Annotated in this window: 42 protein-coding genes and 1 rRNA gene (1 of these 43 only partly in view); 26 read left to right on the top strand and 17 right to left on the bottom strand. The window is 41.6% G+C overall.

Features of this window, described 5'->3' with window-relative positions:
- Positions 1-93 (top strand): 5S ribosomal RNA (gene rrf, locus ABJV04_RS20675); the annotation flags it as partial.
- 751 nt (positions 94-844) lie between these two features.
- Complete coding sequence (locus tag ABJV04_RS20670; protein WP_348493589.1) at positions 845-2,545, top strand: metallophosphoesterase; 1,701 nt, start codon at positions 845-847, stop codon at positions 2,543-2,545.
- 54 nt (positions 2,546-2,599) lie between these two features.
- Here ABJV04_RS20670 and ABJV04_RS20665 read toward each other — a convergent pair whose 3' ends face one another.
- Entirely contained in the window at positions 2,600-3,622 is a 1,023-nt protein-coding gene (locus tag ABJV04_RS20665) for a purine nucleoside permease (protein WP_348493587.1), read from the bottom strand.
- 192 nt (positions 3,623-3,814) lie between these two features.
- Here ABJV04_RS20665 and ABJV04_RS20660 point away from each other — a divergent pair, with 192 nt between their 5' ends.
- From ABJV04_RS20660 to ABJV04_RS20635, 6 genes are all read left to right on the top strand, one after another.
- A complete protein-coding gene (locus tag ABJV04_RS20660; protein ID WP_348493585.1) occupies positions 3,815-4,171 on the top strand; it encodes a VOC family protein in 357 nt (118 codons plus the stop codon).
- Positions 4,172-4,411: 240 nt separating this feature from the next.
- Positions 4,412-4,771 carry a hypothetical protein gene (locus ABJV04_RS20655; RefSeq protein WP_348493583.1) on the top strand — a complete coding sequence of 120 codons (360 nt, stop codon included), beginning with the start codon at positions 4,412-4,414 and terminating at the stop codon, positions 4,769-4,771.
- A 72-nt stretch (positions 4,772-4,843) separates the two neighbouring features.
- The gene (locus ABJV04_RS20650) at positions 4,844-5,521 is read left to right on the top strand and encodes a YjbF family lipoprotein (protein WP_348493581.1); all 678 of its coding nucleotides are present in this window, start codon (positions 4,844-4,846) and stop codon (positions 5,519-5,521) included.
- Positions 5,514-6,245 carry a capsule biosynthesis GfcC family protein gene (locus tag ABJV04_RS20645; protein ID WP_348493579.1) on the top strand — a complete coding sequence of 244 codons (732 nt, stop codon included), beginning with the start codon at positions 5,514-5,516 and terminating at the stop codon, positions 6,243-6,245. The genes ABJV04_RS20650 and ABJV04_RS20645 overlap by 8 nt, the downstream gene beginning before the upstream one ends.
- Complete coding sequence (locus ABJV04_RS20640) at positions 6,242-8,362, top strand: YjbH domain-containing protein (RefSeq protein WP_348493577.1); 2,121 nt, start codon at positions 6,242-6,244, stop codon at positions 8,360-8,362. Before ABJV04_RS20645 ends, ABJV04_RS20640 begins: the two co-directional genes overlap by 4 nt.
- Positions 8,363-8,437: 75 nt before the next feature.
- Positions 8,438-8,869 (top strand): thioesterase family protein, encoded by a 432-nt coding sequence (locus ABJV04_RS20635; protein WP_348493575.1) that lies wholly within the window; start codon positions 8,438-8,440, stop codon positions 8,867-8,869.
- A 26-nt stretch (positions 8,870-8,895) separates the two neighbouring features.
- Here ABJV04_RS20635 and ABJV04_RS20630 read toward each other — a convergent pair whose 3' ends face one another.
- From ABJV04_RS20630 to imuA, 3 genes are read right to left on the bottom strand one after another with little or no spacing between them, the layout of a single operon-like run.
- Positions 8,896-11,970, bottom strand: coding sequence for an error-prone DNA polymerase (locus ABJV04_RS20630; RefSeq protein ID WP_348493573.1), 3,075 nt, complete (start codon positions 11,968-11,970; stop codon positions 8,896-8,898).
- A 35-nt stretch (positions 11,971-12,005) separates the two neighbouring features.
- Entirely contained in the window at positions 12,006-13,460 is a 1,455-nt protein-coding gene (locus ABJV04_RS20625) for a DNA polymerase Y family protein (protein ID WP_348493571.1), read from the bottom strand.
- Between the two features lies 1 nt (position 13,461).
- The gene (gene imuA / locus ABJV04_RS20620; protein ID WP_348493570.1) at positions 13,462-14,142 is read right to left on the bottom strand and encodes a translesion DNA synthesis-associated protein ImuA; all 681 of its coding nucleotides are present in this window, start codon (positions 14,140-14,142) and stop codon (positions 13,462-13,464) included.
- Between the two features lie 166 nt (positions 14,143-14,308).
- Here imuA and ABJV04_RS20615 point away from each other — a divergent pair, with 166 nt between their 5' ends.
- Positions 14,309-14,776 (top strand): EVE domain-containing protein, encoded by a 468-nt coding sequence (locus ABJV04_RS20615; RefSeq protein WP_348493569.1) that lies wholly within the window; start codon positions 14,309-14,311, stop codon positions 14,774-14,776.
- A gap of 22 nt (positions 14,777-14,798) precedes the next feature.
- Here the strand turns inward: ABJV04_RS20615 and ABJV04_RS20610 are convergent, their stop codons facing one another.
- From ABJV04_RS20610 to coaBC, 5 genes are all read right to left on the bottom strand, one after another.
- Positions 14,799-16,577 (bottom strand): DUF885 domain-containing protein, encoded by a 1,779-nt coding sequence (locus ABJV04_RS20610; RefSeq protein ID WP_348493567.1) that lies wholly within the window; start codon positions 16,575-16,577, stop codon positions 14,799-14,801.
- A 109-nt stretch (positions 16,578-16,686) separates the two neighbouring features.
- On the bottom strand, positions 16,687-17,010 hold the full coding sequence (locus tag ABJV04_RS20605; RefSeq protein ID WP_216049384.1) for a DUF1820 family protein: 324 nt from the start codon (positions 17,008-17,010) through the stop codon (positions 16,687-16,689).
- A 137-nt stretch (positions 17,011-17,147) separates the two neighbouring features.
- Complete coding sequence (locus ABJV04_RS20600; RefSeq protein ID WP_348493565.1) at positions 17,148-17,720, bottom strand: TetR/AcrR family transcriptional regulator; 573 nt, start codon at positions 17,718-17,720, stop codon at positions 17,148-17,150.
- A gap of 621 nt (positions 17,721-18,341) precedes the next feature.
- Positions 18,342-18,932: a nucleoid occlusion factor SlmA gene (gene slmA / locus ABJV04_RS20595; RefSeq protein ID WP_348493564.1), complete on the bottom strand. Its 591-nt coding sequence runs from the start codon at positions 18,930-18,932 to the stop codon at positions 18,342-18,344.
- A gap of 44 nt (positions 18,933-18,976) precedes the next feature.
- The gene (coaBC, locus tag ABJV04_RS20590) at positions 18,977-20,185 is read right to left on the bottom strand and encodes a bifunctional phosphopantothenoylcysteine decarboxylase/phosphopantothenate--cysteine ligase CoaBC (protein ID WP_348493563.1); all 1,209 of its coding nucleotides are present in this window, start codon (positions 20,183-20,185) and stop codon (positions 18,977-18,979) included.
- A gap of 176 nt (positions 20,186-20,361) precedes the next feature.
- On the opposite strand from coaBC, the gene radC reads away from it, so the two are divergent.
- Positions 20,362-21,036 (top strand): DNA repair protein RadC, encoded by a 675-nt coding sequence (radC, locus tag ABJV04_RS20585; RefSeq protein ID WP_348493561.1) that lies wholly within the window; start codon positions 20,362-20,364, stop codon positions 21,034-21,036.
- A 338-nt stretch (positions 21,037-21,374) separates the two neighbouring features.
- Here the strand turns inward: radC and ABJV04_RS20580 are convergent, their stop codons facing one another.
- From ABJV04_RS20580 to ABJV04_RS20565, 4 genes are all read right to left on the bottom strand, one after another.
- Positions 21,375-22,022 carry a cysteine hydrolase gene (locus tag ABJV04_RS20580; RefSeq protein ID WP_348493559.1) on the bottom strand — a complete coding sequence of 216 codons (648 nt, stop codon included), beginning with the start codon at positions 22,020-22,022 and terminating at the stop codon, positions 21,375-21,377.
- A complete protein-coding gene (locus tag ABJV04_RS20575) occupies positions 22,015-23,070 on the bottom strand; it encodes an LLM class flavin-dependent oxidoreductase (RefSeq protein ID WP_348493558.1) in 1,056 nt (351 codons plus the stop codon). Before ABJV04_RS20575 ends, ABJV04_RS20580 begins: the two co-directional genes overlap by 8 nt.
- Positions 23,071-23,091: 21 nt before the next feature.
- Positions 23,092-24,393 (bottom strand): MFS transporter, encoded by a 1,302-nt coding sequence (locus ABJV04_RS20570; RefSeq protein WP_348493556.1) that lies wholly within the window; start codon positions 24,391-24,393, stop codon positions 23,092-23,094.
- Positions 24,394-24,456: 63 nt separating this feature from the next.
- Entirely contained in the window at positions 24,457-26,922 is a 2,466-nt protein-coding gene (locus tag ABJV04_RS20565; RefSeq protein WP_348493555.1) for a TonB-dependent receptor plug domain-containing protein, read from the bottom strand.
- A gap of 1,104 nt (positions 26,923-28,026) precedes the next feature.
- Between ABJV04_RS20565 and rpmB the strand changes: the two genes are divergently transcribed.
- From rpmB to mutM, 4 genes are all read left to right on the top strand, one after another.
- On the top strand, positions 28,027-28,263 hold the full coding sequence (rpmB, locus tag ABJV04_RS20560; RefSeq protein WP_008845260.1) for a 50S ribosomal protein L28: 237 nt from the start codon (positions 28,027-28,029) through the stop codon (positions 28,261-28,263).
- Between the two features lie 11 nt (positions 28,264-28,274).
- Positions 28,275-28,430, top strand: a complete 156-nt coding sequence (gene rpmG / locus ABJV04_RS20555) for a 50S ribosomal protein L33 (protein ID WP_216049366.1) — start codon at positions 28,275-28,277, stop codon at positions 28,428-28,430.
- 141 nt (positions 28,431-28,571) lie between these two features.
- Positions 28,572-29,030: a hypothetical protein gene (locus ABJV04_RS20550; RefSeq protein ID WP_348493553.1), complete on the top strand. Its 459-nt coding sequence runs from the start codon at positions 28,572-28,574 to the stop codon at positions 29,028-29,030.
- Positions 29,030-29,842, top strand: coding sequence for a bifunctional DNA-formamidopyrimidine glycosylase/DNA-(apurinic or apyrimidinic site) lyase (mutM, locus tag ABJV04_RS20545; protein ID WP_348493552.1), 813 nt, complete (start codon positions 29,030-29,032; stop codon positions 29,840-29,842). The genes ABJV04_RS20550 and mutM overlap by 1 nt, the downstream gene beginning before the upstream one ends.
- A gap of 453 nt (positions 29,843-30,295) precedes the next feature.
- Here mutM and coaD read toward each other — a convergent pair whose 3' ends face one another.
- The gene (gene coaD / locus ABJV04_RS20540; RefSeq protein ID WP_348493550.1) at positions 30,296-30,787 is read right to left on the bottom strand and encodes a pantetheine-phosphate adenylyltransferase; all 492 of its coding nucleotides are present in this window, start codon (positions 30,785-30,787) and stop codon (positions 30,296-30,298) included.
- 191 nt (positions 30,788-30,978) lie between these two features.
- Between coaD and ABJV04_RS20535 the strand changes: the two genes are divergently transcribed.
- Genes ABJV04_RS20535 through ABJV04_RS20525 form a run of 3 tightly spaced genes read left to right on the top strand, consistent with a single transcriptional unit; the run spans position 30,979 to position 34,035 of the window.
- Positions 30,979-32,442, top strand: coding sequence for a capsule assembly Wzi family protein (locus ABJV04_RS20535; protein WP_348493548.1), 1,464 nt, complete (start codon positions 30,979-30,981; stop codon positions 32,440-32,442).
- A gap of 31 nt (positions 32,443-32,473) precedes the next feature.
- Positions 32,474-33,256, top strand: a complete 783-nt coding sequence (locus tag ABJV04_RS20530; RefSeq protein ID WP_348493547.1) for a glycosyltransferase family 2 protein — start codon at positions 32,474-32,476, stop codon at positions 33,254-33,256.
- Between the two features lie 2 nt (positions 33,257-33,258).
- Positions 33,259-34,035: a glycosyltransferase family 2 protein gene (locus ABJV04_RS20525; RefSeq protein WP_348493545.1), complete on the top strand. Its 777-nt coding sequence runs from the start codon at positions 33,259-33,261 to the stop codon at positions 34,033-34,035.
- 16 nt (positions 34,036-34,051) lie between these two features.
- On the opposite strand, the gene ABJV04_RS20520 is transcribed toward ABJV04_RS20525, so the two are convergent.
- Positions 34,052-34,768: a 3-deoxy-D-manno-octulosonic acid kinase gene (locus ABJV04_RS20520; RefSeq protein ID WP_348493543.1), complete on the bottom strand. Its 717-nt coding sequence runs from the start codon at positions 34,766-34,768 to the stop codon at positions 34,052-34,054.
- Positions 34,769-34,851: 83 nt separating this feature from the next.
- On the opposite strand from ABJV04_RS20520, the gene ABJV04_RS20515 reads away from it, so the two are divergent.
- Positions 34,852-35,889, top strand: coding sequence for a glycosyltransferase family 9 protein (locus ABJV04_RS20515; protein WP_348493541.1), 1,038 nt, complete (start codon positions 34,852-34,854; stop codon positions 35,887-35,889).
- Here ABJV04_RS20515 and ABJV04_RS20510 read toward each other — a convergent pair.
- Positions 35,880-37,199, bottom strand: coding sequence for a 3-deoxy-D-manno-octulosonic acid transferase (locus ABJV04_RS20510; RefSeq protein WP_348493540.1), 1,320 nt, complete (start codon positions 37,197-37,199; stop codon positions 35,880-35,882). The genes ABJV04_RS20515 and ABJV04_RS20510 overlap by 10 nt on opposite strands.
- Before the next feature lie 198 nt (positions 37,200-37,397).
- Here ABJV04_RS20510 and ABJV04_RS20505 point away from each other — a divergent pair, with 198 nt between their 5' ends.
- The 7 genes from ABJV04_RS20505 (at position 37,398) to glpG (ending at position 45,112) form a co-directional block, all read left to right on the top strand.
- Entirely contained in the window at positions 37,398-37,841 is a 444-nt protein-coding gene (locus ABJV04_RS20505; protein ID WP_348493538.1) for a hypothetical protein, read from the top strand.
- A complete protein-coding gene (locus tag ABJV04_RS20500) occupies positions 37,838-39,022 on the top strand; it encodes a TonB-dependent receptor (RefSeq protein ID WP_348493537.1) in 1,185 nt (394 codons plus the stop codon). Before ABJV04_RS20505 ends, ABJV04_RS20500 begins: the two co-directional genes overlap by 4 nt.
- 76 nt (positions 39,023-39,098) lie before the next feature.
- Entirely contained in the window at positions 39,099-41,468 is a 2,370-nt protein-coding gene (locus tag ABJV04_RS20495) for an EAL domain-containing protein (RefSeq protein WP_348493536.1), read from the top strand.
- A 187-nt stretch (positions 41,469-41,655) separates the two neighbouring features.
- Complete coding sequence (gene kbl, locus ABJV04_RS20490; RefSeq protein ID WP_348493534.1) at positions 41,656-42,852, top strand: glycine C-acetyltransferase; 1,197 nt, start codon at positions 41,656-41,658, stop codon at positions 42,850-42,852.
- Positions 42,849-43,871, top strand: a complete 1,023-nt coding sequence (gene tdh / locus ABJV04_RS20485; RefSeq protein ID WP_348493532.1) for an L-threonine 3-dehydrogenase — start codon at positions 42,849-42,851, stop codon at positions 43,869-43,871. The genes kbl and tdh overlap by 4 nt, the downstream gene beginning before the upstream one ends.
- 34 nt (positions 43,872-43,905) lie before the next feature.
- Entirely contained in the window at positions 43,906-44,232 is a 327-nt protein-coding gene (gene glpE / locus ABJV04_RS20480; RefSeq protein ID WP_348493530.1) for a thiosulfate sulfurtransferase GlpE, read from the top strand.
- A gap of 4 nt (positions 44,233-44,236) precedes the next feature.
- Positions 44,237-45,112 carry a rhomboid family intramembrane serine protease GlpG gene (gene glpG / locus ABJV04_RS20475; RefSeq protein WP_348493528.1) on the top strand — a complete coding sequence of 292 codons (876 nt, stop codon included), beginning with the start codon at positions 44,237-44,239 and terminating at the stop codon, positions 45,110-45,112.
- A gap of 18 nt (positions 45,113-45,130) precedes the next feature.
- On the opposite strand, the gene ABJV04_RS20470 is transcribed toward glpG, so the two are convergent.
- Complete coding sequence (locus ABJV04_RS20470) at positions 45,131-45,535, bottom strand: flagellar basal body-associated protein FliL (protein ID WP_348493526.1); 405 nt, start codon at positions 45,533-45,535, stop codon at positions 45,131-45,133.
- A 191-nt stretch (positions 45,536-45,726) separates the two neighbouring features.
- On the opposite strand from ABJV04_RS20470, the gene ABJV04_RS20465 reads away from it, so the two are divergent.
- Positions 45,727-46,279, top strand: the 5' portion of a protein-coding gene (locus ABJV04_RS20465; RefSeq protein ID WP_348493524.1) for a chorismate lyase. Its footprint extends 56 nt past the window's final position; the window shows 553 of its 609 coding nt (coding positions 1-553); its start codon is at positions 45,727-45,729; its stop codon lies beyond the right edge, outside the window.

Genomic DNA, 46,279 nt, shown 5'->3' with positions numbered 1-46,279 from the left:
ACCACCTGATCCCATCTCGAACTCAGAAGTGAAACGTGTTAGCGGCGATGGTAGTGTGGGGTTTCCCCATGTGAGAGTAGCACATCGCCAGACTCCCATTAGAGAAAGGGCTATCCGAAAGGGTAGCCCTTTTTTGCATTTGTGACTTTACAACATAGCCAATATGAAATACATGTTGTGGATAGCCCTTACTCTAAGCGCTGCCGCGCAAAAGCACACCTCAAGAGAAACCATACCCATCTAATGTCATGCAATGCCTGTCGATGTAATAAAAGGCTAGGTGTCACACTTCCATATGGCTGTGCAGCATCCCTGCTGCCCGTTCCATCGGTTAACGCTTCTGCGAAGCTAAAAACAACCGATTCCACCCCCATGTGAGAGCAAAGAGATGTAAAACCCTGTAGCACGGGCTTTAGCCCGTGGAATAAGCTATGCCTGTCCCCGTTGAAAAGGGGTATAAATGACTAGGTGGTACACATCCATATTTCACCGGTCTGCCTGACATCCATGCGAGTCGTTCAGTCGGCTAACGTTGCTGCGCAACTAAAAACAGCCTCCTTCACCCCCATGTGAGAGCAAAGAAATACACAACCTGTAGCACGGGCTTTAGCCCGTAAATGTAAGAAAGACAACCTAGATTAGAATCATAAAAACAACTCTCTCATGATTTGTTTTTGGTGGATATAGCTGTCATATAATTGCAGTTAATCTGACTTCTAATCATCATAATTTGGTAACAGAAATGCCACTAAGTATCCCTATTCTTACGCGCAGTTTTAATTAAACAGTTTTGTTCTACGGAATACTGCTGTTACTAAAAATAACTAAAATAGGGTATTAATAAATGAAGTCTACCTCTACATTTCCACATTTTTATAAAACACTAATAACAGTAAGCGTACTCGCTTTAGCTGGCTGTAACAGCGACAATGAATCTACTCCTGATACAGAAGCGGAGATCACACCTACTTCCTATATAAATTTTACTGTTCTACCCTATCTTCAAAATCCAACAGCTAATGAGATTACGGTAAATTGGTTAAGTGATAATGATCAACCTGGTACAGTAACTATAGAAGGCATTGGTTCTTTTGTGTCGGATGTGCAAAATGCTGATTCACTTACTTACGGGACTTCGGAAGTTGAATATATTCATGGTGAGACCAATTATGGTGAGATCCATAGCGAATTAGTCGATGGTGCAGCTCCTGCAGCCAGTTATAAACATTCTGTTAGGGTGACCGGTCTCGAAGCTAGTACAGCTTATGAATATACCGTAGAACAACCAAACGAAAGTGCTTTCGTTTCTACATTAACTACAGCTCCAAATACTGGTAGTCGTGAAACTATTCGATTCATCACTATGTCAGATATGGAAACTGAACCAGAATCTACTGAAAAGACAGTGCGTTGGACCGCTAGTGCTTTAGCTATTGGCGGTGACAAATTAGGCACTGACCCTGATACTTATACTCGTCAATACCCGGTTGATCAAACCACAGGCTATAAAGCTAATTTAGACTATGCCGCACAAAGAAGCCCTGATTTTTGGGTTATCGCTGGCGACTTAGTAGAAAAAGGCGGTCGTCAGTTAGATTGGGATGAGTTTTGGCGACATAGTGCAGGTGAATGGGGAACGCTAGCTTCAACCACGCCTATTTTCCCTGCATTAGGTAATCATGAAAACTATTGGCACCCCGATGCACCAGGGTACAACGCTGAAGCTTCTATGCTGTCTTATGACAAGTGGAACACTTATTGGGAATTGCCAGAAAATGGTGCTTCAGATGAACGTTATGAAAAACGTTTTTATCGTGTGGATTACGGTCCAGTAACACTAATCACTTTAGATTCATCTAACGGTAATGATGAAGACCCTAGCCAAGATACAAATTTATTTATTAATGGAGACGAATCGCGAGTACCTGATTTTAATGAAGGTAGCGAGCAGTGGAATTGGGCAGTGAGAGAGCTGGCTGATGCACAAGCCGAAGGCCAAGTGATTTTCGTCCAATTTCACCATACTGCTTTTGGTACTGGGGTACATAGCCTTCCATCGGGAAGTGCGGGTATAGCTAATGGTGAAGACAGTCAATCTGGTGCTCCTATGCGAATTTATCAGCAGCTTTTTGAACAATACGATGTTACCGCTGTGTTGTCGGGGCATGATGAATTGTTGGAGTATGTAAGCATCAATGGTGTCAGTTATTGGGATGTTGGTTTTGCTGGTGATGGCCTGAGAGGTCCTGGTTATCCGCCAACTACTGATTATGTACCATTTGATTTATTGCCCCTTGAAGCACAGTTGACTCATTGGAGTGCCCACGGTGATGCACCTGAAGTTTGGGATGGCGAGCAATTAATCTCTGGCGGCAAGCATTACGGTTTCTTAGAAGTAGAAGTGCGTCCTTCTGGTGACTATAACTACGAAGTTATTATGACCCCTCGTTATGTTTTCCCTGTCACTGATGAGACTGGAGATGCTACTGGTGAGTTCGATCATCGTCAATACGACAAGGTTGTTCGTATTACAGTCCAGCGTTAAATTGATTTAGAATCTTGGTTGAGTGTATTACTCATCCAAGATTCTGTTCACTATTTAATTGTTAGATAATTCAGGTACGCCATCCTTCCAATCATTCCAATTTAGCACAATGGTATCAACCACTTTACTACCCACCAGTACAATATTTTCAACGGTTTCAGCAAAGCCGCCAGCGGTTTCACCTGGTGCAGGGTCTAAATGTTCAAGGGTGCTCTCATTTGGATTCCCTTGATCAAAATTTACCGCTCCGCGTAGGCTCATTATCCTATCGGTACCTACCGTCCTTGATAACACTTGAGCTAGTGCTGTGGCCTCCATCTCCGTAATCATATAGTCATCGGCGCCGTACAACTCACAGATATATTGTGCCTGCTGTGAAAGTCCTGGACCATGGAAGAAGGTGTCGCCGGTCATATGGGTACCTGTGCTGATGGATGGGCTGCGTTTGGCTGATGCCTGAGGGTAACGCATGCGATAAGCCATTGCTGAAGGCGAGTCGGTCAACTTGACAGAATTACTTAAGAGTAAGCTCCATTCCACTAACTTAGGATTTAGCTGATAGCGTCGAATGTCCTCATAGCCTTTACGGGGCATAAAAGTAGGTTCGCCTTTCTTTCCTTCGTTTGCTTTCCAACGGTGTCCAAGATCATAATCAATTAACCAAGTTGCCCAACTCACATCACCAATTGTCCCCTTTGATGGTGGTGTGCCACCCACACCACTTAATATGTAGTAGGCATTTTTGAAATTAAATTGTGGCGAAAGTAAGATCGCTTGCATGGATGCCGAAGAGCCAACTTTCCCCATACCTAATACAGAACCACAGACACCATTTGAATTACAAAAAACGGGACGGTGGGCCCCTTTCACACTTATTGGTTTGCTATTCTTAAAATAAAGCTCGTACCAATGTTGAAACTCACCGGCTTTGTCGCCACTATTTTCGCCGGTTTCAAACATGGCTGCGATAAACACTTTAACTTCTATTTTATCTTTTGGGTTAGCTAGGGAAGAGGTTGAAAATAGGCATACTAAGTTCAACACCGCAATATGAATCAGAAACTTCTTAGCAAGCATTATATTTTCCTAAACGTTTAATCTCTTAATAAGCTACATTAAATAGAATTAAGAGTAAGTAAAAAAAGCAACGAAGTTTGCATTGAGCTGGTCAAACTTTTTCATCATCAGCATAAATTCACAGATCTACTTTGGTACAAATTTGACAAAATATGTACCACCAACTGATTTGCAAAAATGAATAGGAAACCAATGAATATCCACGAAAAGTTAAATTATGTAGAATTTGCCGCAAAAGACCTTGAATCAACAAAACAATTTTTTCAATCGGTATTCAATTGGGAATTTGTTGATTATGGTCCTGACTATACTTCCTTTTCGGACCAAGGATTAGATGGTGGGTTTTATAAAGCAAAAACCTGTAATATTAGTGAAAAAGGTGGTGCCTTACTGGTATTTTATAGTGCAAATATTGAAGCCACTTTAGATAAGATAAAGGAACACAATGGCGAGATTGTCCGTCCCATTTTTATGTTTCCTGGAGGGCGTAGATTCCACTTCATTGAGCCTAGTGGGAATGAGTTTGCAGTCTGGTCTGAAGGCCAATAAAACCCGCTTGTATTGGTATTTATATCTAGACGAAGGTATTGAAATATAAGGCTATTATGTTGCAAAAGTGTTAATTAAAAGACACTTTGTGTCTGTTTTAAAACACGATTAAATATTTTTACCCAGATTAAGATTAAAAAGTTCTTTAAATTAGTTGTTGATCGTAAATTAGCCATTGAGATCGTCGAGCGGATACTTTAATATCCAGCATCAGGTGTCAAATACTTTCAAGGAAAAGTGATGAGAAAAAGTTTAATTGGTTTAGCAGTAGCTACAGCAGTAGCTTCTGTTAACGTACAAGCACAAGATAATACAGGTGGTGCAGCAGCAGGTGGTGCAGCAGCAGGTGGCGTAACTACTGGTATGATCGCTGCTGGTGTAGTTGGTGGTCTTATTGTTGGTGGAATCGTATCGAATTCAAATGGTGATGCTCCTGAGCGTCCTGTTACTCCTACACCAACTCCAACCTGTGAAGGTGATGACGATTTAGTTGACGGTGTATGTATTGGTACCACTATTACAGTGACTACTACTGGACCTGTTACTAGTCAATCGACTATTACCGTTCCTGTTACCTTTACTTACTCGCCTTCGATCTAAGTTTGGTTAAAGATTTAAAGCCGCCTTTTTGGCGGCTTTTTTATTGGTTGTAAATATCTATTCTGGATAACAATGAAAATAACATTTAGCTTGCTAATCTGTAGCATACTGTTTCTATCGGCTTGTTCTTCTACCCAGAGGGCTTATAAACAAAATATAGAATTGTATTTTAGTAGCAAAGACGGTGTTACTTTAACTAAAGAGTCTGTCATAGAAAGCCCTATTGACCTTGTTTATATAAAAGCGGGTGATCGCCCTTATGCTACTTTGGCCTTAGCCTTTATTGAAAATAACCAATATAAATGGGTTTCTGCAGATGATGCAGTAATGATTACGCAAAACGGTCGATTAGTACGTACTTTAGGTTTAGACACCAACTTAATCTATGTTGATAATTTAACTACCGATCCTCTGATATCCAAAAAAGATGTTGCGGATAATGCAAATTGGAATAGTTATATAGACATAGATCCCCAACAATATGGGATTAAATTTAGTTCTACCTTTAGCCGAGAAACAAATATTCCACTGACAATACTGGAGCAGCAATTCTCGACCACGAAAGTGATGGAAAATGTCACCACGCAAAATGCCCTAGGCAACACAGTAAGTTGGCAGAATGTATACTGGTACCATACTCAAAGTGGTCAGTTGTTACGGTCGTCACAGCAGTTTTCAGGTTCAACTGAACGTTATGATCTGCAATATGTTAGCAGAGCTATGCGGTTGTCGGAGCCTACTCATGAATAGATTAAAAAGCATTTTTAAAGTGACCCTGCTGTCGTTGGGTTTTTCAAGTTATGTCCACTCTCAAGTGGAAGTAACGGTTGATAATAAAGTATTGAGTTTTGTCGAAAATCCTAGACTAAGCCAAGTATTAGAACCCATTGACTTAAAACCAAATTGGTATTGGCGTAGTGCTCAATTATTTAAGTTAGACTCGGATCTGGCTGAAAATAACAAACGCAACCTAATTGATCAGTTAATCAGTGTTTCTCAATCGAATGATTCTACTGCACTAACTCCGCTAATAAGCCAAATAGAGAGCTGGCAACTTGCTCAACGCATCGATATACATATCGATTATGACTTGGCAAGGTTTGTACTTCGTTATAATCCCTTGTTTGAAGACGGAAAGTACGAGTTAAAACTGACTAAACGACAAAGCTCTTTATTCATTTTTGGTGCAGTTTCACAGCCACAAACTCTAGCCTATGAAAACAATCAATGTATTGAAACTATTGTAGCGAAAATTGATAAATTAGAGATTGCCGATGCAAATTTTGTTTATGCAATTCAACCTGACGGAGTTATCCGCAAATTACCCATTGCTTACTGGAACCAGGAATGTCAACAAGTGATGCCTGGTAGCCAACTATATATTCCTTTGGCCGAGTTCCAATGGTTTTCGGAAAATACCCAGCTTAATCAGCTTGTTGCTGAACTTGCAGTAAATAGGATAGTAATTGAATGATCAGGTTTAAAAAGATCTTGGGTTTTGCAGTCACAACTAAGATTGCATTACTTACTTTAGTTACATCAACGGCATCAGCGACCGAACAACCCTTTGACGATGATAACGGTAACCTATCACAGATGATTCGTGGTGGAACTGGGTTGATACAGACTCCCACTGCGAGAATGGCCAAAGAAGGTTCTTTTACTTTTAATTACAATGACATCGATCAATATCGATTCTGGTCAGCAAGTTTACAGCTGTTCCCATGGATGGAATCTACCGTTCGTTACACCGATGTACGAACCAGACTTTATAGCCAAGATGCAAATTTCAGTGGCGACCAAACCCTGAAGGATAAAGGGATAGACGTTAAGTTTCGATTGATCAAAGAAAGCTATTATTTGCCTGATGTATCATTTGGTTTGATGGACATTGGAGGGACCGGTTTCTTTAGTAGTGAGTTTCTTAACTTCAGTAAAAACTTAGGTCCTTTTGACGTGCACCTCGGGATAGGTACAGGTTATTTAGGCGCAGGGGGAAATATCACTAATCCACTGTGTGAAATTAAAGATTCATTTTGCGAACGTCCTGGTGGTTTTGGTGGTCGTGGCGGAAAAATTGACTACAACGAATTTTTCAAAGGGCCAGCGTCTGTTTTTGGTGGAATCGAATATAAAACTCCACTAGAAGGTTTAACGCTCAAACTCGAGTATGAAGGCAATGATTATGTAAATGACCGTGCTGGAACCTTAGAACAAGACAGTGACTGGAATTTTGGCGCGGTATATAAATACAATAATTGGGACTTTAATCTGAGTTACCAAAGGGGGAATACCATAGGTTTTGGTGTGTCGTATAATTTTAATATGCACACGGTGAAGCAGTATAAATTTGATCGTCCCCCCAGAGACCTAACTAACGCTAAACCAGCAGAGTCTGTTGCAACAATTAATCGTGAGCAACTTTATGCGGACTTAGTGAATGAAGGCAGTTTTATCATCAACGCCACTCATACCGGCGAAGATGAAATGACTTTCTACGGGTCTCAACTAGGTTATCGAGATTATCATGAGGCAACCGAGCGAGTGGGTAGAATATTGGCCTCTGAGTTACCGGATTCGATTAAAACCTATAAGTTGGTGGATACACTGGCTAATATTCCCATGCTGGAAACGAAAATTGATGCGGAAGAGTTTAAAGTAGCTGCAAATTACCAGCGTTTAGAAACTGATATTCAATCAACATATGTGCGTCAAAATCCCACAGAGTCTACTCTGGATAATTATGAACCTAGAGATTATTCAGGAGTCTTTTTCAACATGGAGACGTTTTGGATTCAAACCTTTGGTAATCCAGAAGATTTCTATCTATATCAAGGTGGCGCATATCTAAATGGTGGTTACCAATTTAATCCAAACTTCTCAGTTCGAGGTGGATTAAAAGTAACATTACTTGAAAACTTCGATAAGTTTAATTTCTTAGTCGACGCTGAAACGGCCGTTCTACCTAGAGTGCGTACCCAAGTTCGAGAATATGTTACTCGTGGTAATGTGACTATGGAAAACGCCTATTTGCATTGGTTCGATAAAATAGCCGAAGATACTTATGCTCAAGTGTATGGTGGTTATTTAGAAACCATGTTTGGTGGTGTTGGTACCGAGATTTTATATCGTCCTGTAGACAGTAACTTGTCTTTCGGTGTTGATCTTAACTATGTACAACAACGTGACTTTGATAACGAAACCGGTTTCTTCGATTACAAAGCGTTTACCGGTCATGCAAGTGTTTACTGGACGCCTGAATTTCTGCCTGATATGCAACTTACCGTAAATGCGGGTCAGTTCTTGGCTAAAGATAAAGGGGTCAATATCGATATCGCTAAACGTTTTGATAGCGGAATTATCGTGGGTGCCTATGCCGCATTTACTAATGTATCAGCGGAAGAATATGGGGAAGGCAGCTTTACTAAAGGCTTCTATATTTCCATACCATTTGATTTATTCTCACTAGCTCCGGCTAAAGGTCGAGGAAAGATTCCATGGGTACCAATTGGTCGTGATGGCGGACAAATGTTGCAACGTCCAGTTAAGCTAAGAAGTTTAACTGAAGTCAGAGCACCGTTTTACGATTAATCATTGATAGCCCCCTCGCATTACTAGTTAATGTTGATTGGGGGCGCGTCTTATACTGGTTTTAGGTTGTTACACATGTCATTAAAGTTCACTCGAGACGACTATAAAGTTTTCTATCCTATGCAAACTCGCTGGGCAGATAACGATATTTATGGGCATGTAAATAATGTCCAATATTACGGGTATTTTGATAGTGCAGTGAATCGCTACCTAATCGAAGAGGGTGGTTTGGATATCCATAACGATGGAGTTGTGGGTTTTGTGGTTGAATCAAAGTGTCAGTACTTTGCACCTATTGCATACCCTCAAGAGTTACACATTGGTTTACGGGTGTCTCGCTTAGGTAATAGCTCAGTGACCTATGAAATTGGAATTTTTGTAGCAGGTGAGCCTTCTCCTTCTGCCCAAGGTTATTTTGTACATGTGTTTGTTGACAAAAAAAGTAACCAGAGCACTCCAATTCCCAGTAATATCCTTGATGGACTAAAACGAATCCAGATTAAATAAGCCTTTTTATTAGAGTGATAAATGGCTTAATGGAAATCTCTGGAGGTGGTATTCAAATCTTCGAGTAAGTGACTTAGATCAGTAATTTTTCCCGCAATGATATGGGTCACGTCACCATCACCACGTTCCAAAATGCCACTAACTTTAATTATTTTCGACTTTAAAAATGCCTTTTTTTGGGCCCGAGCGGTAGCCTGCCAAACCACTACATTACAGCAACCCGTATCATCTTCTAATGTCATAAAGGTGACTCCTGCCGCTGTGCCTGGGGCTTGTCTGCCAATCACCACTCCGATAACAGTGACTACCGATTTATGCTGCTTTTCAGCTAATTGATTTGCAGCCGTGTACCTACCTAATTTCCCTGCCTTGCGTAATAACTGTATTGGGTGTCGGGTTAACGACAAACTGGTAGCTGCATAATCTTCAACCATTTCTTCCACATCTGAGGGAGCAAGATCAAATAAGAATGATTGTTCCTGATTTTTAAACAGAGGTAACTCTGATTCTGTTTCCATTAATGCCCAGCGCGCTTTATAACGATTCTCGGCCAGAGCAGAAAAGGCATTTGCACTAGCAAGGGCTTCCATGTGATCACGCCGAACAGCCAGTTGTTTTAATTCAACCACCGACTTGTAACCATTTACAGGGCGATGCTTAACCATTAACTGTGCTGCATCTTGCGATAACCCTTTGATCATACGTAACCCCAAACGTATGGCGAAGGTGCCCCCATCAGCTTGCAAAATATGTTCATAATCAGAATGGTTAATACAGATGGGGAGGATTTTGATCTGATGTCGTTTCGCGTCTTGGATTAATTGCGCGGGGGGATAAAAACCCATGGGCCAGCTATTTAATAGACCCACATAAAACGCCTGAGGGTAATAGTATTTTAGCCAGGACGAAACATAGGCAAGTACCGCAAAAGAAGCCGAGTGGGACTCTGGGAAGCCATATTCACCAAAGCCACATATTTGGTTAAATATGCGTTGGGCATAGTCTTGAGTATAACCCCGTTCAAGCATGCCGTTGATGAGTTTGTTTTGGAACTGCATAAGCTGTCCATTTTTCTTCCAACTGGCCATTGCCCGTCTAAGTTGGTCGGCTTCGCCACCGCTAAAACCCGCAGCAACCATAGCTAGTTGGATAACTTGTTCCTGAAAAATAGGCACTCCCATGGTACGACTAAGGACACCTGCTACTTCTTCTGAGGGATATTCGATGGGCTCTTTGCCATCACGTCTACGTAGGAATGGGTGAACCATGTCGCCTTGAATGGGCCCTGGTCTAACAATGGCAATTTGAATAACCAAGTCATAGTATGTCTTTGGTTTCAGCCGTGGCAGCATACTCATTTGCGCACGGGATTCGATTTGAAAAACCCCAACGGTATCGGCTTGTTGAATCATTTTGTACACTTGAGGATCATCTTCGAGTTTGGTGATTTGCGCTATGCTAAGGGTGTGTCCGTAATGTTGTTCGATTAACTGAAAAGATTTACGAATGGCAGTGAGCATCCCTAAGGCCAATACATCTACTTTCAATAATCCAAGGCTTTCCAAATCGTCTTTATCCCACTGTATGACGCTTCGGTCTGCCATAGCGGCATTTTCAATAGGTACAAGCTGATATAAAGGACCTGAAGAGATTATAAACCCGCCCACATGTTGAGATAGGTGCCTGGGAAAGCCCATTATCTCGTTAACTAATGAGATAAAGTGTTTGCCTTTCATGGAAGCTGGATCTAAGCCTAGTTCGGCAATTTGTGCTTGCCAGTTGAGACCGCTGTCACGGCGATTAATATTTTTAATAAAAAAATCCAATTGGGTCTCATTTATTCCTAACGCTTTGCCAACTTCCCGCAATGCACTTTTGAAACGATAGCAGGATACCGTTGCCGCTATGGCTGTGCGCTCTCGCCCGTATTTAGAATAAATATATTGAATGACCTCTTCTCGCCGTTGATGCTCGAAGTCCACATCAATATCTGGTGGTTCATCCCGTTCCTTAGAAATGAAACGTTCAAATAACACATTAATTTGACGGGGATCGACAGAAGTGATCTCTAAACAGTAACAAACTACCGAGTTGGCCGCTGAGCCGCGACCTTGATATAAAATTTGTTGAGATTGGGCAAATTGCACAACATCGTAAATAGTGAGAAAGAAGAATTCATATTCTTGTTCCTCGATGAGCACTAATTCTTTTTCAATAATCTTGCGGATCTCAGGTTTAATACCTTCTGGGAAACGTTTTTGAATACCTATTTCAACTAGATCTCGGAGGTGCTGTTTTGGCGTTTTTCCTTCGGGGATAAGTTCTGCAGGGTATTCATAGCGTAGCTCTCGTAGATTGAAACGGCAGGTACGAGCAATTTCTACGGAGTTATCCAACCAAGTCCGTTTGAATAGCTTGTTGAGCTTGTCCTGACTCCGTAAACAACGCTCACTATTGGAGGCTAGCTCACGACCCAGTTCTGCAACTGTACTGCGGTGTTGAATCGCATTGAGTAAATGCTGCAAGGGAAGGCGACTTGGATTGTGCATCAACACCCCACCGCAAGCACAGATGGGCAGATCAAATAACTGACTAAGCTTTTCATAATGCGCGAGCATCGAATGTTCGTTGGCAGTAAGGTGCCGCTGTGCTGCGATCCACAAACGATTTTTATAGTGCTTTTTTAACCAGTTTGCCCAAGGTTCATCGATATTTAATTTTCCATTGGGCAACCATAATAGTAAGCAGTGTTTAATGGTTTTCAGATCCCATTTAGCCAAGCTGTATTCACCTTTCGGTGAGCGCCGTCGAGCGTTTGTAATTATCCGACATAGCTCTGCATAAGCTTCTCGGTTAGGGCACAATAAAACGCACTCTAAACTGTTATCGAGTCTAAAATAACTACCCACGATAAGATTAATTTTGAGTTGCTGATCTTTTATTTCGGTGTAAGCCCTTACTACCCCTGCAACAGAACATTCATCTGTAATGGCTATTGCTTCATAGCCTAAAAAATGCGCTTGTTGAACCAACTCCTGTGGGTGGGATGCACCATGTAAAAAGCTAAAGTTTGATTGGCAAAATAATTCAGCATAGGCCATAGGTTGTTCTCGAGTGACGGTTTTGCACTAAGGGGCTAGCTAAAAAAACCATGGGCGAACCACAGACTGTTACTCGTACGGTATATCCATAGCCACTGACCATGTTGATTACGGGCGATGAAATAGTCGCGGGTGATTTGTTGGTTGTCCCACCATCCGGTACTGATACGTTCTGGCCCATGTATGATGGATACTTTCTCCGCCAATGGCTGTGGGGTTTGGAGTATAAAGCTAGGTCGTAAAGGGTTAGTTGATATCTGTTTTTGGGGGACCTCCAGTTGAGGGGGGACATATTTATTCACTTTCTCGGGGCGAAAGTCATCATCTAATATCACTTGCGAAATGGCTTCTTCTCCAAGTTTGGCTTGGAGTAATGAAATTAACTGTAAATAGCTGAGAGTGCCTTTACTGGCACTAAATAAATCGGCTTTATCGGGACTACGTAATTGGCTTTCAGGAGCACTTAACTCCAGTGCAAATATGGGGGCCTGTAAGGTTAAGTGATCTAATTTTAAGGTGCTGAGACTTGCCCATTTAGCGGCTTGATACTCACCTTGAGCAGAGCCTACCTCTAGGGTAAGTGCTTTATTATCCCGTTGATATAAGGTGAAAATGATTTTTTGAGTTAGCAAATCCCGTATTTTTAAAAACTGTTCTAATGCCGCTAATAACTGTTTCATTGGAGATAAGAGCGTGTCGGTATGGCTTATCTCGTAAAGTAGTTCTAGGTAACGTTGAAATTTAGATTGGGGGTGATAAAAATCCATTGGATGATGAAATTCACCGCTTAGCCTACCCAGGTAAGTCACCAAATCGATATCAAAACGTTTGGCAACATCTTTTAATGGTAATGCCATCAAATCTGCAAGACTGTGGATACCAACTCGGGCTAACTTATTCACGGTTTTTTTATCCAGTTCAGAGTCAGTCAGTTGGCGTATGCCAATTTGATGTTGCAGCATAGGAAGATGGTCACTGATCTGATTCCATGCGGTACGGGCTAGGATGCGAGCGGCATAAGGAGATTGTCCGCTGGCATAATAATAGGTTACCTGAAAGTCTTTTAACTGGTTTTTAAGCACCCGCCAATAGCCCGTTAGTCCGTTGTATAACATCAGCATGTTGTGGATCCGCAATAACAAACCATTTGGCGGGAAAAGGCTGATATCTGAGGTAACTAAGTACAAGTGTTCAGCTATCTCAACTAACTTTTTTTGCTCGACATCACTTTTATAGGGGAGCACCTGTAGATGTTGATCTAGTGCGGCGGCGGTTCCTAAGCCCATTCCAGTGCGGATTCCGGCATCAATAGCAGCTTGATTTAACTGCAATACGCAATTTGACTGATGGTGCAATATGACTAATGAGTGCTGACTATTAACTTGCTCGTTAGGGTCTGCAGGTGACTGCTTTTGAGATGAAGGAACTCCATGACACAAACTGTCTAATTGTAAATGTGGAAAATGTAAGTATAACCAAAGAGGCTGCATATTAGCTGACTTTCGCCTGTGGAAATGAGACCACATTACAGGTGCGCTGACTAAGCGCCAATTCTGGCCAAGTGTTGGCCATATTGATATTAAATGGCTGGGCCGGCCAGCCACCTTTACGTTTGGTTATCTGTACTGCTACTCCTTGTTCATGGGCACTGAGTTTCATTGCTAGGCTGACAGGTAAAGACACACTTAATTGTCGACTTTGGCGCAGCACAAAATGCAAAGCATCACCTTGCTCTGCTGCTAGTTGTAAGCGTTTGGTTTGGGCTATTTCAAGTTGTTGATGCCACATAAGTACACTATGACAGCAGCCGCTTTTAAGGCACTGTTCAGCACTCCAAAGGGCGTGCTCAGCACTATTTGGCTGTACAATTAACACTTGTTCGAGGCTGATGCCAAATTCCGCTAACATTTCGCCATTAATTTGCATTGGAGCAGCAATAAACACCAACAGGCGTTTGTGTTGTTGGCGAAATCTTAAAGCCGGTAATAATAAACGCAACTCACCAATGCCTATGGGGGTATGGATATCAATCATGCCCGATTGCGGAAAGCCGCCTTGAAGTGCTTCATCAAGTTCAACATAACCGGTGCTATCAGAGGTTAAGCAGTGTTCTTGCTGATTACCTTGCCAGACTAAGCGCTTATTTTTTAATTGTTCCAATAGTGTATTCATAAATAACCTAAACTCCGGATAAATCGCAGTGAACAAATCCGCATAAAATATACTGTATTTATGTACAGTATATTGATCAATTTCATAGATGCAAGTTTTGCGGTAAGTTGAATGAATAGTTATTATGATGAATCACTGTAATACCTAAGAGTATAAAAGGCAGGTTATGAATTACTGGTTATTTAAGAGCGAACCGGATGCATTTAGCATCGATGATTTAGCGAATAAACCTAATCAAACAGAGCATTGGGACGGTATCCGTAATTATCAGGCACGTAATTTTTTGCGCGATAAAGTGCAACTTGGTGATCAGGTATTTATATATCACTCTAGCTGCAAAAACGTAGGAATTGCAGGTTTAGCTGAAGTGGTCAAAGGCGCTTATCCAGATCATACTCAGTTTGACCCCGAGTCAAAATATTATGATCCAAAATCCGATCCTGAGAACCCTAGATGGTATATGGTGGATGTTAAATTTATCAAAAAATTCAATCAAGTACTGAGCTTGAAAAGCATAAAAGCGATGCCGCAGATACAGCAAATTGGCCTAGTTCAAAAAGGCCATCGTTTGTCTATCATGCCAGTTAATGTAGAAGAATTTACTTATTTGCTTAAAGAGTGCAACCAGCTTTAATGCATTATCAGTTGCAGAGCATTTAGCTCTGCCTATTTTGCAATTTTGTTTGCTTTTGTTGTTCGATAAACAAGTTAATATTTTCCCGCAGTACCGACAGTGGAATAGAGCCGTACTCTAACACCGCATCGTGGAAAGCCCGTAAGTCAAACTTATCACCAAGAGCGAGTTCTGCTTCTGTTCGCAATTTTTTAATCTCTAATTCGCCAATTTTATAGGCTAGGGCTTGCGCCGGCCAAGAGATGTAACGGTCTATCTCAGTGGTCACATTGTGTTCTGACAGTGCGGTGTTTTCCAGCATATAGTCCAAAGCGCGCTGTCGTGACCAGCCTTTTATGTGCATCCCAGTATCAACCACTAAACGGCATGCTCGCCACATTTCATAACTCAAACGCCCAAATTCTTCATAGGGTGTTTGATAAATACCAACTTCTTTTCCCAGAAATTCAGAGTACAAACCCCAACCTTCACCAAATGCTGAAATGTAAGTGTAACGGCGTACATTGGGTAGGTTGTCCATCTCTGATGCAAGTGAGATTTGTAAATGGTGGCCCGGCACTGCTTCATGCATCGTCAGCGCTGGGATAGCATACAAAGGTCGCTTATCCAACGCATAGGTGTTTACCCAATAGTAACCAGGTTCATCGTCACGTCTTGGTGAAACATATCTACCCGTGGTGTATTTCGGTGCTATGGCATCGGGAACGGGAGCAACACCGTAGGGAGTACGAGGGAGTTTGTAGAATAGTTTGGGTAACTTTGCATCCATACGTTTGGCAACGTAAGAGGCGTGTTTTAATAATTCCACAGATGTTTTAGCGTAAAATTGCGGGTCTGTACGTAGGAATTGGATAAAATCACTGATACTTCCTTGAAAACCTAACTCATCGACAATGTTCTGCATTTCAGCACGTATACGGGCTACTTCTGTGAGTCCCAGCTGGTGGATTTCGTCCACTGAAAGATCTGTCGTAGTGTAGTATTGGGCGCGATTTTGGTACATCTGCTCACCGTTAGGCCAAGACTTAGACGCCACATCTGACTTCGCATTAGGAATATAATCGTTGACCAAAAACTCGTAAAAGTTTTGATATGCGCCCATAACATCCTGTTTGATTACTTCCTTCGCTTCTATGATTAATGCACGCTTCTGAGCTTCAGTGACATCGATATCATCGAGTTTTAAAAATGGGCCATAAAATGTATTGCTTTCAACTTGCCCACTGAAAAAGCTTTCAACAGACTTTTCAAAACCTAGCATGACTGCTTTAGGTTGCACCATTCCCACTACCATACCTTTTTTCATCCATGCAATTTGCTGGGTAAAATAAGCAGGAATTTGGCGAAGTCGAGTTAAATAATTTTGGTAGTCTTTTAAACTGTTGAAGCGACTCGAACGGGGGAGGCCAGCCATTCCATTATGGAAACCATACTCAGAGGTTAGTGGCACATAATGAGCGTTGAAGCGATATTCATCCACGTAATTTTGGATGCGATAACGTTGCATCAGCAGATTAATTTGATCTGTTCGGGGTAACTGTTGTTTGTCGATTTTATCTAATTTTTGCAAGAAGCTTTTGAACTGAGTGTTTTGCTTGGCTAGCCCTTCAGGGGAAATATCGGCAAGCTTGTCATCGAACTCATGGACCCCATGAGAGCTAGCATAAACAGGGGATATGGAGAGTTCGTATTGCCAAATATCATCCATTAATTGAGTTAACTTTTGTTGTTCAGATGCCGTTGTTGGAAGGCTCAAAAACAGCAAGAAAAATATCGTTACTCTGTTCAAAGGGCTATGCATATTGGGTTCTTTCCTCTTTATTTGGACTGCAGCTTCAGACAAAACGCCTAGAATACAAAATGTAGTAAGTGGCAATTGCGCTGCTGGCTAAGAGCAGTACGGAAAAGTACTAATTTTTGGGAGTATAAATCGGACTAGGGAATGCCGTGACTTTATCTGATAATTCCGTAATTTTTGCCGTACCTTGTTTCTTCACTTCGTCAATTCTCAACACACTGTGCATTGGAATATAGGTGTGTTTTACATCTGCAAATTCAGTTTTTAATTTTTCGTGACTTGGGTCTAATACCAGTGTTGTGTGAGTATCCCAGACAAAATCACCAATCTCCACAAAACCAAACATACTGCCCTGACTGACTTCTCGTACATAAACTTCATAACGCTCGCCATTACTCACAAACTGTACCCGAAATAAAGGATTTTTGGTTGTCATGTTACTCACTTTTAGCTATTAAAACGGGCCTGAATTCTAACCACAACTGAGGCAATCGCCAAGTGAAATTCACCCCCTATACACAAAAGCATTGAGGTCCTTAAGAACAAATCGACAAGTCTAGTGAGTCAGCTCCATTATTCAGGTTTCAGAGGACCTAAAATGGCTTGAGTTGCCAACATAAGCTCATCTGTATCACCGGCTAGGATTCCATTAACTGCAAAGCCTTGCACATAACTACATAACTGCAAACCGGTAGATTCAATGTTGATGTCTTGTCTAATCTCGCCAAGTTTTTGGGCTTTTTCTAAGCAACCGATAAAATCAATCTGTAGACGATCAAGATAATGCCTACCAATATCTCGAATTTTAAGATCATCAAAGCCTAATTCAGTAATAATGTTAATCAGCAAGCAACCTCGACCTTTAACCAAGTCTATGTATTCTGTGAAAAAACCTTGAATAGAGAGCATGCCTTGATTGTGTTCTAAGTGTGAAAAGGCTTTAGATAAATGTTGTTCTTGATAATGGGCAAGCACAATGTATAAAAACTGCTGTTTAGAGCCAAATTCAATATAAAATCCACGACGGTTGAAATCGGTTCTGGCAATAATTTCATCCATTGCTGCACCATGATAACCGTGCTCCAAGAACACAGAAATTGCTTGTTCAAGCACTTCTTCTACATTGTATAAGGCCTTGCGAGGCATATTAATTTGCTCAAATAATAAAGAACATGTGTTCTTCATAGAGTAGCGGAGAATTTGTCGCTGTCAAGGTATCTTCCCACGGGCAGCAATAACCGATGTTGTAGCACGGGCTTCAGCCCGTGACAAATCAGTAAACACAACCTCTCGCGGGGCTAAAGCACCCGCCTACAGGTAGATTTATTCCATAAATTTAAAAGGTGCACGCACCCGTAGCACGGGCTTTAGCCCGTGACAAATCAGTAAACACAATCTCTCGCGGGGCTAAAGCACCCGCCTATAGGTAGACTTATTCCATGAATTTAAAAGGTTCAGGAACCCGTAGCACGGGCTTTAGCCCGTGACAAATCAGCAAAAATAATCTCTCGCGGGGCTAAAGCACCCGCCTACAGATGGGTTTATTTTATGGATTTAAAAGGTTCAGGAATCCGTAGCACGGGCTTTAGCCCGTGACAAATCAGCAAACACAATCTCTCGCGGGGTTAAAGCACCCGCCTACAGGTTGGTTTATTTTATGGATTTAAAAGGTTCACGCACCCGTAGCACGGGCTTTAGCCCGTGAAAGGTGTGAGGTATTTAGCAGGCAAAACCGCCTGCCAAGCAAACTAAATTATAGAATCGAACTTAAGAGAAAAACTGCTTGTTGATGAACTGCCAGGTCTCTTTAAAATCTTCCGTGGGACGACGTTTGAAATCGCTACGAATAAATAAATTAATGCGGCCGTCGGTATAACAGATCAGCATATTTGCAATTACACCTTCATCCGCAGGTAAAGATTTACCTTCACGGAGCTTACGCTCTCGCAAAACCTGCTTAATTTGTGTTTCGAGGCGCTCAAAAATTTGGGCAATTCTACCCCGTAACCGATCCTGTTCACCCATCAATGCATCGCCGTTCAAAATTCGGGTAATACCGGGATTTTTTTCGGAGAAACCTAAAATCAAATGAATAATAAGTTGGATACGCACCGCGCTATCTTTTTCTTCATTAATAATTTTATTGATGCGTGAAAAAAGGGTTTCTTCGATAAATTCAATTAAACCTTCAAACATGCGTGCTTTACTGGGAAAGTGACGGTATAAAGCAGCCTCTGAAACGCCCACTTCTGTTGCCAATTTAGCCGTAGTGATACGCTGTCCAGGATTGCTTTCTAGCATGCTTGCCAGACACTGCAAAATTTGCGCTCTGCGGTTTGGACGTTTAATCGCGGGCATTGACATGTCTCCCTGTCTGTAGGACTAGATTATTATTTTTAGAGTTATTGTGTTGCATGTTTATTTTTATATCTTTCGGATACTAATTGCATCAAATTAAAAGCAAGTTGTCTTTTATCGGCAACTTCTAGAGATTTTTCACCCTCTTTCCAAAAAACAGTCAAAGCATTTTGCTCGCTGTTGAATCCAATGTCGCTATTTGAAACATCATTGGCGGCGATCATATCAAGTTGCTTACGCTGTAATTTATCTTTTGCATAACGACTGACGTCTTGAGTTTCGGCGGCGAAGCCGACAGTGAACACTGACCGTTGTTGTTTTGCGACATCTGCAAGAATATCAGGGTTTTTAGTAAAAGTAAGGGTTAACTCTTGATTGTTCTTCTTGATTTTTTGATTTACCGCTTCCAAAGGACGATAGTCAGCAACGGCTGCACAACCAATGAAAATATCCGCGCTGTCTATATTTTCCATCACGGCATCATGCATTTGGAGCGCGCTTTCAACCTTAACCAGATTAGCCTGATTGGGTGCTGCTATATTCACTGGGCCGCTAACCAAAGTAACTTCTGCCCCCATCGCAATAGCTGCATTTGCTAGCGCGTAGCCCATTTTTCCCGAACTATGATTGCTAATGTAACGAACGGGATCTATTGCTTCTCGTGTGGGTCCTGCGGTAATCACTATTTTTTTACCGGCTAAATATTGCAGCGGCTTAGGTTGGGTGATGATATCCGCTAGGTCTTGGGGTTCGGGCATACGTCCTTGACCCACGTCTCCACAAGCTTGTTCACCTGAGTCTGGTGGAATAATAGTGACGCCACGCTTGGCTAAAATAGCAAGGTTTGCCTGTGTTGCCTCTGCTTTCCACATTTGTTGATTCATGGCTGGAGAAATAAATACTTCTGCGCTGCTGGCCAAGCATAAAGTGGATAACAAATCGTCGGCCATGCCATGGGCAAGTTTCGCGATGAAGTTTGCTGTGGCTGGAGCGATAAGAATGGTATCTGCCCATTTTGCTAATTCAATATGCCCCATAGCTGCTTCTGCAGCGGAATCCAATAAATCGTTAGAAACTGGATTGCCGGAAACCGCCTGCAATGCTAAAGGGCTAACAAAATGTTCCGCTGAAGCGGTAAGAACGGCTCGAACCTCAGTATTTTTTGCGGTTAGCTTGCGTACTAAATCGGGAGTTTTATAGGCGGCAATGCCACCCGTAACTCCGAGTAAAACCTTATTTTTTTGAATGGCCATGTGTTTACATATTCACTGAAAATCTGTGCAGCATTTTACCTAATATACAAGTTAGACAAAACACTTAGGTACTTGATATGACTTAATATTGGCCTGATCAGCGATCATTTGCTAGGTTTAATTGGTGGTATACGACTAATTGTTAGTAATTTTAACCCTAATTCAGGCACGGACGCATGAAACTATCAGAATGGCCAAAAACGGAGCGGCCTAGAGAAAAGCTCCTATCTATGGGCAGCGAAGCCCTATCAGACGCAGAACTCCTCGCTATATTTTTAAGAACGGGAGTACAGGGATCAAGTGCAGTAGATTTGGCCCGAGAACTGTTAACTCAATTTGGTTCTTTACGCAGTTTATTAAACGCCAGTAAAAGCCAATTCTGTTTGGGAAAGGGCTTAGGCGAAGTTAAATATGTGCAACTTCAAGCAACCCTGGAAATGTCAAAACGTTATTTTGCCCAGTCACTCACTCGAAAACACACATTCGATAGTGCCAACCGCACTAAACAATATCTACTTAGTCAATTAAGAGATGAGCCTAACGAGGTTTTTGCGGTGCTCATGCTCGATAGTCAACATCGTCTTATTGCCTTTAAAAAACTGTTCTTTGGGACGATTAACGCCGCCAGTGTTTACCCTCGGGTGATTGTGCAACAAGCCTTGGAGTTCAATGCTGCGGCCATCATTTTAAGTCACAACCACCCCTCGGGCATCGCCGAGCCAAGTCAAGCCGACCAACATATTACCCAGCGTATCCAACACGCTTTGGAGTTAATTGATGTCACCGTACTAGACCATATTATTGTCGGTGACGGTGATTGCGTGTCTTTTGCTGAGCGAGGATTAGTGTAGATACCTGGATCAGTGAAGTCAGTAAAAAGGGTATCAAAGTGACAGTCTTGGTAAATGATCTGCGTCAAATGGAAGGTTGCATTATGGAGGCTGTTTACGGCGCTTTATGCATGATAGTGGTGGTAATGAAATAGATATTGAAAACTTTCATGTAGGCATACAAAATACCGAAAATATAAAGCCTTTAAACCCTGTAACTCATCTAACTTACGCTGGCATAAATACCAGCCTACAGGTGTGTGGTGGGGGCTTTAGCCCCTGTAATCCATCTAGTTTACGCTGGCATAAATACCAGCCTACAGGGGGTAGCAGGGGCTTTAGCCCCTGTATAAGTCGTGTTATTTAGACTGCCAATGCTTGAGAATAGATTGGGTGTCGCTAAGTAATGCGAAATTGATGGCCATGGCGCGGAGACTAGCATCGTGAAGTGCGGTTTCGTATGCTGCGCAACCATCACTTACCACAATGGCTTGATAATCAAGGTGAAAGGCATCTCGCACACTGGACTCCACGCAGCATTCAGTGGTGACACCGCAGAACACTATTGTGTCTAGTTGCTTTTGCTGTAACAGATCATCCAGTTGTGTCTTAAAAAAGGCGCTATAACGGGTTTTATAGATAACGGAATCGCCTTCTTGTGGTACTGCACCGTAAAAATCCATACCTGAGGTTTTGGCTCGACAAATTGCGCTTTCAGCTTTGGCATCTCTACCTTGTCTAGTCATCCACTCTTGCCATGCTGGAGAATCGTCTTGTTCAGTGGTTTTTAAGCCAACAAAGATAACGGCAACACCATGCTGCCTAGCAGTTGCCACTAACTTTTTGATATTTTCAATCGCCGGCTGCACCACGTCCATATCTAAGCCAAACTGCCCCAACAACCCTGTTGGGCTGGCAAAGTCGTTCTGCACATCAATAACGCACAACGCACTCCGAGTGGACTTTATCCAATCTGGCTGGAGTTCTGTTAAATCAACATTAGCCATAATGGGCTCTTACTGCGGGTAAAATTTCCTTACCAAATTTATGCAGCCCTTTTTCATAGTCATCAAAAATAACCATAACACCGTCCATTTCTGTGTTATCAATCATCTCAATAAGTTGTTTTTTCACTGACTCTGCGGTACCGATTATTTCTCGACTCATAAATGCACCTTGCGCACGGATAACCATGGCATTGTCTTTTAGTGCTGGGTCAATGCCGTAAGAACGCATCATGCCTTCAATTGCTCCTAAATCTTTACCTTCACGGTAATAATCTGCTTTGGCTTGGGCTTCTTCTTCCGTATCTTCAATGATAAGGGTGGCCATACAGAAGCACTTTACTGGTGTATCTAGTTCTTCGGCAATCTTGCGAGCCATTCGTGTGATTTTTAAGGTTTCTTCATCATCTTTACCACCAACAAAACAAGCATCGGTGTTTTTCACCGAAAAGCGTAAGCCGCGCTCAGATTGACCTGCACAAACAGTGAAGGGTTTATTCTGGGGTTTAGGTTGTGACACGCAGTCTTCAAATTTAAAGTATTTACCTTCATAGTCTACGTGGTCTTCTTGCCAGAGCTTGTGGAGTAAATCACTCCATTCTTGGGCATAAACATAACGCTCGTCGTGGTCGATATCATCTCGCCATGCGCCCATTTGGTTAAGCTCATCTCGGAACGAACCGGAAACAATATTTAAGCCTGCACGACCACCTGAAATTTGGTCTAAGGTGCTCATCATTTTAGCCACCGCCCCTGGATTCATCATTAGGGTGTGCACTGTTGCGATAATCTTGGCGTGGCTGGTGGCTTCTGCCAATCCCGCCATCATAGTAATCGACTCTAAAGAAGTGCCCCAATGTTCGGTTTTACCGCCATAACCACGCCATTTTGCCATGGACATGATGAAATCCATTTTGTAACTGTCTGCAATGACCGCCGCGGTTTTGTTTTGCTGATACGAAGCGTCCAATGTCGGAGTATTTTCTGAAACTATCCACCCGCCATTTGCGATGGGTAAAAATACGCCAAATTCTTTACTGCTGGTCGTCATAATAAAAGCTCCTGAGAACAACTACTTACTAGCTACTTTAGCAGCAAGCATATTATTAATAGATGGGTCTGATGGGGTTGGTTCGGAAACTTTTTGTTCCTTTAGTCTAGGGGGACGCATAAATGCAATTCCAACTAATACCAACATGGGGAGAATCCCGATTAATACGAAGGGGGGAACAAAAGTCCCAGATATATCGCGCATACGACCACTAAGTATAGGTGCTGCCGATGCGACGGTTGCACCAATATTCATTAATGAAAACAATGGTAAATAAGGCCCAGTACCAAAATATCTTACTAATAAAACGGTGCAAGATAAGAAGGTTAATCCAAAACCAAAACCTATGGCAAAGGCGAAAAAACCTAAAATAATTAAAGATTGTCCAAAACTTAAGGCAAACATGCCGCCGGCTAATAATAGTAGTGCAATCTGCAACATTACTTTCGGATCAAAGAATTCACCGATAAAGCCACCAACTACACGAGATATGGCATTACAAAAAGCCTCTGCAGATAATAATGTGCTGGCTAAGGCGAAGGTAATTCCAACCTCAGTCATATGTGCAACTGAAAAGCTATTTACGGTTATTCCCACAAATAGCACTGTGGAATAAGCAATCATTAACAAAATATATTGTGGCGTACGAATCGCTTGTTTAAAAGTCCAGGTTTGTTCGGTTTCATACACTCTTTGTTTTTCGGTATCTACCAGCTCTTGTTTGGGAGGCGTTCTTAAGCGGTTGGCATCAGTGAACAATAGCGATAGCAGCATTAACCCTACGGAGACTACAATAGCAGCTAGCATCACTAACCAGTGTAAACGCCAGTTACCTAACAAATTGGTCGCCATCCAAACCACAATAGGCCCAACAACACCCCCTAAACCACCTACGGTATAATAGAAACCGAAAGCTGTAGAACGTCGTTTGAAAAAGTGGGTAATGATATAAGTGCCGGGTACTGAACCCACAAAAGTATAGCCAGTACCAGTAAGGATACATCCAAGAAAGTAAGTTATCGGTGCCGTAGTCAAGTACAACACAACAAAACCGATTGCCAATAGTATTAGGCCAATTATCAGGGTTGTAGCAACTCCCCAGCGTCTAACTGTTATGGTTGGTAAGTACCCACTTAATCCGCATGCTACACCTAACAATGTGAAGCCAAGGCCTGCAGTGGTCCAATCCCAACCTAACTCCGTTACCATCGCGGGCAGGATAACGCCCAGCGAAGTGAAGGTTGCGGCAGTGACAACAAAAAAGCTTAAACTGAAGGTGCACAAAACAAACCATGCTTGTTTATCAGCGCTTAACTTACCCATAATGATCCTCAAGGTATGCAGACTGAATAAAATAATTTTTCAACTGCATACAGATGTTTCTATTTAAAAAGCGTAATTGACCGTTGCTCGCCATTCACGTCCCTTACCAGGTAATACTGCAACATCACCGTACAAATCCTGTAGCGATGTAAAGTAGGTTTCGTCTAATACATTATCGATATTTAACATTAACGACCAATTACCATAATGGGCGAACAAAGACCCCTGTAGCGTCCAATAGCTTGGATATTTCACTGAGTCTTCTACCAGCCCTGAGGTTTCGGATACATAACGAACCCCCCATGTTGAGCCAATGCTATCAAACACGCCAGCTTCACTGGCATAAATCGCATAAATACTGGTTACAGCGTCAGGTATACGAGTGTCTTCTAATTCACCAAGGTAGTAATCGCTGCCTGTGGCAGAATACATGCTATTGGCAAAGCTCAACGCAGCTACTGATATGCCATAGTTATCAATATCGTTTAAACCGATATCTCTTGGGTTAACGATGTAGTAACCGGCAAACCCATCGATGTATTTGGTTTTTTGTTTATTACTGGTAATGCTAAAACTCCAGTTTTCACTGGCAAGAATACGCAGTTCTAATTCAGCACCTTCACTTCTGGTGCGGCTAACAGTGCTTCCGCCAACGTTGCTCAACTCTGTTCTTTCTTGCCTATAACCCGAAATAGAGCCGGTTAAAACACCGTCAAATAGCTCAAGTTTTATTCCACCTTCAAGCAACTCACCTTCGGACAACCATTCACCATTGGCAATTAAATCGGGAGACACATCACCGGCTTGGCTAAATTCGATGGCTGACGATTCGGCGTAGCTCACGTATGGTCTAAAGCCCGATTCTAAATCTAGTAATAACATTGCGCTGAAGGTAAATTCACCATCAGTATCTTCAGCGTAGGTTTCCGTAGCATAGGAATAAATTGGATCGCCGTTTTCTGTGGATTCCACATCGTAGTAGTCATAACGACCACTGAGCGACAGGTTCCAAATATCCATTGCTGTTAAATCTACCATGGCAAATGCTGAGTGATAACTCCACTTCGATTGAGTATCTAAATCCCAAAAGAAGTCAGAATTAAATGGAGAGCCTATGGTGTCATTTGGCATTGCACCAACGGAGATATCTCTGCGGTTGATAGCAATTTGTCCACCGTTATACGATTCTTTCCGGCGAGCATCGTAATAACGACTACTCATCCCCACATTATATAAACCTTGCAGCGCATCACTACTGTTACCAAAAGCACTAATATAGGAAACGCGGAACTCGGCTGTTTTGGCTAAATAATCAGCAGGAAAACCATAACTTACAAAGCGTTGGTTATCGAGGTAATCAACAAATAGTTGGAGTTTTAACTGACTATCGTCCTCATAGGTTTTAATCAGGTCAACGAATCCCGTCAAAGTAGCGGTATCTGAAAAGTCGCTATCACTTGTATACACATCATGGCGCGACAGTTGAGTGCTAGCAATATTAGTGTCCAATGCCGCTACGTTTGGATCTGCGTATAAATAATAGTCAGGATATGAAGTTAGCTTTGCAAAATAGGTTGGATCTTGCGCTGAGAGTTCAGCCCATTCCATTTGTCCATTGCCGTTGCTATCGACTAGGTCGGTATCGTGGCCAGTAATATAAGTGCCATCGTCAATTAATTCTTGGGTGACTCGATTCCACCCTGGCGTTTGCACATAACCTTCAGCATTGTACGCCATCACCCCAGCAACCAATTTCCAGTCATTGGCTAACTCAAAGTCTGCGGTAACTTGAAGCATTTGATGTTCCGGCTCTATGCCATTGTAATAGCTGCCAGAATCTTCCACTTCAACATAGGTATAAATGCCACCTTCAGCTTTGCCAATATTAACGGGTAATCCGAATTGAAAACTGAGGTTCTTTTTGTCGTATGAACCTAGTGTTACTTGCATTTCACCGACGGTTTCAGGCAAGTAACCACCACCCTGGCTCAATCTGGCGGTTTTTGGCTCAAGGTTTAGTAGTCCGCCAATTTTACCTGGGCCAAAGTTGGCCGTAGGTGGACCACGAAGGATATCTACTCTGGATGTTGAACCAATTGGAGTTTGATAGGTACCGCGATTTTCTATGCGCTTAAAACCATGAAAATAGGTTTCTGCTAGGGTTCCCCTTACGTTTAAGGCACCTTCTACACCATAAAATGACGCTGTAAATGTACCAGGAGCGACAGCGGTAAGATCATCGACAGTGGTTACGCCAAAAGCGGTTAAGGTTTCATCGCTAACAAAGGTTGCTGATCGAGGAGTGTCTAACAAGGATTTTTCAAAACCAAATAGCAATCCACTTGGTTGATTTTCAAGGAAACCGGCAATATCTCGTTGAGCGACGATTGAAACGACTTCGATAGATTCAGAACTAGTCTGGTTTGTATTAATTGACGTTAACTCTTCTGCCATTAACTCTGTGCTAGCAACTTGCAGCACAACCACAGCTAACAACACTGAAGTAAAGAGCTTATCCAATTTAAACATAGTGTGAACCCTTCTAAATATTTTCGTTTTACCTGCTGGGTATTACACTAACAACCTAGGTGTTATTACTTTTGTAATTATCCGTCTAAGTACTTGACGACTTATGTCACTCGAGACTTTATCCTTTTTGCTTGGTAAGTTTGACTACCTGATTTTGGTTGTACCCAAATCAGTAAAATTTCCATTTTGGGATAGTTGCAAGCATTCCCTAATTACCATTTATTACTTGAATCACGCCGAAGTCTACAGCAACTAACAATATAAAATTGTTTTGTCTTTGATTAGATTTACGAATTCATTAAAAAACAGGTGTTTTTATAATTGTATCTCGCAGACCAATTCTTCTACATAATTAGGGTGAACAAACCCTAAAACAACCCATGCCTCGTTAGTTTCTATTGCAGGGAAGCCTATATAAAAATACAACCTAAATAAATCAAGATGATTCAGCGCCTGACCAATAGTATCAAAATGTGGTCGAAGGGGTTTTTAATATGTCGTAATTTTTGTTTCTAAGAATACTCAACCATCATATCTGGGTAATCGAAACTCTCATGGGTAACTTTGCGATATTTAACGGCAATTATACACTGCATGGAGGTAGCTGGGGGTGTTCAATTCATCAATTTCACAAATAGTAACCAATTCACCAGGTTTAGGCCGTTTAATAAACCTTTGCAATAATCCCTAAATAAATAATCGCTATTCGCATCGAAAGTTTAGCCTCTAGAGCTTTTGTTGTGATTACAATGGCTATGAATATTTATATCCGAAGCACGATTACACCTCCAGATTTTGCGCGGTTAACGTTGATGGGAGCGACATCTAGGTACTCTCTAAAATTTACATGGATCTCTTAATGATGGGAGATGATAAACCCCAATAAAGGTAAAAGCCGTGATTATCTTACCCAGTTAAGGGAAAAATGGAGCCGGTATGAGAGTAAATATAAGATCTTTTTCACACAAAAACCTTGATCGCAGATGGTATATGCTGTATAAAATGCGCCCTCTTGTCACTACCGCTATGCGTTTAGTGTTGATTTATTGCTTTTCTTTAATATAGCGAAGCTAATTGTTAAAAGTTGTTTTGGAGACAAATACGATGTCCAGAGTATGTCAAGTAACTGGTAAGCGCCCAGCGGTAGGAAACAACCGCTCTCACGCGAAAAACGCGACCCGTCGTCGCTTTTTGCCAAATCTTCAAACCCACCGTTTTTGGGTTGAAAGTGAAAACCGTTTCGTTAAATTACGCCTAACGCCAAAAGGCATGCGTATCATCGATAAAAAAGGTATTGATTCAGTTCTTACTGATATCCGTGCCCGTGGCGAGAAAATTTAAGGAGCCCGACCATGCGTGATAAAATTAAATTAGTTTCTTCAGCTGGTACTGGTTACTACTACACCACTGATAAAAATAAACGTAACATGCCTGGCAAAATGGAGATCAAAAAGTTTGATCCTAAAATTCGCCAACACGTTATGTTCAAGGAAGCCAAAATCAAGTAAACCTGCTTGTTTTTGTCTCCCGAAAAACCCGGTATTTGCCGGGTTTTTTGCGTTATTCAACTATTTATTCAATAACCTTTTGAATAATCGCTATAATTCATGCTTTATTGATATTTCCTACTTCCCGAGTCCAAATTAAAAATGCGATTATCACGAAAAGCTTGGAATAATGTCATTATCATCAGCATGGTGTTAATGATTTTTTTGTTCAACTCCACTAATAATATTCTCACCGGTGGGGATGATGGTGAACTACAAGCCAGTATGCTTCCAAGCGGCTCTAGATTGATGACCTTGCAAATGCCCTTAGTTACCATGGAGCGTATTGGGCAAGGATGGCGAGCTAGACCATCTGAAAAGATAACTGAAGCTCAAATGTTAGCTGTTGCGAAAAATTGGGAAGTGGCAAAAATGACCCCCTCAAACAGTGACCTTCCCGAGCAAATGCCAAAAATAGCCATTGCTTGGTTGGCTGGTGAAAATAGTGGTCGTGTATTCCAGCTTTACGAAGACGGTGACCATACCTTGGTTTTACACCAACAACAGCTATTCGAAATTCGTGATATGCCAATAGAAACGTTGTTATTAGAGAACTATTAATGCCTGAATTACCAGAAGTTGAAGTAAGCCGCCTAGGTATCTCGCCGCACATGATTGGCAAAACCATTAGTGAAGTTGTTGTGCGTCATAAACAACTGCGCTGGCCCATACCCGATGAAGTTCATCTTACCCATGGATTAGTTGTTGAAAATATTCGGCGGCGCGCCAAGTATCTGTTAATTGATACGCTGGCAGGCAGCATCATTTTGCATTTGGGTATGTCAGGCCGGTTACGTGTTGTTCCTATTAATACGCCATTGCAAAAGCATGATCATGTGGATATTCAGCTAACTAATGGCATGTGTTTACGCCTTAATGATGCTCGCCGATTTGGTGCTTGTTTATGGTTAGATAAAAATGACGAGTCCCATACATTATTTCGTAACCTAGGTCCTGAACCGTTAACAGATGATTTTGACGCCCAGCGACTTGTGGATATGTCGCGGGGAAAACAGGTACCGGTAAAGAGCTTTATTATGGACAACAAGGTTGTTGTTGGAGTGGGTAATATTTACGCCAATGAATCCTTATTTTTGGCTGGAATTGATCCTCGTCGTCAGGCGGGAAAAGTAAGCAAAAAGCGTTATCTAGCCTTAACCCCTATTATAAAAGAAGTGTTAGCCAAGGCCATCGAACAAGGGGGAACCACATTAAAGGATTTTGCCCAAGCCGACGGAAGCCCAGGATACTTTGCCCAAGAATTACGGGTATATGGGCGGGCTAAACAGCCCTGTGTGAGTTGTGAAACACCCGTCAAATCGGTGGTGATTGGACAACGTAACACCTTCTATTGCCCCAGCTGCCAGCGTTAATTCCCCCAACCGTAACTCTGTGCGGGGCTAAAGCACCCGCCTACAGTCAAGGCTCAGCGCTTGTAGCATGGCCTTCAGGCCATGGAGAGTTTGTTATCTTTGCGCGGACTAAAGCACCCGCCCACAGGCAAGGCTCAGCGCTTGTAGCATGGCCTTTAGGCCATGTAGAGATTGTTATCTTTGCGCGGGCCTAAGGCACCCACCCATAGGCAAGGTACCGCTCTTGTGGCATGGCCTTCAGGCCATGGATAGGTTGTTTCTTTGCGCGGCCTAAAGCACCCGCCTACAGGTAAGGCTCATCTCGTGTAGCATGGGCTTCAGCCCATGGAGAGTTTGTTTATCTTTGCGCGGCCTAAAGCACCCGCTTACAGGCAAGGCTTAGCGCTTGTAGCATGGCCTTCAGGCCATGGATAGGTTGCAATCTTTGCGCGGGCTAAAGCACCCGCCTAGAATTTATTGTGCATGGGTATGGAATTTTGCTGATAAGGCTCTTTGTACTACAGGGTGACAAAAACCATCCACTTTACCGCGATGTTTAGCCACTTCTTTGACTAAAGTTGATGAGATAAACGAATTTTCTTCGGCTGGGGTTAAAAACACACTTTCTAATTTCGGATTTAAGCGTCTATTCATATTCGCTAATTGGAATTCATATTCAAAATCTGAAACCGCTCGCAACCCTCGAATTAAGATAGATGTATCTAAACTATCTGCAAAATCGGCAAGCAACCCAGTAAAGCCTATAACATTCACGTTATCTAAATGGGCGGTAACCTGTTTTATCAAGTTAACTCGTTCTTCTAGTGTAAAAAGAGGTTCTTTACTTGGATTTGCAGCAATAGCCACTGTCACCGTTGTGAACATCCGGGCTGCTCTTTCAATTAGGTCAGCGTGGCCATTAGTGATAGGATCGAATGTGCCTGGATAAATGGCTTTTGTGTTCATATTAACAACTCAATGAAGTTCAATAATTAAAACACACAGCTTATAATAGACCTAAGCATAAATCCAAGGGTGAATAGCCCTAACTCATCATCAGAGTTTATGATGAGTATTCATCAACTAACAGAATATACGGGTGTTTTTGCATTTTTGTGTTTTGTAGGTACTTAACTGGCGTTAAGGTAACTGTAATTATGGAGCGTTTTTTAGTGCCTAAGTGCATTCAGTTTTGTTTGTTGTTTTTCGCTTTTTCTGGTCAAAGTTTCGCATCCCCTTGGATTGGCACTACCGACCCTCAACTTCACTATGATGTGCAAATTCTTAACGAGTTTGGCTACTTAAATAGTGTGACTACAACTTTCCCTATGCCGTGGAAAGGCATCTCTGAGCAGTTATCACAGCTTGATACCACGACTATGCACCCCGCCGCCGCAACAGCCGCTAAACGCTTAAAACATTATTTAACACTACAAAAACATAAAGATACTTTTTCTTCAGTCACAGCATATGGCGCTACTGATCGTACTCGATACGCCAGTTTTGATGGTCAGCAAGGAGAAAAGGGACGACTCAATATCAATACTGAGACCCGTGTAGGAAGATTAGCCGGTAAACTATCGGTTAATTTTGAACCTAATGGTGAACAAAACTTAGATCAAAGCTATTTGGCTTACCAACTAGGTGACTGGAATCTGCGTTTAGGCTCTATCGACCAATGGTGGGGGCCATCCCACGGTAACAGTTTAATACTGTCAAATAATGCGCGCCCAATACCTACATTGGCGTTATCCCGTTCCCGCACAAACCAATCCGACTCTAAGTGGTTGTCGTTTTTGGGCCCTTGGTATGTTACCGCTCAGGTAGGGCAGTTAGAAGATAGTCGTGATGTACCCGATGCAAAAATATGGGCGAGTCGTTTTACTGCCCGTCCTATTCCAGGGCTAGAAGTGGGTCTATCTTGGTTAGCTGTCTGGGGAGGTGATGGACAACCAGATCGGATGAACGACTTTTTCAGAGTCCTTAGTTTTCAAAAACGTTGTGCAAATGGTGCCGATGAATGTGACCCCTCAATGGAAACCCACATCGGTAGTCATTTGGCAGGTATCGATGGCAAATACACATTTCGTTTGATGGATCACCCCGTAAGTATTTATGGTCAATATGTGGATGAAGGTGAGTCCAGCGAGTTTAACGTCAGCAATCAAGCGCGCAGTTTTGGTATATCTAGTTATCTGTGGGATGCCAAAGTCTATTTAGAAAATAGTGATACAAACGTGTCTTGTGATGACGCTATTGTAGATGTAACCCACTGCTATTATGAAAGTGGTACCTATTCCTCTGGTTATCGTTATTACACCCGAGAGTTAGGGGAGGATCGCCATACCGATGCACGCATGACCTCGTTAGGAATTTTGAAACACTTTGCCGATGGTGATGTTTTTGAAGCCGCCATTCGTTATATTAAAATTGATGACGGCAGTGAAGATCAAGAGTTGCTAGGGCTAACCGAAGAAATTACCCAGTTAAGTGGATATTACCAAACTGTGTGGGGACATTGGCAGGTTAAACTAGGGGCGGTTATTGACGCTAGTAAAGTGAATCAGCAAGGGACCGAAAATGATTTTACGGTTTTTTCTGAAATAAAATACAGCCTGTAACTATAAAAAATAGAATGACTGAGAGTCTCCAATGACTAGACGAAAAATTTCCTGCTTTATGATTGTTTGTAATGAAGCTGACAGAATCGACGCAAGTTTAGCACCCCTAGCGGGTTGGGTTGACCAACTCATCGTACTCGATTCGGGCAGCACTGACGGAACCCTTGAGCTTGCCAAGAAATACACTGACTCGGTTTATCAAACGGATTGGCCTGGGTTTGGCGCTCAACGCAACCGAGCGCTAACGTATTGTGAGCATGATTGGGTGCTGAATATTGATGCCGATGAGGTGATTACTGAAGAACTCAAACAAGAAATTGATGCTGTGCTAAGTGAGCCTAATCTAGACGCTACTTTTATCAAATTTCCTTGGCATACCTTTCTATTCGGCAAAACTCTTAAACACGGCCGTTATGCTTCGCCACAAGGTAAGCTCTTTCTAAAAGAGGGGGCAAATTTTAAACACCGCAGTGTTCATGAGTCCTTAGAGATGCCCGTTGAAAATGTGCGAATATTGAAATCTCCATTACTGCATTATAGTTGGCGAGATTATTACCATGTTCAGGAAAAACATCTGAAATATGCAGTATTAGGGGCAGGGGATAAAGCTAAGAAAAACAAAAAGTCCTCATTGAGCTTTGCGGTATTGCGCTTCTTTGTGGATTTTTTACAGCAATATATCTTTCGATTGGGCTTTTTAGATGGCAAACGTGGTTTTTTGATGGCCATTATTCTTGGCCAATATGGGTTTCACAAATACGCCGCATTGTGGGCTATCAATCAAGAATCCGATTCAGTCAAAGAAGATAATTAACAATGTCTCATACACCCATTAGTGTTTTTATTATTACCCTCAACGAAGAAAAATATCTGAAACAGGTGCTGGAAAACCTAAGTCACTTTGATGAAATTATTCTGGTTGATTCGGGCAGTACGGATAAAACCGTTGAGTTAGCTAAACAATATGGCGCAACTGTTTATCATCAAGATTGGTTAGGGTTTGCTAAGCAAAAGTCCTATGCCATGTCTTTATGTAAAAACGATTGGGTGTTAAATGTTGATGGTGATGAGATTTTAAGTTCTGATTATGTCGCTGCAATTCAGTTAGCCGTGGATAAGCAAAAAGCGGATGCTTATCGATTGTATTTTGAGGACATTTTTTGGCAACTCCCCATGTCAGTTAATTCGAAAAAGCGCTCTATTGTTAGGCTCTACAATAAAAATAAGGTGCAATTTCCAACCGACCGCTTAGTGCATGAAAACGTCAAAGTTAGTAAAACTGCGGTCCAACAGAGCATGCCGGGTTTAGTCACTCATTACGGTTATCAAAGTACCGAAGTGTTAATGGAAAAGCAGAACAAATATTCTTCTTTAAAAGCCCAAGAAAAGTTTAATAAAGGGAAAAAGCCTTCTTGGTTGAAGTTGTTTATGGTTTTCCCTGTGATGTTTGTGAAAGCGTATTTTATTGAACGCATGTTTCTTTCCGGTCGCAGAGGGCTAGTCCACGCCTATATTTCGGCAATGTATGGGTTCTTAAAAGAAGCTAAATTACACGAACTGCATTTTGTCGAAAAGAACAGAAGTAATAAATAGTTAAGAGTCGAAGGGCTTAATGGTTTTTATAGCCATCGATTAACAATGACCAGTTTTTATGCTCAAAATGGTAGTTAGCCATTTTATTTGATTCTTTATTTAACGACCTTAATAGTCTATCCAAGTTATTTTGTTTCCAAGACTCTCCGTCTTTTTCAGCGCATTTATCAAAATCAATCAACCACACTTTTCCTGCGTCATCGAGCATGATGTTATGAATATTCAAATCGTGATGATAAATTTGTTGCTGGTGGAATAGGGCGATGGTGTTACCAATATCACGCCATTCTTGTTCGGATAACGGCCGCGTTTGTAAAACATGATGAATATCTTGGGCGTTAGGGATTTTGAGGGTAATTAAATCCCCGTGGTAATAAAGCCCTTTTTTGACAACACGATAGGCCACAGGTGTGGGAGCGGGTAAACCCATCCCCTTCATTTTTTCTAATAAAAGATACTCTTGAAAGGCGCGGGTAGAGGGTAAACCCAAATATAAATATTGGTCGTTAAGTATCTTGCCTATCAAACCACCTCGGCGATAATGCCTGAGCACCAACTTATGTTGTTCGCTTTGAATAAAGTGGGTGGTGCCTCGTCCAGCGGCAGAACCAATAACACTATTATTTTGTTGCCAGAATGTGGGCGAGAAATGTTCTGACTGACAATGGGGTAAAAACACTGGGTTAAAACCGATTATTTCCCCTTTTTTGATAGTTTGCTGCATATCTGCCATATAAATTCTGATTCGCCCTTGTGTAATGGTATGAATTGTAATGAAATTGCACACATATTACAGCAGCAATCGAATCTACTATTGTGAATGTCCAAAAACTCTGTCTATTGCGCCTATCCGCGATTGGTGATGTATGCCATGCGGTAGCTATGGTTGACCGTATTATTAAACATGCTCCCGATATCCAAATTACTTGGATCATTGGCAAGGTGGAATACTTGTTATTGAAAGGTATGCCGAATGTCCGTTTCATTATTTTTGATAAAAAACTGGGCAAAGAAGCCTATGTTAAATTAAAGGCGGATTTAAACGGGGAAAGCTTTGATGCCTTGTTCTTGATGCAAGTCGCTTTTAGAGCGAATTGGGCAGCGAGACTCATTAATGCTAAAACCAAGATCGGCTTTGATTGGGCGCGCAGTAAAGAGCTACATTGGTTGTTTGCTAATCAACGCATAGCCCCACAACAGCATGCCCATGTGTTAGAAGGGTTTATGGGTTTTGCCGATAGCATTAATGTACCTGCAACGAACGAATTAAGTTGGAACATTCCAATTAGCGATGACGAGCAAGCTTTGGCTCAAGATCTACTCGCAGAACTAAATTCTTATGTGGTGATCAGCCCGGCTGCTAGCAAGGCGGAAAGAAATTGGTTACCAGAGCGTTATGGGGCTATCGCTGACTATCTAATAGAAAAAGGTTTCCAAGTTGTGTTGTGTGGTGGGCCTGCTGATTTAGATAAAAACTTAGGTCAGCAAATTGAATCCCATTGCCAGCATAAAGTGACTAACTTAATTGGTAAAACGTCACTGAAACAAATGCTTGGAGTATTAAAATACGCGAGCTTGGTTGTTGCCCCTGATACTGGGCCAGCCCATATGGCAACTACTGTGGGAACCGACGTAATTGGCTTGTATGCACATAGCAACCCTCGCCGAACGGGCCCATATTCGAGTTTACAATATGTGGCGTCTGTATATGACGAGGTTATCTTGCAGCAAACGGGGAAAACCTGGCAGCAACTACCTTGGGGAACTCGTGCAAAAGGTCAAGATTTGATGAAACTCATTGAAGTAGACATGGTAGTCGCGCAAATTGACAAGTTATTGTCCGTTCAAGGTTGAGGAAGAGTAATTAAATCTATGGTTTTTTGCAGCGCGCCCTTATTTCCTTCGATCACATCATAACCTTTCTGGCCGGCGCTAATACGAGCCTCGTCGTCGGCTAACCAATGACTAACTGTGCTGACTATATCTTGGCTATTATTCACTGCAAATAGATTACCACTGGCTTTCAGTGCGTTATATATAACAGGGTTGTTGTGAGTACTGCTTCCCATCATGGTCGGAATCGCTGCAACGGCAGCTTCTAGGGGGTTGTGTCCGCCTCTTTCTGCTATGCTTCCGCCGATGAAGGCGAAGTCTGCATAGTGGTATAAATCCGTTAATACCCCCATTTGGTCGACTAAAACAATATCCGTATGGGGCTCTGTAATACTCGCTGAGGAAGTGTTTGTTTGTGATGTTCTAGCAATATTTAACCCCGATACTTTTAGTAGCTCATAGACTTTATCAAAACGCTGGGGATGGCGAGGAACTATCATTAACAATAGTTCAGGATACTGACTAATAAGTGATTTGGCTGCGTCGAGTACAATCTGCTCTTCTGGATCGTGGGTGCTGCCAGCAATGAGGATTTTTCTGTTTTCACCCTTAAACTTACTCACTAAGGGCTCGGCGACACCGCTAACCGTATTTTCTAGTTCAAATTTAATATTACCTGTCATTGTCAATTTATCTTCAACAATACCCAAGTTGAGATAATTTTGATAATCCCTTTGTGATTGCGCGCAAACATGCTTGATGGATTGCAACATTGGTTCAATTAAAAGAGATAGTTTTTGATAGCCACGAGCGGACCGGTCGGTCATTCTGCCGTTGACTAAGGTAACAGGGATGTGTTTTTTAGCGCACTGCCGTATCATATTCGGCCATAACTCAACTTCCACTACCAATACCTGTTTAGGGCGGACTCTATTTAAAAGTCGATTCATCATCCATCCCAAGTCATAAGGTAAATAGAGGTGCTGAACTTTTTCACCTAACAGGTTTGCTACGTTGGCCGCACCCGTTGGAGTGGTAGTAGTGACAGTTACACTTAAGCTCGGGTTCGTCATTATTAAAGTATTAATTAATCGGGCCGCTACTGTTACTTCACCCACGGAAACACAGTGTATTAAAATATCGCTTTGGCTTATTTTTTCAGGGTAAATAGAAAAGCGATTTAAACGATGTAAATTAAAATCTTTTTTACCTAAACCAAATTTAACTAACCAATGTATAAATAAGACGGGCAAAGCGCAGGACAATGCTAAAGAGTAGAGCCAGCGGCTAATTTTTTGCTTAGTAGATTGTGGCGTCAGAGATTGAGTCATGCTGGTAAATATTATACTCTAGTAGAATATGTTGAGAAAATGTCGTTATTTTACTATTTGTTGTTGCTGTTTAGTCGAAAAGACTAAAAAAGTAGTTAAAACTAATATTAACCTAAAAAAGCATGCGCAAGTTCTAAAAACATAAACTAATCTTAATTTCTCAGGAGGAATCCTGTTTTTAGAGGAAAGGTGAAAGGATTGTTAAGTAGACTAGCTAACGTCACTTTTATTTTAATGACAATGTTAGCAACAGCAGCTTTTGCAGAGGATAGGACAGTCAGTGTCATTGTTAACATTGATGTAAAGACCGAACAACTAACTCCCGCTCAATTGCGCAAAATATTTTCGATGAGACAAACAGTTTGGCCTGATGGTCAGGCTATTTCTGTGTTTGTGTTAAAAACCGAAAATCCAGTTCACCAAGCACTTTGTAAAAATGTACTTAAAATGTTCCCTTATCAAATCGAAAGGCTTTGGAATAAGCTAGCTTACTCCGGGTTAGGGGATAAACCTATTGAGTTAGATAGTGCGGAAGAAATGCTCAAAAAAATTAGCTCGACTCCTGGCGCTATAGGCTATTTGCTGGATGTAACTAGTGCTGAAAACGTTAAAAAAATACGAGTGATGGAGAATAGCAAATGAAAATATCGGTAAATTTGCTAGTTCTACTGGGATTAACCCTTTTTGTTTTTTCGTTTAATGCGAGTAGCTCAGACAACTTTAATTGGCGAGGATTTGTTGCCCAGGGTGTGATTCAAGCTGAACATTCCAATTACATTGATGATGAAGGCGACGTTACCTTAAAGCTAACGGAAGTGGGGCTAAACGGGTCATACACATTTGAAAACTCAAACTTTAGAGTGGCTGGACAAGTTGTATATTTGAACGGTGGCAACCGTTATCCAGAAGGTTTCCGAGTCGATTATCTATTTTTTGATTGGCGAGCCATCACTAATTTAGATTGGCAGGTTAATGTGCATTTAGGTCGCGTTAAAAACTATCATTGGTTATATTCGTCCACACGAGATGTTCCCCATACAAGACCTACTATCATTCTGCCGCAATCTATCTATTTTGACGCTTTTCGGGATGTTGCTCTAGGTGTTGATGGTGTGGCAGTGGTTGCCAACACAAGTAATTCTTGGGGGGATTGGGAATTCAATTGGAGTTATGGAAATTCACCCATAAGTGAAGAACAAACTAAAAATTTAATTGCACCTACTTCTATGGGGAATATAGAACAAGAATACGTGCACCAAGGAAACTTGGTTTGGCATGATCAAGTTTTGAAGTTGAGTGCAGGTTTGCTGGACTCTAAATTTGAATATGTCAGTGGTGCCCAAGACTTCTTCATTGATGGTAAAGCCCAAGTCCAACGAATCATACTGCAAGGAACCTATGAGACACAAAACTGGTTATTAGCGTTTGAATTGTTTAGAGAGCGAAATATATATAATAATCTTATTTTTGATGGATTTATCAATAACACGCAATCTGAAGGTGGTTATGTTCAAGGGCGCTATTTAATTAATAAAGACTTAGCATTAACAACTAGGTTAGACATTTTTGATTTGGATAGAAAAGACCGCAATGGAGAAGCTCGCTCAGCGCAATCAGGCGGTCAGATCCCTGCATATTTTGGCTATCAAGATCAATTTACCCTTGGGGTAAGTTGGACATTTGCAGAAGATTGGCAGCTACAAGCTGAGTTTCATCGGGTTAAAGGTACCGGTCGTCTAGCACCTGTTTTTATGCCTAATATAATGCAAAATGACCGCAAATATTGGAATATTTGGGGTGTACAATTCGCCCACTGGTTCTAATATGAAACCGTTTCTTAGCCTAACAAACAAAATGCTACTTTTATTGCTAATTTTTCTATTAGCTTTAGGTATTTCAATGTCTTACCTGTGGTTGCAGAAAACCAATCAAGACTTTTTAATCAAACAACAAGAAATAAAGCATCAAAATCAAAGCCAATACTTGTTATTGAATAAAATGTTTCGTAACCGCATTGAGTCTTGGGTCGAGATGTTGATTCAATTGCATCAGAACGAAACTCAACCAGTTCAGGCATTAGGTAAAACCTTATCATCCCGATTCGAATTTTTGCAATTAAACATGCAAGTAGAGAAAGGTTGGCTTTTTGACAGTCAAAAAAACTTAATTTATTCCTCTGAGCCAGACATACCAGAACATATTAAAGAAAACACCGATTCTGTTTTCGCCAGCCAATACTCTAAAGAAAGTACCTTTTGTGTTCCCCATTGTTCTCAAGTTCTATCTATTCCCTTACTTCAACGAGATGGAAGTTTGGCGGTGATAACCCTGAGTTTAAGTTTGATGGATACTTTGGCATTTCTTAATCAGTCGACTGATGCCACCCTTGCCCTTGTTTATGTTCCTGGACAAAGTGAGGCTAAAAATGCGCAGGATTTTCAAATTAGAGGCCCATTGGCAAAGAAACACTTTGATCTATTTGAGCCATTGATCGACGCATTTCCTCAGGAATTATCCATTAACAAACTGCTTGTGGAAGGTTCGCCACTCACCCTCAACAATCATCACTATTTTGTAGTAGTAATCCCAATGTCGACTATGAATGCCGATGATGACTATATTTTGGCTGCTTATGATATTACGCCAATGATGGTGGCTCACCGTGCCTATAAACAAACCATAATAATTACTGCATCCATCGTTTTTGTTTTAGCCATGTTGCTATTTTATTTACTGAGTAACAGTGTGCGTAAGCGCTTAGTTGATTTTACCGAACGTCTGCCGTTGCTAGCATTACGGGAGTATCAACAATTTAAACAAAAAAGCCGAGTTGATGAACATTATCTTGAAGATGAGCTTGATACCCTAAATGAATCCGCTAATAAATTAGCCGAGCGACTCGAGCAACTTGATGAAGAAGTGTTCACTAAAACCAATGAACTCGAAAAAATGGCTATGTATGATCAATTAACAAATTTACCAAACCGAAATATGTTGGTCATTAAAACCAAAGAAGCTTTAGCAAAATTAGTCGAGAGCGAAAAGTTTGTGGTTTTAATGATGTTCGACTTAGATGACTTTAAAAAAGTAAATGATAGTTACGGGCATACAATTGGCGATGAATTGTTAAGGGAGGCGGCAAGCCGTTTTCAAAGTGTGCTCGATGATGATGGTATTGTTTGCCGTCTTGGTGGAGACGAATTCGCCATTTTATTGAGAAACGTAGAAGATATTACAAGCGCGATTAAGGTTGCCGAGAAATTACTCGACCGGTTTAGGGCTCCCATTAATGTGGCCCAGTTGCGCTTTTACGTGTCGACCAGTGTCGGTTTTGCCCACACATCTTCAGCTGAAACCAATGTAAATGAGCTGATTCGTTGTGCTGACATTGCGATGTACCATGCTAAAAATGATGGTGGAAATTGCGTCAAATTGTATATTGAATCTATGTCAAAAAATGCTATCGATAAAGTTGCCTTAGAGGATGAGGCTAGAACTGCCTTAATTAACGACAATTTTAGTTTTTCTTTGCAACCGCAAATAGAATTAAAAACCGGACGACTAATGGGGTTCGAGGCGTTGTTGCGATGGAATCACCCCGACCGAGGACCGGTTTCACCGGGTTACTTTATTCCTATTTTGGAAAATACCGAGTTTATGCTCACGCTAGGGTATTGGTGCATTGAAAATGCGTTTGACCTACTCCAAGAATTTAGGCAAAACGGTTACCCTGAACTCAAAATAGCCATTAATTTAGCTGGTATTCAATTTCTTGACCCAGATCTGGTTCCTTATTTGGAAGAAAAGATTAAAAGTACTGGCCTCAAACCTAGCTTAATTGAATTGGAATTGACCGAAAGAACATTGGTTGCTGACATTCAACGTACTACCGACATTATGCAAACCCTAATTGATAAAGGCTTCTTAATATCTATTGATGACTTCGGTACGGGGTATTCATCGTTAAGTTACTTAAAAACAATGCCCGCCAATTTCATTAAAATAGATCGCGCATTTATTGATGGTATGCTTACCAATGATTCAGATAGACAAATTGTTTCTTCTACGGTTTCCATGGTGCAAAACTTAAAAATGAAAGTGATTGCTGAAGGAATTGAGGAGCAGTTGCAAATAGATTTACTTAAACAGTTTGATTGCAATATGGCCCAGGGTTTTTATATTGCTAAACCTATTCCTGAAGATTTACTGTTTGAGGAGTTACAAAAATACTGTAGAGATGGAATCTGGCAATATGGCGAATCTGAATAGTCCTTGTTTGGAATTCAATGGTATTTCTTTGCACAATCTGTTTCTATCCCCCCCCCCCCTTTATTCCCTATGTAATTAAAACCTTACACTTGGGTATGGCCTATAATTAGTGCCAAAGCAGTAGCGAACCGTATTACCTAAGTAAAATTTCTTTTAATATAGCGCCATCTAATTCATTGGGGGCAATATGAGCCAATCATTCTATCAACATCTAAGTCAGCAAATCGAACAAGTTAAACAAGATGGTTTGTACAAATCCGAACGTGTTATCACCTCAGCTCAGAAGGCTGATATTGTCGTGCAAAGTGGTAAACATGTACTTAATTTTTGTGCAAATAATTATCTTGGCTTGGCTAATCATGAGTCTTTAATTGACGCAGCTAAAGTGGGTTTAGATGAACATGGTTTTGGCATGGCCTCAGTGCGTTTTATTTGTGGAACTCAAGATATTCATAAGCAATTAGAACAGAAAATCAGTGACTTTTTGGGAATGCAAGACACCATCTTGTACCCATCGTGTTTTGATGCCAATGGTGGTTTGTTTGAGACCATTATGGGGCCAGAAGACGCGATTATTTCAGATGCGTTAAACCATGCCAGTATTATTGATGGTGTGCGCTTGTGTAAAGCTAAACGCTATCGCTATGCAAACAACGACATGCAAGCGTTGGAAGCGCAATTGGTTCAAGCCGATAAAGATGGTGCTCGTTTCAAACTCATAGCCACCGATGGCGTATTTTCCATGGATGGTGTGATTGCTGATTTACACAGTATTTGTGATTTAGCTGATAAATACGATGCAATGGTGATGGTCGATGATTGTCATGCTACAGGTTTTGTCGGTGAAAATGGACGAGGCAGCCATGAATACAACGATGTTATGGGACGCGTAGACATTATTACCGGAACCCTTGGAAAAGCCCTTGGCGGCGCTTCAGGTGGCTACACATCAGGTAAAAAAGAAGTGGTTGATTGGTTACGTCAACGCTCGCGTCCTTACCTTTTCTCTAATTCTGTTGCGCCTCCCATCGTGGCTGCATCACTCAAAGTATTTTCGATGCTTGAACAGGGTCATGAGTTACGTCAGCAACTTAATCGAAATGCGAAACATTTTCGAAATCGTATGGAAAGTGCTGGATTCACCTTGTCAGGTAAAGATCATGCAATCATTCCTGTGATGTTAGGAGATGCTAAGTTAGCCAGTGAGATGGCTGATAAAATGTTAGAACGTGGCATATATGTGGTTGGTTTTTCATTTCCTGTTGTGCCAAAAGGACAAGCTAGAATTCGTACTCAAATGTCTGCAGCTCATACTATTGAACAAGTTGATAGAGCAATTGATGCCTTCATCGATGTAGGCCGAGAATTAAAGGTGATCCAATGAAGTCATTAGCGAAACTATATCCTGAAAAAGGGATTTGGATGAACGATGCGCCGGTACCAGAGGTCGGGCATAATGATCTTTTAATTAAAATCACTAAAACTGCAATTTGCGGTACAGACATGCATATTTATCAATGGGACGAGTGGTCACAAAATACTATTCCTGTGCCTATGATTGTTGGTCATGAATATGTCGGTGTCGTTGTTGAAATGGGGCAAGAAGTCAGAGGTTTTGAACCTGGCGACCGAGTCTCTGGTGAAGGCCATATAACTTGCGGCCATTGTCGAAACTGTCGCGCGGGTAGACGCCACCTTTGTCGTAATACTGAGGGTGTCGGTGTAAACCGACCTGGCGCTTTTGCTGAATACCTAGTGATCCCAGCTTTTAACGCATTCAAGATTCCCGACAACATTAGTGATGAATTAGCGTCTATCTTTGACCCGTTTGGCAACGCCGTTCACACGGCTTTGTCCTTTGATTTAGTGGGTGAAGACGTGCTGATTACTGGGGCCGGTCCCATTGGTATTATGGCTGCTGCTGTGGCAAAACATGTGGGAGCCCGACATGTAGTTATAACCGACATCAATGACTACCGTTTAGATTTAGCGAATAAGATGGGGGCAACACGCACCGTTAATGTAGCAAAACAAAGTTTAGAGGATGTGATGCAAGAGTTAGGCATGTCTGAAGGCTTTGATGTTGGTCTAGAAATGTCCGGAGTGCCTTCAGCCTTAAGAGATATGCTGGCTAAAATGAATAATGGTGGTAAAGTTGCCATGCTAGGAATTCCACCTAAAGATGTGGCGATTGATTGGAACCAGGTGATTTTTAAAGGTCTAATCATAAAAGGTGTTTATGGCCGAGAAATGTTTGAAACTTGGTATAAGATGGCAAGTCTATTACAGTCTGGCTTGAATTTAGATCCTATTATAACCCATCAATTTGATATCGATGACTTCCAGCAAGGCTTTGATGCCATGGAGTCAGGAAAATCTGGTAAAGTGATTTTAAACTGGTAAGCATTAACTAAAACTTAGTCAATAAGGGGGCGATTTGGAGCAGTTCGAACATATTTCCGTGGAGCAAACTCAAGAGCTTTTAACAGACAATAAAGCACGATTAGTGGATATTCGTGACGAGCAATCATTTGCTGCTGGTCATGTAGAAGGCGCAGTGCATTTAACCAATGGCAGTTTGCAGCAGTTTATGTCAGAAACTGAATTTGAAACCCCCGTAATCGTTTGCTGTTATCACGGTATTAGCAGTCAGCAAGCGGCACAATTTTTAATTCATCAGGGTTTTGAACAAGTGTATAGCATGGATGGTGGTTTTGAAGCTTGGAGAGGCAGCATGCCTTTCGTAACTGGGGATGTAGACTAAAGTTTTGAGCAAATCACTTGAACTAGTTAGCTTCGGCCATGAAAGCCCTGCATTGTTGTTGGTTACCTATTTAATTAGTCAGAATATTCCAGCTAGCTATGCTTATGCAGAAGGTGATCTTAATCACCAAGTTCTACTTGATGACCCCTCATTTCTTCAAGAAGCTGCGTTTATCGTTAAAGAGTTTGTTGATAATCCAACAGACCCTAAGTATCAAAAACGTGCTTGGGAAACAGAACAGCAAATTTTTCGAGAGCGACGACAGGCAGCTAAACCGAAGCTGAGTTGGAGTATGTTTAAGCAAACGCCATTTATGTGGTTAATAATGGCTATTTGTATACTGGTTTATCTAGGCTCAATTGCTGGTGGTTTTATATGGGTAAGGGAAAACATGATGTTGTTACCCTGGTCTTTATTGGTTGAGACTGGACAATGGTGGCGCACAATTACCCCAGCATTTATTCACTTCGATGAAATGCACATTATATTTAATTTGCTTTGGTGGTGGCTTGCTGGCAAAGGCATTGAGCAGAAATTCGGCTCTAGTACTTTACTTTTAATTTTCTTAGTCACCGCAATAGTTCCCAATATTGGCCAACTGTTAATGTCAGGCCCTGATTTTGGTGGTTTGTCTGGTGTTGTCTACGGAATTATCGGTTTTGTCTGGTGGTGCGGTTGGCTAAGACCTCAGTGGGGGCTCACGCTTCCCAACTACATTATTGGCTTTTCGCTCATTTGGCTGGTACTGGGGTATGTTGATCTGTTGTGGGTCTCGGTGGCAAATACTGCTCACACCCTAGGGTTAGTCTGTGGCTGTGCCATTGCTTGGTGTTATGTATTTTTTACTCAAAAGCCCCAAAACAAACACCCAAGGGAATAACTTTCCGAAATATAAGAGCTAGCCGCCTTGCACAATAAACTTAGTAATGATGATGTCTTTTATCATCGGCTTACCTGTCTCTTTTTCCATCAGCTCTCTGAGCTGCTCTAGGCTAGTTCTGCGGAAGTCTTCTCTACCAGTAAGAGACTTAACCTTATCTTTAGGTTGTCTGCCAAGTATATCAATGACTGTCGCGCGTAACAGTGGCGAATGGTGTTCAATGGCTTCAATATAATCTGCGTCTTCCAACATCAACTCTATGGTGGTGCGAACGAACCCTAAATTAGTCGCATTTGAACCTAAGAAATTGGTGACAATATCCGGCTCTAACCCGTAATAAGCGAAATTTGACTGAGCTTGGGCAGCACCGATAAATTGACTTGAAGTAATCGCTAGAATGCACGCAAAAAACACAGATTTCATATTGTTGTCTCGAGTTTTATATTTACCGAATTAATTGGCGACAGATGCAGCCAACTCAGATAACGTTAGTTTACCAAGTGTAGAGAATTAATCTAACGCAATTGTTCGTTGCAAAGTGAATATTATAATCTTTACACTGCGATACTAGATCTTCTCAACCTAATATCTTCAGTATGGTAGCAGCTATTGGTATGATAGCGTCATATTTTCATGGACTTAGCGCAATTTTGATTCAACAAACACACTTTCCCGTTTCAATTCCTGCAAATTGGAAGTCTGCAGAGGATTTGTCTGTGGCAGATCCTTATTTGAAAAACTGGCTTTTGGATACAGGATCGCTTACCGAACGATTGCAGTCACATTGTGCAGATTTTAGGGTTGAATTAGTCGGCCAGAGACAGATGTCGCCTGACGACGAGGAACTGACCCAACTAACTTTAAATAGCCCCCACGCAGATGATATGCAATGGCAAGTTAGAGAAGTGGTTTTGTATGGTAGTGGTCAGCCATGGGTATTTGCTCGTTCGGTTTTGCCGCAACAGTTGTGTGAAATGGATCTAGCGGAATTAGGTAACAAACCTTTGGGCAAAATTATTTTTAATGATAATCGGTTTGTTCGTAGTCCCTTTCAATTATTAAAATTGCCTAATACTCTGCACTTCGCCAATTTCATAAATACAACTGATCAACAACCTTTGTGGGGGCGTCGCTCGGTTTTTGATTTTCAACAGTTGCAACTGATGG

Origin of the sequence: Aliiglaciecola sp., assembly GCF_039982535.1 — a bacterium.
Classification (GTDB): Bacteria; Pseudomonadota; Gammaproteobacteria; order Enterobacterales; family Alteromonadaceae; genus Aliiglaciecola.
Note: the sequence above shows the minus strand (reverse complement) of the source record. Positions and strands in the feature narration are given on the sequence as shown.

What these genes read in the sequence shown, in the direction of transcription:
- ABJV04_RS20530 (WP_348493547.1), top strand. Translation starts at nt 32,474, where the DNA reads ATGACTAGACGAAAAATTTCCTGCTTTATGATTGTTTGTAATGAAGCT.
- ABJV04_RS20600 (WP_348493565.1), bottom strand. Translation starts at nt 17,720, where the DNA reads ATGCCTCGCAAGGCCTTATACAATGTAGAAGAAGTGCTTGAACAAGCA.
- ABJV04_RS20510 (WP_348493540.1), bottom strand. Translation starts at nt 37,199, where the DNA reads ATGACTCAATCTCTGACGCCACAATCTACTAAGCAAAAAATTAGCCGC.
- ABJV04_RS20520 (WP_348493543.1), bottom strand. Translation starts at nt 34,768, where the DNA reads ATGGCAGATATGCAGCAAACTATCAAAAAAGGGGAAATAATCGGTTTT.
- ABJV04_RS20670 (WP_348493589.1), top strand. Translation starts at nt 845, where the DNA reads ATGAAGTCTACCTCTACATTTCCACATTTTTATAAAACACTAATAACA.
- rpmB (WP_008845260.1), top strand. Translation starts at nt 28,027, where the DNA reads ATGTCCAGAGTATGTCAAGTAACTGGTAAGCGCCCAGCGGTAGGAAAC.
- ABJV04_RS20525 (WP_348493545.1), top strand. Translation starts at nt 33,259, where the DNA reads ATGTCTCATACACCCATTAGTGTTTTTATTATTACCCTCAACGAAGAA.
- ABJV04_RS20630 (WP_348493573.1), bottom strand. Translation starts at nt 11,970, where the DNA reads ATGGCCTATGCTGAATTATTTTGCCAATCAAACTTTAGCTTTTTACAT.
- ABJV04_RS20660 (WP_348493585.1), top strand. Translation starts at nt 3,815, where the DNA reads ATGAATATCCACGAAAAGTTAAATTATGTAGAATTTGCCGCAAAAGAC.
- rpmG (WP_216049366.1), top strand. Translation starts at nt 28,275, where the DNA reads ATGCGTGATAAAATTAAATTAGTTTCTTCAGCTGGTACTGGTTACTAC.
- coaD (WP_348493550.1), bottom strand. Translation starts at nt 30,787, where the DNA reads ATGAACACAAAAGCCATTTATCCAGGCACATTCGATCCTATCACTAAT.
- ABJV04_RS20575 (WP_348493558.1), bottom strand. Translation starts at nt 23,070, where the DNA reads ATGACGACCAGCAGTAAAGAATTTGGCGTATTTTTACCCATCGCAAAT.
- ABJV04_RS20650 (WP_348493581.1), top strand. Translation starts at nt 4,844, where the DNA reads ATGAAAATAACATTTAGCTTGCTAATCTGTAGCATACTGTTTCTATCG.
- ABJV04_RS20550 (WP_348493553.1), top strand. Translation starts at nt 28,572, where the DNA reads ATGCGATTATCACGAAAAGCTTGGAATAATGTCATTATCATCAGCATG.
- radC (WP_348493561.1), top strand. Translation starts at nt 20,362, where the DNA reads ATGAAACTATCAGAATGGCCAAAAACGGAGCGGCCTAGAGAAAAGCTC.
- ABJV04_RS20565 (WP_348493555.1), bottom strand. Translation starts at nt 26,922, where the DNA reads ATGTTTAAATTGGATAAGCTCTTTACTTCAGTGTTGTTAGCTGTGGTT.
- ABJV04_RS20495 (WP_348493536.1), top strand. Translation starts at nt 39,099, where the DNA reads ATGTCTTACCTGTGGTTGCAGAAAACCAATCAAGACTTTTTAATCAAA.
- ABJV04_RS20580 (WP_348493559.1), bottom strand. Translation starts at nt 22,022, where the DNA reads ATGGCTAATGTTGATTTAACAGAACTCCAGCCAGATTGGATAAAGTCC.
- ABJV04_RS20640 (WP_348493577.1), top strand. Translation starts at nt 6,242, where the DNA reads ATGATCAGGTTTAAAAAGATCTTGGGTTTTGCAGTCACAACTAAGATT.
- ABJV04_RS20570 (WP_348493556.1), bottom strand. Translation starts at nt 24,393, where the DNA reads ATGGGTAAGTTAAGCGCTGATAAACAAGCATGGTTTGTTTTGTGCACC.
- ABJV04_RS20605 (WP_216049384.1), bottom strand. Translation starts at nt 17,010, where the DNA reads ATGACAACCAAAAATCCTTTATTTCGGGTACAGTTTGTGAGTAATGGC.
- ABJV04_RS20665 (WP_348493587.1), bottom strand. Translation starts at nt 3,622, where the DNA reads ATGCTTGCTAAGAAGTTTCTGATTCATATTGCGGTGTTGAACTTAGTA.
- tdh (WP_348493532.1), top strand. Translation starts at nt 42,849, where the DNA reads ATGAAGTCATTAGCGAAACTATATCCTGAAAAAGGGATTTGGATGAAC.
- ABJV04_RS20655 (WP_348493583.1), top strand. Translation starts at nt 4,412, where the DNA reads ATGAGAAAAAGTTTAATTGGTTTAGCAGTAGCTACAGCAGTAGCTTCT.
- ABJV04_RS20625 (WP_348493571.1), bottom strand. Translation starts at nt 13,460, where the DNA reads ATGCAGCCTCTTTGGTTATACTTACATTTTCCACATTTACAATTAGAC.
- ABJV04_RS20635 (WP_348493575.1), top strand. Translation starts at nt 8,438, where the DNA reads ATGTCATTAAAGTTCACTCGAGACGACTATAAAGTTTTCTATCCTATG.
- mutM (WP_348493552.1), top strand. Translation starts at nt 29,030, where the DNA reads ATGCCTGAATTACCAGAAGTTGAAGTAAGCCGCCTAGGTATCTCGCCG.
- coaBC (WP_348493563.1), bottom strand. Translation starts at nt 20,185, where the DNA reads ATGGCCATTCAAAAAAATAAGGTTTTACTCGGAGTTACGGGTGGCATT.
- ABJV04_RS20500 (WP_348493537.1), top strand. Translation starts at nt 37,838, where the DNA reads ATGAAAATATCGGTAAATTTGCTAGTTCTACTGGGATTAACCCTTTTT.
- ABJV04_RS20610 (WP_348493567.1), bottom strand. Translation starts at nt 16,577, where the DNA reads ATGCATAGCCCTTTGAACAGAGTAACGATATTTTTCTTGCTGTTTTTG.
- ABJV04_RS20645 (WP_348493579.1), top strand. Translation starts at nt 5,514, where the DNA reads ATGAATAGATTAAAAAGCATTTTTAAAGTGACCCTGCTGTCGTTGGGT.
- kbl (WP_348493534.1), top strand. Translation starts at nt 41,656, where the DNA reads ATGAGCCAATCATTCTATCAACATCTAAGTCAGCAAATCGAACAAGTT.
- ABJV04_RS20615 (WP_348493569.1), top strand. Translation starts at nt 14,309, where the DNA reads ATGAATTACTGGTTATTTAAGAGCGAACCGGATGCATTTAGCATCGAT.
- slmA (WP_348493564.1), bottom strand. Translation starts at nt 18,932, where the DNA reads ATGCCCGCGATTAAACGTCCAAACCGCAGAGCGCAAATTTTGCAGTGT.
- ABJV04_RS20535 (WP_348493548.1), top strand. Translation starts at nt 30,979, where the DNA reads ATGGAGCGTTTTTTAGTGCCTAAGTGCATTCAGTTTTGTTTGTTGTTT.
- imuA (WP_348493570.1), bottom strand. Translation starts at nt 14,142, where the DNA reads ATGAATACACTATTGGAACAATTAAAAAATAAGCGCTTAGTCTGGCAA.
- ABJV04_RS20470 (WP_348493526.1), bottom strand. Translation starts at nt 45,535, where the DNA reads ATGAAATCTGTGTTTTTTGCGTGCATTCTAGCGATTACTTCAAGTCAA.